At 58.0% G+C, this 57,671-nt stretch carries 44 protein-coding genes, 1 tRNA gene and 1 pseudogene (1 of these 46 running past the window's edge); 18 read left to right on the forward strand and 28 right to left on the reverse strand.

Features of this window, described 5'->3' with window-relative positions; genetic code table 11:
- Positions 1-493: 493 nt before the first annotated feature.
- The 13 genes from JAO29_RS07725 to JAO29_RS07785 all read right to left on the reverse strand — a co-directional run bounded on the left by JAO29_RS07725 (position 494) and on the right by JAO29_RS07785 (position 11,185).
- A complete protein-coding gene (locus JAO29_RS07725; RefSeq protein WP_334267625.1) occupies positions 494-1,462 on the reverse strand; it encodes a CpaF family protein in 969 nt (322 codons plus the stop codon).
- Complete coding sequence (locus JAO29_RS07730; protein ID WP_334267626.1) at positions 1,459-2,265, reverse strand: type IV secretion system protein; 807 nt, start codon at positions 2,263-2,265, stop codon at positions 1,459-1,461. The genes JAO29_RS07725 and JAO29_RS07730 overlap by 4 nt, the downstream gene beginning before the upstream one ends.
- A gap of 163 nt (positions 2,266-2,428) precedes the next feature.
- Complete coding sequence (locus JAO29_RS07735) at positions 2,429-3,349, reverse strand: type IV secretion system protein (protein WP_334267627.1); 921 nt, start codon at positions 3,347-3,349, stop codon at positions 2,429-2,431.
- A gap of 19 nt (positions 3,350-3,368) precedes the next feature.
- Positions 3,369-3,617 carry a hypothetical protein gene (locus JAO29_RS07740; RefSeq protein ID WP_334267628.1) on the reverse strand — a complete coding sequence of 83 codons (249 nt, stop codon included), beginning with the start codon at positions 3,615-3,617 and terminating at the stop codon, positions 3,369-3,371.
- A 9-nt stretch (positions 3,618-3,626) separates the two neighbouring features.
- Entirely contained in the window at positions 3,627-4,409 is a 783-nt protein-coding gene (locus JAO29_RS07745; RefSeq protein ID WP_334267629.1) for a hypothetical protein, read from the reverse strand.
- Between the two features lie 24 nt (positions 4,410-4,433).
- Positions 4,434-4,640, reverse strand: coding sequence for a hypothetical protein (locus tag JAO29_RS07750; RefSeq protein WP_334267630.1), 207 nt, complete (start codon positions 4,638-4,640; stop codon positions 4,434-4,436).
- A gap of 2 nt (positions 4,641-4,642) precedes the next feature.
- Positions 4,643-4,876 carry a hypothetical protein gene (locus tag JAO29_RS07755; protein ID WP_334267631.1) on the reverse strand — a complete coding sequence of 78 codons (234 nt, stop codon included), beginning with the start codon at positions 4,874-4,876 and terminating at the stop codon, positions 4,643-4,645.
- A 14-nt stretch (positions 4,877-4,890) separates the two neighbouring features.
- On the reverse strand, positions 4,891-6,165 hold the full coding sequence (locus tag JAO29_RS07760; RefSeq protein WP_334267632.1) for a TrbI/VirB10 family protein: 1,275 nt from the start codon (positions 6,163-6,165) through the stop codon (positions 4,891-4,893).
- A 2-nt stretch (positions 6,166-6,167) separates the two neighbouring features.
- Entirely contained in the window at positions 6,168-7,001 is an 834-nt protein-coding gene (locus tag JAO29_RS07765) for a TrbG/VirB9 family P-type conjugative transfer protein (protein WP_334267633.1), read from the reverse strand.
- Between the two features lie 22 nt (positions 7,002-7,023).
- Positions 7,024-9,393 carry a VirB4 family type IV secretion system protein gene (locus tag JAO29_RS07770; protein WP_334267634.1) on the reverse strand — a complete coding sequence of 790 codons (2,370 nt, stop codon included), beginning with the start codon at positions 9,391-9,393 and terminating at the stop codon, positions 7,024-7,026.
- Positions 9,374-9,637, reverse strand: coding sequence for a VirB3 family type IV secretion system protein (locus JAO29_RS07775; protein WP_334267635.1), 264 nt, complete (start codon positions 9,635-9,637; stop codon positions 9,374-9,376). Before JAO29_RS07775 ends, JAO29_RS07770 begins: the two co-directional genes overlap by 20 nt.
- 14 nt (positions 9,638-9,651) lie before the next feature.
- The gene (locus tag JAO29_RS07780; RefSeq protein ID WP_334267636.1) at positions 9,652-10,035 is read right to left on the reverse strand and encodes a TrbC/VirB2 family protein; all 384 of its coding nucleotides are present in this window, start codon (positions 10,033-10,035) and stop codon (positions 9,652-9,654) included.
- Positions 10,036-10,165: 130 nt separating this feature from the next.
- On the reverse strand, positions 10,166-11,185 hold the full coding sequence (locus tag JAO29_RS07785; RefSeq protein ID WP_334267637.1) for a LysR family transcriptional regulator: 1,020 nt from the start codon (positions 11,183-11,185) through the stop codon (positions 10,166-10,168).
- A gap of 291 nt (positions 11,186-11,476) precedes the next feature.
- Between JAO29_RS07785 and JAO29_RS07790 the strand changes: the two genes are divergently transcribed.
- A complete protein-coding gene (locus JAO29_RS07790) occupies positions 11,477-11,824 on the forward strand; it encodes a helix-turn-helix transcriptional regulator (protein ID WP_334267638.1) in 348 nt (115 codons plus the stop codon).
- A gap of 49 nt (positions 11,825-11,873) precedes the next feature.
- Positions 11,874-13,121, forward strand: coding sequence for a tyrosine-type recombinase/integrase (locus JAO29_RS07795; RefSeq protein ID WP_334267639.1), 1,248 nt, complete (start codon positions 11,874-11,876; stop codon positions 13,119-13,121).
- 60 nt (positions 13,122-13,181) lie between these two features.
- Here the strand turns inward: JAO29_RS07795 and JAO29_RS07800 are convergent.
- The 3 genes from JAO29_RS07800 to JAO29_RS07810 all read right to left on the reverse strand — a co-directional run bounded on the left by JAO29_RS07800 (position 13,182) and on the right by JAO29_RS07810 (position 16,836).
- Positions 13,182-13,256, reverse strand: a tRNA-Asn gene (locus JAO29_RS07800).
- 167 nt (positions 13,257-13,423) lie between these two features.
- Positions 13,424-14,821, reverse strand: a complete 1,398-nt coding sequence (uxaC, locus tag JAO29_RS07805) for a glucuronate isomerase (RefSeq protein WP_334267640.1) — start codon at positions 14,819-14,821, stop codon at positions 13,424-13,426.
- A gap of 218 nt (positions 14,822-15,039) precedes the next feature.
- A complete protein-coding gene (locus JAO29_RS07810; RefSeq protein ID WP_334267641.1) occupies positions 15,040-16,836 on the reverse strand; it encodes a hypothetical protein in 1,797 nt (598 codons plus the stop codon).
- A 262-nt stretch (positions 16,837-17,098) separates the two neighbouring features.
- Here JAO29_RS07810 and JAO29_RS07815 point away from each other — a divergent pair, with 262 nt between their 5' ends.
- From JAO29_RS07815 to cobG, 6 genes are all read left to right on the forward strand, one after another.
- Positions 17,099-19,228, forward strand: a complete 2,130-nt coding sequence (locus tag JAO29_RS07815) for a glycoside hydrolase family 20 zincin-like fold domain-containing protein (protein WP_334267642.1) — start codon at positions 17,099-17,101, stop codon at positions 19,226-19,228.
- Positions 19,229-19,360: 132 nt separating this feature from the next.
- Entirely contained in the window at positions 19,361-20,527 is a 1,167-nt protein-coding gene (gene nagA, locus JAO29_RS07820) for an N-acetylglucosamine-6-phosphate deacetylase (protein WP_334267643.1), read from the forward strand.
- Between the two features lie 133 nt (positions 20,528-20,660).
- Complete coding sequence (locus JAO29_RS07825; protein WP_334267644.1) at positions 20,661-24,902, forward strand: sodium:solute symporter family transporter; 4,242 nt, start codon at positions 20,661-20,663, stop codon at positions 24,900-24,902.
- A gap of 107 nt (positions 24,903-25,009) precedes the next feature.
- Complete coding sequence (gene phoU, locus JAO29_RS07830) at positions 25,010-25,684, forward strand: phosphate signaling complex protein PhoU (protein WP_334267645.1); 675 nt, start codon at positions 25,010-25,012, stop codon at positions 25,682-25,684.
- 122 nt (positions 25,685-25,806) lie between these two features.
- Complete coding sequence (locus JAO29_RS07835) at positions 25,807-26,358, forward strand: cytochrome P460 family protein (protein ID WP_334267646.1); 552 nt, start codon at positions 25,807-25,809, stop codon at positions 26,356-26,358.
- A gap of 273 nt (positions 26,359-26,631) precedes the next feature.
- Positions 26,632-28,359 (forward strand): precorrin-3B synthase, encoded by a 1,728-nt coding sequence (gene cobG / locus JAO29_RS07840; protein ID WP_334267647.1) that lies wholly within the window; start codon positions 26,632-26,634, stop codon positions 28,357-28,359.
- Positions 28,360-28,426: 67 nt separating this feature from the next.
- Here the strand turns inward: cobG and JAO29_RS07845 are convergent, their stop codons facing one another.
- Positions 28,427-28,861, reverse strand: coding sequence for a response regulator (locus JAO29_RS07845; RefSeq protein WP_334267648.1), 435 nt, complete (start codon positions 28,859-28,861; stop codon positions 28,427-28,429).
- A 218-nt stretch (positions 28,862-29,079) separates the two neighbouring features.
- On the opposite strand from JAO29_RS07845, the gene JAO29_RS07850 reads away from it, so the two are divergent.
- The 3 genes from JAO29_RS07850 (at position 29,080) to cobA (ending at position 31,048) form a co-directional block, all read left to right on the forward strand.
- Positions 29,080-29,397, forward strand: coding sequence for a hypothetical protein (locus JAO29_RS07850; protein ID WP_334267649.1), 318 nt, complete (start codon positions 29,080-29,082; stop codon positions 29,395-29,397).
- Between the two features lie 272 nt (positions 29,398-29,669).
- The gene (locus JAO29_RS07855; protein ID WP_334267650.1) at positions 29,670-30,311 is read left to right on the forward strand and encodes a precorrin-2 dehydrogenase/sirohydrochlorin ferrochelatase family protein; all 642 of its coding nucleotides are present in this window, start codon (positions 29,670-29,672) and stop codon (positions 30,309-30,311) included.
- A complete protein-coding gene (cobA, locus tag JAO29_RS07860) occupies positions 30,308-31,048 on the forward strand; it encodes a uroporphyrinogen-III C-methyltransferase (protein ID WP_334267651.1) in 741 nt (246 codons plus the stop codon). Before JAO29_RS07855 ends, cobA begins: the two co-directional genes overlap by 4 nt.
- Here cobA and JAO29_RS07865 read toward each other — a convergent pair.
- The 6 genes from JAO29_RS07865 to JAO29_RS07890 form a co-directional block, all read right to left on the reverse strand.
- A complete protein-coding gene (locus JAO29_RS07865) occupies positions 31,014-32,081 on the reverse strand; it encodes an alpha/beta fold hydrolase (RefSeq protein ID WP_334267652.1) in 1,068 nt (355 codons plus the stop codon). The genes cobA and JAO29_RS07865 overlap by 35 nt on opposite strands.
- A 43-nt stretch (positions 32,082-32,124) precedes the next feature.
- The gene (locus JAO29_RS07870) at positions 32,125-33,081 is read right to left on the reverse strand and encodes an Fpg/Nei family DNA glycosylase (protein WP_334267653.1); all 957 of its coding nucleotides are present in this window, start codon (positions 33,079-33,081) and stop codon (positions 32,125-32,127) included.
- A 94-nt stretch (positions 33,082-33,175) separates the two neighbouring features.
- Positions 33,176-36,031: a TonB-dependent receptor gene (locus tag JAO29_RS07875; RefSeq protein ID WP_334267654.1), complete on the reverse strand. Its 2,856-nt coding sequence runs from the start codon at positions 36,029-36,031 to the stop codon at positions 33,176-33,178.
- Between the two features lie 670 nt (positions 36,032-36,701).
- Positions 36,702-37,094 carry a hypothetical protein gene (locus tag JAO29_RS07880; protein ID WP_334267655.1) on the reverse strand — a complete coding sequence of 131 codons (393 nt, stop codon included), beginning with the start codon at positions 37,092-37,094 and terminating at the stop codon, positions 36,702-36,704.
- A 62-nt stretch (positions 37,095-37,156) separates the two neighbouring features.
- On the reverse strand, positions 37,157-37,972 hold the full coding sequence (locus JAO29_RS07885; RefSeq protein ID WP_334267656.1) for a PGN_0703 family putative restriction endonuclease: 816 nt from the start codon (positions 37,970-37,972) through the stop codon (positions 37,157-37,159).
- A 120-nt stretch (positions 37,973-38,092) separates the two neighbouring features.
- Complete coding sequence (locus tag JAO29_RS07890) at positions 38,093-41,407, reverse strand: TonB-dependent receptor (RefSeq protein WP_334267657.1); 3,315 nt, start codon at positions 41,405-41,407, stop codon at positions 38,093-38,095.
- 549 nt (positions 41,408-41,956) lie between these two features.
- Here JAO29_RS07890 and JAO29_RS07895 point away from each other — a divergent pair.
- The 6 genes and pseudogenes from JAO29_RS07895 to JAO29_RS07920 all read left to right on the forward strand — a co-directional run bounded on the left by JAO29_RS07895 (position 41,957) and on the right by JAO29_RS07920 (position 48,389).
- Entirely contained in the window at positions 41,957-42,832 is an 876-nt protein-coding gene (locus tag JAO29_RS07895; protein WP_334267658.1) for a c-type cytochrome, read from the forward strand.
- A gap of 11 nt (positions 42,833-42,843) precedes the next feature.
- A complete protein-coding gene (locus JAO29_RS07900; RefSeq protein ID WP_442886341.1) occupies positions 42,844-44,487 on the forward strand; it encodes an acido-empty-quinoprotein group A in 1,644 nt (547 codons plus the stop codon).
- A gap of 126 nt (positions 44,488-44,613) precedes the next feature.
- Positions 44,614-44,781 (forward strand): annotated as a pseudogene (locus tag JAO29_RS07905) (MFS transporter); the annotation flags it as partial.
- A complete protein-coding gene (locus JAO29_RS07910; protein ID WP_334267825.1) occupies positions 44,724-45,830 on the forward strand; it encodes an MFS transporter in 1,107 nt (368 codons plus the stop codon). The pseudogene JAO29_RS07905 and the gene JAO29_RS07910, both read left to right, overlap by 58 nt.
- Before the next feature lie 157 nt (positions 45,831-45,987).
- The gene (gene dctA / locus JAO29_RS07915; protein WP_334267660.1) at positions 45,988-47,262 is read left to right on the forward strand and encodes a C4-dicarboxylate transporter DctA; all 1,275 of its coding nucleotides are present in this window, start codon (positions 45,988-45,990) and stop codon (positions 47,260-47,262) included.
- Between the two features lie 38 nt (positions 47,263-47,300).
- Positions 47,301-48,389: a tartrate dehydrogenase gene (locus tag JAO29_RS07920; protein WP_334267661.1), complete on the forward strand. Its 1,089-nt coding sequence runs from the start codon at positions 47,301-47,303 to the stop codon at positions 48,387-48,389.
- A 31-nt stretch (positions 48,390-48,420) separates the two neighbouring features.
- Here JAO29_RS07920 and JAO29_RS07925 read toward each other — a convergent pair whose 3' ends face one another.
- Genes JAO29_RS07925 through JAO29_RS07935 form a run of 3 tightly spaced genes read right to left on the reverse strand, consistent with a single transcriptional unit; the run spans position 48,421 to position 54,340 of the window.
- Positions 48,421-49,893 carry an efflux transporter outer membrane subunit gene (locus JAO29_RS07925; RefSeq protein WP_334267662.1) on the reverse strand — a complete coding sequence of 491 codons (1,473 nt, stop codon included), beginning with the start codon at positions 49,891-49,893 and terminating at the stop codon, positions 48,421-48,423.
- Entirely contained in the window at positions 49,893-51,116 is a 1,224-nt protein-coding gene (locus tag JAO29_RS07930) for an efflux RND transporter periplasmic adaptor subunit (protein WP_334267663.1), read from the reverse strand. The genes JAO29_RS07925 and JAO29_RS07930 overlap by 1 nt, the downstream gene beginning before the upstream one ends.
- A gap of 35 nt (positions 51,117-51,151) precedes the next feature.
- Entirely contained in the window at positions 51,152-54,340 is a 3,189-nt protein-coding gene (locus tag JAO29_RS07935; RefSeq protein WP_334267664.1) for an efflux RND transporter permease subunit, read from the reverse strand.
- Positions 54,341-54,468: 128 nt separating this feature from the next.
- On the opposite strand from JAO29_RS07935, the gene JAO29_RS07940 reads away from it, so the two are divergent.
- On the forward strand, positions 54,469-55,371 hold the full coding sequence (locus JAO29_RS07940; protein ID WP_334267665.1) for a LysR family transcriptional regulator: 903 nt from the start codon (positions 54,469-54,471) through the stop codon (positions 55,369-55,371).
- A gap of 23 nt (positions 55,372-55,394) precedes the next feature.
- Here JAO29_RS07940 and JAO29_RS07945 read toward each other — a convergent pair whose 3' ends face one another.
- Together JAO29_RS07945 and JAO29_RS07950 are read right to left on the reverse strand one after the other, a co-directional pair.
- Positions 55,395-56,729, reverse strand: a complete 1,335-nt coding sequence (locus JAO29_RS07945) for a TolC family protein (RefSeq protein ID WP_334267666.1) — start codon at positions 56,727-56,729, stop codon at positions 55,395-55,397.
- Positions 56,716-57,671 carry the 3' end of an efflux RND transporter permease subunit gene (locus JAO29_RS07950; protein ID WP_334267667.1) on the reverse strand. Its footprint extends 2,206 nt past the window's final position, so 956 of the gene's 3,162 nt are visible here — the last part of the coding sequence; the start codon falls outside the window, past its right edge; it ends in the stop codon at positions 56,716-56,718. The genes JAO29_RS07945 and JAO29_RS07950 overlap by 14 nt, the downstream gene beginning before the upstream one ends.

Genomic DNA, 57,671 nt, shown 5'->3' on the forward strand with positions numbered 1-57,671 from the left:
CTCGGGTCACACTTGGCAAAGCCAGCGAGTGGGCCCGGCTCCCAAGTGCCAAGGAGTGCTTTCTTGGCGGGGCCCGAAAGAAGTTTGCGCGGTGTTCTTTGCCGCGGTTCTCAAACTTCTTCTGGGAGGAACCGAGACCCCGTAGGGGCGCTGCAAGCGAAGCAGAACGACGCCGAGCCGCAGGGCGCCGGTTTGGCCCCGAAGCGTGACCCCGAGCAGAGGACGGGATACGAGACGGAAGGCTCCCCAATGCACCCAAGTCATCCTCTGTACCTCGGCGGCGAATGTTCGCCTGAACTGCAGCCCTATTTCGAGCGGCAACAGTACCGGAGAAGGCCGGCTTAGGGCGCACCTCCTTGCGTGGATGGCAGCTCACGGACGCCAAGCGGGGCGCTTTCAGAGACGAGTTGGGCTGCGCAACCGATTTGGCAGCATGTTCGACCATCGGAGGGACCTCGATTCGGGTTGGGTTCTCTAGCTGGTTGCCTGATGCTCAGGCGGCGGAAGCACGATAGATGTCCTCCGTCTGGAAGCATTGGTCTCCGTGACTGTATCCAGCCACGGTAATCAGCTCGCGCACGCGGCGTCGGCCCGCAGCATCGCGCTCGCAATGCAGTACAAAGTCCACGGCTTTGCCGGTCTGCGACCGGACAAATGCATGGTCCAGATTCGTTCTCGCACTGAGTGCCATGTCGGCCAACCTATCCAGCGCATCAATCGCGGAATCAGCGTGCAATGTGGAGAGCGTTCCGCCGTGGCCAGTGTTCATGGCTTGTAGCAGGTCGTAGCCGCATTCGTCGCGGATTTCACCCATGATGATGCGGTCGGGACGATGCCTTAATGCGGCGGCAACAAGCTGACTGGGCGTAATGGCAACCTGTCCGGGAATGGCTTCAACAGCCTCCCAGCGGACGGCGTTGGGATGAGCGATCCTCAGCTCGGCTGGCTGTTCGATGACGACCAAGCGTTCCTGCAACGGAACGTGGTCCAAGAGCGCCTTCATGAGCGTCGACTTACCCGAGCCAGTTCCACCACTGATGATGCCGTTCTTTCGCCTCGTAATGAGACTGACAGCGGCGTCGCGGACGTGGGCTGGAAGCCCACCGGCAGCGACCAGCTCGTCCGAGGTATACCAACGATTGAATTTACGGACTGTGAGCGTCGGGCCGTTGATCGAAGAAGGCGAACCCACGACGGCAACGCGCGAGCCGTCAGGCAAGCGCGTATTGAGAATGGGGTTCTGGCTGGTCAGATCCTGTCCAAGGATGCGAGCGACGCGCTCAATGGCCGCCTGCAGGCGGTCATTCGTATACGGAGCAGAGAGCGGAATATGCTCGACCAGACCACCGCGATCCGCGAATACTCCCGTCGTTCCGTTAATCATCAAGTCGGAGATCGACGGGTCCAGCAAGAGCACACGCAGCTCCTCCGGAAAGAACGGAAGTATGAGCTGGAAGCTCATCGCGCCGCTCCTGGGGTTGGCTGAGAGATTGCGTTCGGATTGACGGCGCTATTGACGATAGAACCCGCATCCACGGACACACGGTTCTCGTGGAACTCCGTGATTGTCAGTCCAAGCGGATTGATGAACTCATACTGCGGGTAGACCCGCGACTGATCCGAGACCTGTTTGGGATTCAAGTAGTACGTCACAGAGAGCAGCCAATGCTCGGTTCTTGGTTCGTGGGATGTGCGGTCGGAGAAGAACTTATCGAACGTCACCAGAGCCGTCCCACGGGCTACACGCGCCCCCTGGACGGTCTCCTCGGACATGGAAGTAATGGTTACATTACGAACCTGAACGTCGCTCGATTCGACCTGTCCAGCGGACACCTGGGAGACGAGATGATTCTGATTGTCCATCGCCATGAGCTGCGCTGCGAGTGGCTGCGACAGGAAGTAATAGTTGAGCGGATACTTCTTCGCAATCATCTCCCGGTTGATAGTGTAGCGGTAGTTCGCCCAATCGGTGATGTACGTCCGTACCTCACCCTCGCGGGGACTGTAATTCAGGTCGGTGTACTGGATGGCTTGAGCGCGGCCCATCTCGTCGATGCGGATGTAACGATTGGCGATGGGACGGTGCGCAAGGGAGAAGTTAAGCCACATCGAACCGCACAACAGAAACGTGCCACATCCGATGACGAGGCGATACGCTTTGCGTTCGGCATAGTGGGAGGAATAGACCTCGTTGCCGATCTGATCGGCAAGCAGGGCGTGCTCGGGCGTGAGCGATTGGTCAGTGGGCACTGTGCGCGTGGACATGATGTTGTTCACTCCTTTCCGAAACGGCATGGAAGATAGCGACAGCATAGATAAAACCGGCAACAACTACGCCTATCAGGAAGACCCAGACGAGAGGCCGAACGATGCGTGAAATGCCAGTAGCTCTGCCGAATAAATAACCGAATAGAAAATCCCACATACGCTACGCTCCTCCTGCTCGGATTGCGACGGTAGCGAGGCCTCCGGCCACATCGGTTGCCCTCGACGCTAATCCAGCCGCCCCGCCAAAGATGGCCTGCGTCATGCTCGGAATGAACAACATATTGATGATGAACGCGACGAAAACCATCAAGCAAGGGATAAGATTCGCGATCCACATGTCCATCGAATAGTTGCCGTTGAAGGTCTGCTGGATGAATCCGTTCATGAATCCGGACCAGACGTAGATAAAGGCGGCGGCTACCGCGCGGATCATGGCGAAGCTAATGAGTACGTCGAGGAAATGAAAGAACTTCGCTTTGAAGGTTTGCGTCATCAGCAGCGGCACGAACACTGGACCAAACAACGCAGTGACTCCATACAGGATGAAGGCGCTGCAATTGATAACAAACAGGATGGCGGAAGCCAGTCCAAGCATGATCTGGACGAGGACATAGCAGAGGATCTGGACCGGTGCGGTGAACGAAGGCATGGTGGTGCCATCGCCCGCGGTCTTGAGCAAATGGAGAAGTTGGTCCAGCGAGTTTTGGTCGAAGGCGGCGACCATCGCCTGGGCGATGTAGCTGAAGAAGTGATTGATGCCGAAGCTGGCACCGGGGAATGGATTTACCCAATAGTTCAACAGCAAACTGCAAATGATGAGCTTGAGCAGGAAGTGGGTCAGGTCGCCGGCACGAACCGGATGATGATGCAAACGGAAGGTCATCGTGTTGGTGTTCCAGTTGATGACCATGTTGACAAGGGTGAAGAGCGAGATGCAGCTCAACTCTGTCCAGCCGAGCTGGGTCAACGCGCCACCGTTCTGCGTCGTGAGGTTGGTCAGGTTATTGGTGAACTGATACAGCCAGTCCATGCCCGACGATGCGGACGGCAGTGCTTGTGCGAGAACGATGGCGACGCTCATAGGAATCTCTCTCAAGGAATTAGGGAAGGTAGCTCTTCCAGGTCTTGCTCTCGTTACCGGCTGAGGAGTTGTGACGTTTCTCGTCTTCTTCTACCTTCCTGCGGAACGCCTCATCTTCCTTCCGGCGCTGTTCCGCGTCGTGCTGCTGCTGTTCCAGGATTGCGGCTGCTTTCGCAGCCTCATGGCGTTGATAGATCGCGGCGCTGGCGATGGCAACCAGCACCGCAAGGATGGCAATCAAGAGCTTCGTGTTGAGCAGTTTCAGCATGTGTCCTCGTTATGGTAGGTACGTCTGCCAGGTATTGCTTTCGCTGGCCGCACTCATATCGTGGGTCGTGTGTTGTGCCTGAACAAACACAGCCGTATTCAGGTCGGTGGCAGCCGCGTTACGTTGCTGCATGTTGGCGACGGCCATCTGCGACGCGATGCACGTCTGGATAGTGCCCTGAGACTGCATCTCGGTCATCTTCTGAGCTTCTGCGGCGTTGAGCAGGTTAAGCTGCTGAACTTCGCTATTGGTTCCGGTGGACGTGTCGAACTGGCTCGCCGTGAGGCTGCTGCTAGCCGTCGTGTTGAGCGCACGCGCCGAGCGGTATTGACCGACCGCCGTAAGGCAGTCTGGCGACACCGCGTCGGACATCTCGATCATGGCGAGTTGCGCCATCTGCGGGCTGCCCGGTGTTTGACTGGATGCGTAGGTTGAAAGATCAGACGATACAGGCACCGTCGCCGCTGTCCAACCCGCCGTCGATGCAGACGGCGAATTGGTGTTGAGCGCCGTCGTCATCCCATTCGTCTCACCGAACCTATTGCGGACGTTTACGTTCTCCAAAACGTGCAAAGTCGTCTGCCATTGCTGCTTGAAGGAGAAATGCTCGATGTTGTTCTTTAGCATGGTGTACTGTGTCTGGAGCGTGGTGAGCTGCGATACCAGGCTCGCGTAGCTGGTCGGGTCGAAGACGATATCTCCGATACCAAACAACGCGAAGCTCGGTGTCGCGGTCAGTAGTAGAGCCGCTCCTCCGATGATCCATCTACGGTTTCGAGGTGTGATTCTCATGGTGCCTCCTGCATCCGGGTTGAACTACATGCACTGCGGGCAGGTTGGGTCCAACCTGGCCAGTGGAAACGGAAAGTGGATGCTGTGGTCGATAGCCTGGGTGGATTGGAGATAGATCCACCCCAAGGTCTCTCGTCCGGTGTCCGTGCCGACCAGAAGTGTGGCCAGCAGAACAGTACCGGCTATTCCGTACATTGTTGGGAGATTCTGTTTGAATGTCGTCCACGTCATGCTTAGACCTCCTCCGCAATCTGGCGAGCAACCTGCGGGATGATGGCTACCCACTCCGGCCCGTTGCCTCCGATGGCTTCAGCGATGGAGTAGTCCAGTTCTGCAAGCCAATCAGCATGATTCAGGACAAGGGCGACGGCGACACGTTCTCCCGTGGCCTGCACAGCCCACGCCTCATGGCCGCCGCGTTTGGCGTCCTGAGACTTGTGAACCAGATGTTCGTAGCGTGCATTCATGGCGGCTCCTTTCGTCAGAGAGTGGGATCGACGCGATGGTCTGCGTAGGACGGGATGAGGATGTCGCGACCGATGTACACGCGGGCACGTGAACCTTCCTTGAGCGTGATAACCGGCAAGCGATTCAGGAAGTGATTGAGTACCTGTTCGCCCTCGGCAGCGGCCTGGGCGGAAATACCGTTGCGAATCTGGGTAGAGGGATCGAGAACACTACCGTTATTGCCGATCTGCGACAGGCCTCCGAGTCCGCCGATGGCGGCGGCTGCGCCGAAGGCCATGAGGTAGCCGGGGTCAACCTTGGTGGCAAGGCCGGTCGTACCGATCTGATCGAGTCCGAAGTATTTGTCGAAGTCCAGGGAGAAGCCATCCGGGCACACGGCGCGGTGGAACGTGACGAACATCTTCCGTTGCTGAGCATTGCCTACGCTCTGCACCGTTCCGATGAGGCGCGTTCCTTGTGGCATCAGGAGCTGCTGATGGTCGTGCGAGTAGTAATCGGTCGTCAGCATGACGAGGATAGGACCTGAAAAGCCACCGTCGATATGGTTGGTAACAACGCCCTCCAGTACGGAGCCCTCGAAGATCCGGTAGAGGTGACCCTGATACTGGTCGAACGGATATTGGCCCAACGGGTTCGACTTGGCAGTCTGGACGGCGGCTCCATCGACCCATACTTGCCTGCCTGCGGTATCTTCGGCTTTCGCCGGCTCGATAGCGGCCTGTCTCTCCGGCTGCACGGCCAAAGGACTTGCTCCCGTACCCGCATGGGAGAAGTCAATTGCCACGGTGTCGCTATTGAGTGCGTCCTGTTTTTGCTTCTCAATCGCCAGGCGCTTCTGCTTTGCTTCAGCCTGGGCCTCGGAGACGTTGGAAGTATGCTGCGGCGCATTTGCGCTGCCGCCGTAGATCGAATCGCGCTGCGCGGCAGTCATCGGTGGAGTCGTGTTGGCTTCGGGGCCAGGGACATCCTGCTCCTGCTGAAGCTGTTGCATGGCTTGAGCGAGCTCCTGTTGCCGATGGCGCTCGTCGGCATCGTGCCGGGCCTGCATCTGCTGCTGCGTCTGGAAGCTCGAAACCTGCTGCGCGTTTGGAGTGGTCGGGCTCATCGTGAGCGCACTCGCGGGCGCATTCTTCTTGTTTCCGCTCAACAGACTGGAGACATTCGCAATGCCGATCAGCCCAACGATCACGACGAGCGCAATCACAATCGGCATACTCTTCCGCAGCGGTGGCCTCGATTCAGGCTGCTCCGGCACAGTGGCAGGCGTCACTTCATTCGGCTCTGGCATGGCTATCTCCTCTCGGCGGAGCGGTGGAACTCCACGCGCTGCTTGCCTATGGCGAGATAGCCGTTATCAACCTGCTTGGGTATCGTGTAGAGACCGTTTGAGAAATCGAAGTTGATGAGCGATGGCTTCTTGTCCTTCACCTCGTAGAGCGCAGGTGTTTCCTGAAAACGCCCACGCACGTAGGTAAACTTGTCGTCCCGCCATATCTGCTGCAAGCCAAGCTCTTTGCCTTTCTTCTCATCCCATGCGTAGTCGAAATGTAGGCTTCCCGGATACTGACTGCGATAGGTCTCTTCTTTGGTTTTCTCGGCCTTCAGGGTGGCGGCCTGGGAGGCTTGCGCGGCGGCGGCCTCCTGCTTGGCCTTTTCAAGCTCTGCGGCTGGTACGAACACGGGCAGCTGTGTCAGTTTGTCCTTAGCAGCCTTATCACCCGGTTCGATCAGCACCTTGGAGTCATAGTGCGGATCATCTTCGCTGGAGATTTCACGCAACTGAATGGTGTACTCGTTGCCGTGGTCAGAGACGATATGGATGTCCGTCGACCCATTCGCCGTCTTCGGCTTCACGCTGATAAAGCGTGAGGCAACGTGGCCGCCGTCGAAGACCCAATCGACTGTATCCCCGGCGAAGACATTAGCAACCTTCTCCTCTTCGGGGAGAACGATTAATGTCGATTGCAGGAGGCCCGCACGGATCACAGGCGGAGTCTGCGACTCCGAAACCGTGACCGTGCGCGGCGCGTTTGGTTGGAGCGGATGCCCAGGACCCTCCGCGCGCAGTAATGCGGAGAGGACCGCGAGATGGAGAACTGCTGCGATGGCGATGGGTGGCTTCATGGTTCCTTCCTCTCTGAATTGGTTACTCCATCTCACCCTGGGCAAAGCGGGCGATGCCCTCGGTGAGTCCGTATTTTGCAATCAATTTCGATCTGCGCACCCGGTCTTTCGGCCTGGTGGAGAACGCCGCGTAGCTGCGGCTGTCGAGATTCAGCTTCACAACTTTGGTGAGGCCGTCGCGGCGCATGTGTAGCGCCTCGCGGTCCTGCAAGCTCTCAAAGAGAGCGAGCTGTTGCTCGTTCATCTTGAACAGCTCCGCATACCGCTTCCGGTTGAACGTGGGGTCGCGCAGGAACAGGAACGACGTGCAGGAGTTCACGATCGAATCTGCATTGGTCCCGAGGTCTTCAGCGCTCTGACCCATCATGGTTACCCCGCCGAGGTTTTTGCGGACGGTTTTGATCGAAGCAAGTGCGCCATCAAGAAGCTGTTTGTTCTTCATCGAAGAGAAGATCTCTTCAATCAGGATGTGCTTGGGTACACCCAGATTGGCGGGATCGAAGAGCACATCGTTGATCCGCCGCAACAGCCACACCATCAGGGGCTCGATCAGGTCGGCATACTGTGCATTGTTCACTCCCTGGAAGTCGAAGCACTGTATACGCGAGAGCGAGATGCTGTCTTCCACGTTGTCGAAGATGGCGCTATAAACACCTCTTCCAACCCACTTCGATAAATACCTGTCCAGCTTCTTCGGAAGGTACAGATTCGATAGACGGCGATTGGCAGGGTCAAGCAGGTACATATCGCGCACGGCTTTGTGGATCACGTCGTCGTCTTCGGGCTCCAGTTCCGCCCCGCCGTTCGTGAGCAGCAGCTTCATGAATGAGTAGAGGAACTGGATGTTGCTGTCGGTCGGCTCTAACGTGAAGGGGTTAAGGCGTGGGCCGTCTTTGCCGATCCGGTCTACTCGACCGCCATACAGCTCTACCACACTCTCATAGCTGCCACCGATGTCGAAGATGTAGGTGAAGCCGCCGTACTTTTGTTCGTGGGCAATGGTAACGTTGCCCGTCACCGACTTGCCGGAACCCGTAGGACCGAGGATGAGCTGCACCCGCACCCCGTCCACATAGGCGTCCTGAAAGAATGGCGTCCTCGTGCGCGTCTCGAAGACATTCAGGTACTCGGCATCCAGGTCGTCCGAATGCGGGTGGCCTAGCTGAGGCGCGAAGATCGAAGACAACCGCGCATGATGATCCTCGGCCATCCACATCGGAAAGACATTGAACTTCCCATTTCCGGGGAACATCGCATAGAACGCGGAAAGATTTCCAAGCGTCTCTTCCATGATCTGGGCGCGTGCTTCCACGAAGACGCGATGCACAGTGGGAGAGATGGAGTGCAGCTCCACTACGCTGCGGGCAGCCACAAGCAAGCGAAGTGAGTACTCGCCGTGCGCTTTCTTGTCGAGCGCGCGGATCACATCGCTCAGGGCGTCTACGGCATTGTTTGCAGCCTTCGCACCAGCGCCGGTATCGAGCGAAGCGGTGTCCCGTCCGGCCATCATGCGAGAGAGCACGCCCACCTTGAAGAACGAAATGAACTTCTCCTGCTGATCGATCTCGTGCCGGGCGGTCGCGGAGGACTTGGGTCGCCATGTCGAACACAGGATGCTGTCGCAGTCCAGCTTGAGCAGATCTGCGAACAGGCATGGCCGCGATGCCTCGGGAGTTGTCTTCAGCGAATACATCTGCACGAATCGTCTACCGATGCGAAGATGGTCGCTCTCCCATGACACGGGACTCTGCACGATCTGCCGGTCTACGCCTGTGTCGCTGCGAAGCTGGCCCCGCTCCGCCCAATCCTCAAGATTGAACAGATAACTGAAGAATTGGAAGGTACTCTGCTTATTCAGGAGACGTAGACCGATGGAGTTGCCGAGATTACCCACAAGCAGCGCCGCTGACTTCTGCAATTCCGCCAGCATCCGCGATGTCGTTGCTGCGTTCTCATCCGGCTTGCGTTCGAACGATTTGACCTTCGACGGTTCCAGCGTCACGCACCAGTGAAGATCAATGCGGCGGAAGCCTGCGGAGGATTCGAGGAAGCGCAGACGCTCCTCTACGAACACCTGCGTCACAGGATTGCTATATGCCTTTTGACGGGGCAACTCGAATCCGGACATCACGCGCGTGTACTGGTACAGGCATGCACCTTCCGGCAGACCACGCAACGAGCCTTCAATCATGCGGAGCTGCGACCCAAGTTCCTGGTCGGTCAATCCTTCTTCGTCTATTCCCGTGAGGGAGAACAGGCAGCCATAGCCTCCACCCTTCAGTGCGAAAATATGGTCTTTGACGAAGCGGGCAATCGGCACGATGCTGCACGCCGCCCCAGCCTTGGCGAACCACGGAACCGATTTGATTTGCTCAGTATTTGCGGGGGTCATAGTAGCTCTTCTGGTTGAGGCTGAGGCCCCATAGCTGGAACATCTTTGGGTGTCTGCGAATGATGAGCCACGCGCCGATTGCAAGCGTGGGAAAAGCGATCATCGCTACGAGACGAAAGCCGACGAGGAAAACCGCAATGCAGACGAATACGATCGCCATCCATGCTGTGAGGTCTAGACCGAGCTTGGCTCGGGGACGATTCAGCGCTTGATTGATTGCCTGCGGTTCTCCTCGGCGAGCCATAGTCGATGCACCTCCTACATCGACTGCCCGGTTAGCGAGCCGATCCAACCGGCTCCCCAGCCGAGAACTCCGGCACCAAACAGCGCACCGAATAGACCAGGAATCGCATCCTGAAAACGACCACTCATCATCCGTATTCCGGCGAAGATCAGGCCCCCGAAACAGATGACTGCACCCGCATAGATTGCGAAAGTTTTGAATGTCTGCATGAGAGTTGTTGCCCCGGAGAAGTCCATCGTCCCCTGAGCATGGGCGACAGATGCAAAGGCCAATGTGACGAGCATCGGCCACATCGCACGTGCCCTTCGCACGAGTTTCTGCTTGATATCGGTTCGGGCCAATCGCCTGGCAAGATGGTTTATGCTGCGAAGAAGAGCGGCACGGCTTCTACGGTACATCGGCACCTCCCTCGACTGATCTCAGCCGGGAATATGTCGTGATGATTGGCCAAGCCTCGTGGCACGTCCAATACGTCTTATTTATCGGGTGATAGCTTCGAGATATCGCTGAGGTCTATCTCACGTCTCTTCACTTGCTTTCCATCAACAGCGCTAGCTGTTCCGGAACCTTCGCTGCCGATTGCGGAGGACGCTTTTGAACTGTCATCGAGGTCTGCACCGCGACAGTGATCATGTCCGATCCCGTTCCGTTTAGCTCCTTGCTCAGGTGCTTCTTGAACTTTCTAACCAGAATGGGAACCGTCTTCGGATGCCGCTGCTTGTGGTAGATCACAGCCGTGTCGACGGTCCAGCTCACTCCTGCAATCGGGCGCGTTGTGAGTTCTTCATCTAGCAGCGTTCCCTCGCGAATCAGGGCAAAACCATGTCCTTCCTTGATAAGTGTTTGCATGTCGGACGGATGGGAAGCATGAGAATACTCCTCCACCTTGACTCCAGCATCCGCAAGTAGCTCGAGAAGCCGTTCGTGGGCATCGGGGTGTCGCTGCGGGTGATACAAGATGGCAAGATTGTCCTGCAGGTCACGGGTTTGCAGAGCGACTTTGCTGGCGAGGGGGTGGTCTCTTCGGAGACAGACGACGAGACGGTCTCGACGTAGCTCTTCTATATGCAGATCGGGATGTTTCAAGGGTAGGGTTACGATTGCAGTGTCTACAGTACCTGCCAAAACTTCTTCAACAAGATGAGCAGTGTCGCCGTGCGTGGGTCGGATGGAACAGGTTGGCAAGATCTCTTTGTGCCCAGCGCAGAAGCTGCGGAACAAGCTCTGATCAACCAGGGGAGTACAGCCGAAGCGAACTGAAGCGATCTCTCCTCGCTCGATCGCGATGAGAGCCTCAATGACTTCGTCTCGTGTCTCGAGCAGTAGTCGCGCTAAGCCAATGAATGCCAATCCGGTTTCCGTGGGTCGGATGCGCCCGTTCCTCGACTTTCGGAAGAGACGCACGGAGGCGTTCTCCTGAAACTGGCGGGCCTGAACGGAAAGGTTGGGTTGCGAGGTGTGGAGTTCTTCCGCGGCGACACGAAATCCCTGCTTCTCCAGGATGGTGAGCAAATATCGGAAGTGGCGAAGCTCGGCCCAATCGTACATAGCTCCCTGCTCAGCGGTTGAAGAGCATTCCGTGCGATATCGGAGCCAGGCGGTTGCGCTTGTTCCGGCCCCTCCCTGTGGGAATCTTGACAGGGAGGACGCAGGCGAGCAACAAAAATTGTGCAGTTGGCCAAATTTACTCTCATCGAGAACTGACCAATTCCTTCCTGCCGATAGCTGCCATTTATCGCCCGATAAATAAGACGTATTGGACAGGGACGCTTTTCCACGACACGCTAGCCACGTTCGGGCATGTTGCGATGCCGATGCTTTCATTTCAGGAGATGACCTATGCCTTTGGCCGTTGTCGCTCACCAAACCCTTGAGACAGACCCGCTTCTCACACCAACAGATGCTGCTAAATCTGAAGTATCAACGCGGCCGGGAGATGACAGCCGCCCCCCGACGGCACACATCGCCAGCTTTCCTGTTCAAGAACGTCTGCTGAATGCTCGTGAGGTCGCCGCACGCCTTGGAGTCTCGGAACGTTGGGTTCGGGATCACACAACGCGCCGGTTCCCCAAACTTCGCGGAGTCAAGCTTGGGACGTTGGTGCGCTATCGAAGCGCCGATGTCCAAGAGTTCACAGAGAAACTGACGACCTCGCGCTCTTCCTTGCAGCCCCGGTTTGGTGGATGATTAAGTTGTTCTCCACGACCAGGGCCAGAAGCAGAACTCGGAGAATGGTATGGCAATGAAGTACCAGAAAGGCACCGTCTACCCTAGCGGGAAGAAGGTGAAGATGTGGTACGGTAAGTTTCTTTCGTATCGCAGAAACCAACAAGGAAAGGAGATACGCAAATACCGCTCGGTGAAGATCTGTCCCAAGGCCGGCACGCCCAAGTGGAAGGCCGAACAGATGCTTCAGGAGATCATCCTCAAGGACACAAAAGGGGTTGGACCAACCCCAACATTGCCACCGGATGACTCCGTCACCTTTCGCTGGTTCGTGAAAGAGCGGTATATCCCGATGCGGCGAGGCTCGTGGAGCCCCACTTATAAAAAGACCAATACCTACAACCTGGAGCATTACCTGATCGGACACTTTGGTGATCTGCCAATCCGCAATCTCAGCACGTTCGGGATTCAGGTGTGGTTGAACAACCTTGTGGAGGAAGAGGACTACTCCGATTCGGTGGTGCGCAGTTGCTTCAACAACGTTCGCGCGATCACGCACTTGGCGAGGAAGCAGAAGTTTCTCGTCGAAGACCCGGGAGAAGATGTGGTTATGCCGATCACAAAGAGGGCGGACAGGCCGGTCATGGCAGTCGATCTGATGCTATTGCTGCTTGGCGCTATGGAAGACCTGGGTGATCTGTGCCTGATGCTCGTTGGCATCTTCAGCGGACCTCGCGCAAGCGAGGCGATGGGTTTTCAATGGAAGTCTTGGACGGGAGTCTCCCTCATTCCCCACGGCATAGCCGTCGAGGGACAGTTCTATGAGGGTCGCCTCAAGTCGAAGGCGAGCCGGGCTCCGATCGCAGTTCCGGAGCCGGTACGTCCGGTGATCGAAGCTTGGCGGAGGATTTGCCCAGATCCGTCTCCGGAGGCTCTGATGTTTCCCACCTTCGGGCGCGGGAAGCGGAAGGGCCAGGCTGTACCGCGCCACGCGAAGAACTTCCTTAAGTGGAGAGTTCGTCCAATCGCGGAGAGACTGGGGATTCCCAAGCGCCTCATTACCTTTCAGGTCATGCGGCGTTCGTTGGGAACCCACCTTTCGGGTCACGGGACGCTCAAGGACACGCAGGGCGCATTACGCCATGCCAGCATCACGACGACCGGCAATGTATATGTGCAGGTCGTGGAAGAGAACGTGATGCGGGCGATCAACTCTCACGCGACGACGGTGCTGGAGGGCTGGACGCCAAGCGTCGAAACGATGGGACTGACGGGTCGGAACCTTAAGCGACTTCCAGAGCCAATGCAGGGTGCGTAGGCAATTTGGTGAAGTTTGGTGAAGTTTGGGAGAGGAGGTTTTGTATGTGATTGATTTATATGGCTCCTGAGGTAGGACTCGAACCTACAACCCTTCGGTTAACAGCCGAATGCTCTGCCATTGAGCTACTCAGGAGTGTCTTGGGAGCACGTTCAGGTAACGCGCTGCGCTTTCATTGTTATAGCAAAAGCTGCAACAACGGTCAAAGGCAGATCCGCAAGGCTTTCCTGCCAATCGCGGCCGTCGGGACCTAAACAGGAAAAGCCCCGGGGGTCCGGAGCTTTCCCGCCTTTCCAAGCGCGCTACAGCTTGTACGCCTTCTTCACCAGATTCACTGTCAGGTCCTGGATGACCTCAAAAGCCTCATCTTCATCCAGGCGATGCTCGGCCACCAGACGGCCGAGGAATGCACAGTCAACCCGCCGGGCAACATCATGCCGGGACGGAATCGACAGAAACGCGCGCGTATCGTCGTTGAACCCAACTGTGTTGTAGAAACCGGCAGTCTCCGTTGCCGTCTCACGGAAGCGCATCATTCCCTCCGGCGAGTCGTGGAACCACCACGGTGGCCCAAGCTTCAAAGACGGATAGTGGCCAGCCAGCGGTGCAAGTTCGCGAGAAAATGTCGACTCATCCAGCGTGAACAGAATAAAGGTCAGCCGCGGATCGTTACCATACTTATTCAGCAACGGCCGCAGGTTGCGAACATACTCGGTCGGCGATGGAATATCCGCTCCCTTGTCCCGGCCAAATTTCTCGTAGACCAGTTTGTTGTGGTTCCGAATACTGCCGGGATGAAGTTGCATCGTCAAGCCATCCTCGACCGACATGCCCGCCATCTCCGTAAGCATCTGGGCCTGAAACATCTGCTGCTCTTCCGGTTCCGATCGGCCCGACAGGACGCGCTGGTACAGCGACTCAGCCGCCGCTCCGTCCAGGTCGGCCGTCATCGCGGTGAGGTGCCCGTGATCGGTCGCCGTCGCTCCCATTGATTTGAAGAACTCACGGCGCTTCCGCAGAGCGTTCAGATAGCCTTTGTACGTCCCGATATTCTCTCCGGTAATCTCACCCAGCTTCTCGATATTCTTCACAAAGCCCAGGTATTCCGCATCGATGACCGCGTCCGGCCGGAAGGTAGGAAGCACCCTTCCCTTCCAGCCTGACTCCTGAATCGCCTTGTGGTATTCGAGATTATCCAGGGGAGAATCGGTCGTCGCCAGAACCTCGATGCGGAATCGCTCGTACAACGCGCGCGGACGGAACTCCGGCGACTCCAGCGCCTTGGTGATCGCGTCGTAATACTGATCAGCATTCTCTGCGTTCAAGCGCTCGGTAAGACCAAACAGAGTGCTGAAGGAGTAATCCAGCCAAAGGCGCGTCGGCGTTCCCCGGAAAAGATAGTAGTGCTTGGCAAAGATCCTCCACACCTCGCGAGGGTCAGCCTTCTGACCGCCATCCGCCTGCGGAATACCCAGCGACTCCAGGCATATGCCCTGCGAGTACAACATTCTGAAGATGTAATGATCCGGCTGGATGAACAAGGCCGCCGGATTCGGAAACGCTTCATCCTTGGCAAACCACGCCGGGTCTGTATGACCATGCGGAGAAAGGATAGGAAGATCGCGTATCGTCTCGTAAAGCTTCGCCGCTACGGAGCGTGCCGCAGGGTCGGATGGGAACAACCGCATTGCATCAAGCATCGAAAACACCTCTGAAGATCTGCTAAGAAGACAACGGTGAAGCACCAGGACAAGGGCCGCTCTGAATTAGGTGCGAGTCCAAACAATCCTCGCCCCCCCGAAAGCCTATCAAACTCGAACATGAAGTGGTTGACCAATTTCCTGGCGGTCGATTCTCTCCGCAAAATAGAAAGGGCGTCCGCGAAGACGCCCTTCCCTTTACCGTGTTTACCCGACGATTATGGAATGTAGTAGCGCATTCCGGTGAAGACCATATGATTGCTGGCCGTAGGAGCTCCGCCAACGCCGGTCCATGCAGTGCGCGACAGATAGCTGTACTGGAACTGGTACTGCAGGCGGCCGTACTGTGGGCTGCTGTAGAGGCGGAAGGTGAATCCGCCAGTTGGCTCGCTGATGTAACGCGTCGCCCCAAGGCAGTTTGCCGCGGCACCCGGACCGTAACCATTCGTGCTGGTTGGAACCGTCTCCGTGTAGCATCCTGCGTTCGACGAGCTTGGTGGGGCATAGCCGACCAGCTTACCCACCGATCCCGCAACGTTGCTGACGTAGTAGGTGCGTTGGGCATACTCCGCGCCGTAGTAGCCGAAGAGATCCAGCTTCTTCATCGGGTGCAGCTCTACCGAGAACAGACCCTGGTAGTTCTTGATCGGAGCCAGCGTTCCATCCGGATGGATCGTCGTATCGGGAAGGGTGGAGGTCCCGTAGCGGCCAACTCCCGTGCCGCCAAGAAAGTGTGCCCCGATATCGGCAAACTTGGTCGCATGGACTCGGCCGTTCACAAAGAAGCCGCCGGCGGTCTTGGTATCGTTCTGTGCTCCCGTCGCCTGGACCGCACCCGTGCCCGATACCGGATAGTAACGGTCGCGGAACCAGCGCACGAGCCCCCCCGCCTCAAAATGACCCGTTTTATTGTCGTAGGTCGCCTTCAGAATCACATCGGGAGCAACGTTATTGGAGTAATTCGCGGTGGAATTGAACAGACCACCGCCAACGCCCGCCGAACCGAAGAAGAAGTTCTGGTTGGCATTCGTTGCAGAAAAGATGTTCTGTGCCTCTTCAAGAGATCCAGCCAGCGTAAGTCCGCTGGTGAACTTCTTCTGGAACCGCATCGCTGCCTGACGCGACCAGCTGAACCCGACGTTATACTGCGCGTCGATATTCATCGGCAGGTTCTCGGTACGATTATCCGTGCTCGTCTTGGTCTCCGTCACCAGCGACCACATCTGACCACCTGTGACCGCGAAGCCGCCCTGAGTTGCCGCCTGTCCCCAGATCTGCCGCTGACGAAGCGTGTAGCTGTTGCTCTGGTTCTCGTTCGAGGTAGCGCCGGCAGACAGAAAATCAGCCTCTACATAGCCCGAGAGCTTGAACGGCCCGGTATTGCCCTCGAACAAGGCTCCCAGACGGCTCTGACGTCCGGAGAAGTTCAATTCACTGGTATTCGCTTCTGCCGCTCCCTTATATGGAGTCGCGTTGAACGGAGTGTTGATGTCGGAGTTGATGGCGCTGGAACGATAAACATCTTCCAGTGCGAAGAACGCGATTGGCGTAATCCTGATGCCCTTGTAGTGGATCGCCAGTGGCGATTCCATCGCTGTGGAGACATCTCTCTTGGTATCGCTGAGCGTTTGAGCCAGGCCGACGTTTGCCACCTTCAGATCCGAAACCGAGCTCGACAGCGTCTGCATCTCTTCGTGGTTGGACTGAATCGCCGTGAGCGCCTGCTGTGCCTTGGTGGCCGCCGCACTCGCTGACGCATTTGCCGACTGCGCATCCTGTGTCGCCGTGCTTAGCTTCGCGTCGCGGTCCGCCAGTTGATGCTTAAGCTCATCAATCTGAGTCTGCTGAGCCTGCATCTGTTCCTTCAGCTCGCGCAGGGTCCTCTCGAGACTGCTCTCCGATTTTTTTCGGACCGCCCGTTTCGTCGGTCTGGCCACTGTTCCCGTTTGCGCCGGCATCGATGCTGTACTTAGTACAAGCACCGCCGCAAGGGCAGTTCGCAGTTGATTCGTCATGGTTCCTCACAAGTAGGTTCGGCCGCCGAATGGGTCAGAGATAGGGAGCCTGGACTTTTCTAAACACCGTCCATAGCCGCTGCTCTTTCAAGCTGCCGTTTAAGCCATGGTTCCAAATCTATGTGAACAGAAAAACAATTCACCACTTGTTAACAATGATTTGCCCGCATGTTTCTACCAAATCACTTCACGCGTGGTCGATGTTCGCACAAATATCGCCCCAACCTGTCCCGCAGCTGGTGACTGATTTACCGTTATCCGCATGCGCTTTTTTTCACCGGTTCCCCTGCTGCTCGCTGCCCTGAGTGTGTCCTGCCTCGCCCAGTCACCACTAAAGCTGATCCCCATCCCGCGCGAGCTCCAGGCCGGGACCAGTCAGCCTCTCTCGCAGGGAATCCAGATCACCTGTGCCTCTCCCTGTGCGCCAGACGACTCCTTCGCCGTCGAGGACCTCAAGAGCTATCTCATCTCCCAGGGGATCAACATATCCTCCACGGCTCCGGTCAACATCCTCGTTGCCCGTTATGGCTCTCCCATCTCCAGGTCGATTCTCACCGACGCGAGCCCCGGCAAACAAAGCCAGGCCGACTTCCCTGCCGACATGAAGGCCGAGGGGTATGCAATCATCCCGGATGGCAAAGGACTCGCCATAACCGCAGCCAGCGGTTCCGGCATCTTCTACGGCCTTCAGACGGTTAAGCAGCTCGTCACCGGCTACGGCACAACGGCAACGCTGCACACGGCAACCATCCGCGACTGGCCCGCTATGGAGTACCGCGGACTCAGCGACGATCTATCCCGCGGTCCGTTCCCCACGCTGGAGTTCCAAAAGAAGCAGATCCGGGTAATGGCGGCCTACAAGATCAACATCTACTCGCCTTACTTCGAGCACACCATGCAGTACACCGGACACCCGCTCATGGCGCCCCCCGGAGCAAGTCTGAGCCAGGCTGAGGCACGCGAGCTCGTTGCCTACGCTTCGAAATATCACATCACCGTCATCCCTGAGCAGGAGGCCTTCGGCCATCTCCACTACCTCCTCAACTGGGAGAAGTACGCGCCATTGGCCGAAACACCGCATGGCCAGGTCCTCGCGCCCGGACAGCCGGATGCCCGAAAGCTCACGCACGATATGTTCAACGAGCTTGCCGGTATCTTCCCCGGCCCCTTTCTTCACCTGGGTGCCGACGAGACTGTAGAGCTCGGCAAGGGCCAGACCAAAGCAGAGGTGGATTCCAAGGGTCTCGGCACAGTCTACCTGGGCTTCCTGCAGCAGATCGTAGCCGAGCTCCAGCCCCTTCACCGCAAGCTGCTCTTCTGGGGAGACATCGCCTACAAGGAGCCCGACCTGCTCAAGCAGCTTCCCGAATCCTTCAAAAAGGCCACCATCGCCGTGCCGTGGGAGTACAACCCCCACCCCGAAGGTTTCGACCGCTACATCAAACCCTTCACCGATGCAGGATTCGAGACCTGGGTCGCTCCCGGCATCAATAACTGGTCCCGCGTCTATCCCAACTGGAACAACGGTCTCGATAACATCCAGCGCTTCACCGCGGACGGCCAGAAACTCGGTGCCACCGGACAGCTCGATACCATCTGGAACGATGATGGCGAAGCGCTGGCCAACGCCGACTGGTACGGAATCCTCTTCGGAGCCGAAGCCGCCTGGCACAAGGGCACGGCCTCCATCCCCAACTTCCAGTCCAGCTACGGGGAGAAGTTCCACGGCGACGCCACTGGCAAGATCGACGAAGCTCAGCGCGAGATGATGGCAGCCCACAAGCTGCTCAAAGACTCGCCCTATAAGGTAGACGGGCAGGACCTTCTCTTCTGGCAGGATCCCTGGAACGCAGACGGCCAGCGCATCGCTGGTCTCATCCGTCCCATCCTCTCCGAGCTTCGCATGCATGCGGAGCGTGCTCTCGTCCTCGTTGCCGAAGCCCGCGCTGCCAACCCCAACCTTCGTGAGATCGATGCTCTCGATGTTCTAGAGCTCGGCGCACGGCGTATGGACCTCATTGGCCTCAAGTTCCAGATATCTGACGAGATCGCAGCCAGCTACGCCCACGCCTATGCCCTGCAGACCTCCAAAAACCACGACGACCGGCTCGAGGTCTCGCGCGAGCTCAACTCCATCAACGCTGTGAACGGGAAACTGCAGGACCTGCGCAACAACTACTCCCTGCTGCGCGACCTCTACGAGCAGGCGTGGCTCAAGAGCTACCGGCCCTACTTCCTTCGCAACAATCTCGAGCGCTACGACTTCACTGTCCAGATGTGGCTCAGCCGCATCGACCGGATGCGAACCGCGCAGCGCCAGTGGGCCAACTCCCAGACGCTCCCTCCGGCATCCGAAGTGGGAATCCCCTCCCCGGTGGTAGCTACGCAGTAACGTATTCCGGGGAAGAAGCGTAGTCTGGAGACCTTGCGCGCGAGGCTTCCGGCGGGCGCCTCTTTCCCCGTATCTCCCTCCTCGTTCCCTGCCGTTTTGCTTTCCGTTCCACGGAGATTAAACTAGACCGCGATGTCTCAAACGCTGCACGCCCGCCGCCTTGTCACCGCCTCCCAGATCATCGAGCGACCTACCATTCGCATTGCTGCAGATGGATCCATCGCGAGTATCGAGCCTGACTCCGCCCCTCAGGCCGCAAACGAGACGTTCGCCGCTACCTTCTTCGACATTCACACTCATGGCGGTTCCGGTCATGACCTCATGGAGGCCACCCCGAAGGCCTTTGCCAACGTCAGCGGATTCCTTGCTCGTCATGGCGTAGGACATTACCTTCCGACGACGGTCACCGCGTCCATCGACAAGACGCTCACATCTCTCGAAGGAATTGCAAGAGAGATCGAATGCGCCGCCACCTCCCGTTGGAATCCCGCGCATGCCCGTCCCATCGGAATTCATCTCGAAGGTCCCTTCATCTCGCATGCCAAGCGCGGGGTTCATCCCCCGGCCGAGATTCTCCCTCCGGACATCGCTCTCTTCGACCGTTTCCAGCAGGCGGCCTCAGGGCATATTCGCCTCATCACCATCGCTCCCGAAGTCCCCGGGGCTCTCGATCTGATTCATCACTGCGCTCTGCAAGGCGTTCGCGTCAGTCTGGGACACTCCAATGCCACGGCCGCAGAGACACGATGTGGTATCGAGGCCGGGGCGCGCAGCGCAACCCACACCTTCAACGCCATGCGCGCGCTCGATCATCGTGAGCCCGGCATCCTGGGGGTCGTCCTCGACGAGGAGGCTCTCTATGCCGAGCTCATCTGTGACGGTGTCCACGTCGCACCCGAACTCGTGCGTCTCTGGTTTAAAGCCAAAGGGCAGCGCCACGCCATTCTCGTCACCGACAGCATGGCCGCCGCTGGCATGCCGGATGGCGAATACACACTTGGTACCTTCGCCGTGAAGGTCGCCGATGGCCGCGCCTTCTCCGCGGATGATCTCACCCATGGCAAACACACGCTCGCCGGAAGCGTCCTTACGCTCGACCGCGCCGTCTCCAACCTGCGGCGCTTCACGGGAGCCCCGCTCGAGGTCGCAAGCCGTCTCGCCTCCCATAATCCAGCCATCCTGCTCGGGCTGGGCGACACCCTCGACGGCTTCGAACCCGGCAAACCTGCAAACTTCAACGTCTTTGATGAAGATGGTGAGCTTGAACGCACAGTCCTTCACGGAAGGACCATCGGGTAACAGCGCTTCGATCTGAGCGGCGCCGGTCTCCTCTTGCTGTCCATACCTTGCAGGTGGACCGGTCAGTAGCCGAAAGCCGTCGTTCGGCTCTTTCTTGAGCACGTTTCCCTGTCTTTCGCATAAACTCGCTGTCATGCCCGATGTTGCTTCTGTGTCGCACCTGCACGTCTTTGACCTGGTCTTGATCGTTATCTACCTGGCGGGGATTACTCTGTTCGGTCTGCGCTTCCGCGAAGGAAAAGGAAGCTCCTCGCGCACCCTTAAGAGCTACTTCCTGGCCGACCGAACCGTTCCCTGGTGGGCCATCGCCCTCTCGATCGTCTCGGCCGAGACCAGCACCCTCACCATCATCAGCATTCCCGGTGTGGCCTTTACCGGCGACTTCGGCTTCCTCCAGGTCGTCATCGGCTACATGATCGGCCGCGTCGTGGTCGCGATTCTGTTCCTTCCCCGCTACTTCCAGGGCGAGATGCTCACCGCCTACCAGCTGATCGATCAGCGCTTCGGAAGCAAGCTTCACAAGACCACCGCCGGGCTCTTTCTTCTTACGCGCGCAGCCGCAGAGGGCGTTCGCGTCTTCGCCGTCTCCATCGTCGTGGCCATTGCGATCGGGACCAACGATATCCTCTCCATCGCCATCATCTCCGCGCTTACCCTGCTCTACACCTTCGAGGGCGGAATGACGGCGGTTATCTGGACCGACGTCGTCCAGATGATCCTCTACATCGCAGGCACAGTCGTTGCCATCATCACCCTCGGTACGCACGTCCCCGGCGGATGGGCCCATATTCATCAGGCCGCCTCCGCAGCAGGCAAGTTCCACCTCTTCGACTTCGCCCTCAACCTCACCCAGACCTATACATTCTGGGCTGGCGTCATCGGAGGAGGCTTCCTGACCACCGCCTCGCACGGTACCGATCAGCTCATGGTGCAGCGTCTGCTCGCCGCTCGCAATCTCGGCGAGTCGCGCGTGGCCCTGCTCTCCTCAGGCGTCGTGATCTTCGTTCAGTTCACCCTGTTCCTTCTCATCGGCGCGGGGCTCTGGGTCTTCTATGGTGGATCGCCTGCCGCCAATCTCGCTCCCGATCGGCTCTTCCCCTCTTTCATCGTTCGCGAGATGCCCATCGGAGTCGCGGGGCTCCTCATTGCCGCCATCCTTGCCGCCGCAATGTCCAATCTCTCGGCTGCCCTCAACTCCCTCTCCTCCACCACGGTCGTGGACTTCTACATGCGCTGGAGACCCAATGCCGACGACCGGGAACGCATGATGATCTCGCGCTCCTCCACCGTCGTCTGGGCTCTCGTGCTCTTTGCCATCGCTGTCTATAGCGTCCACGCCGGCGGAAAAGGTCATGTGGTCGAGGTCGGCCTCTCGATCGCCTCGGTCGCCTACGGTGCCCTCCTCGGAGTCTTCCTCCTGGGAACCCTGACCCGCAGAGCCACCGAGGCAGGTGCCATCGTCGGATTGATCGTAGGCTTCGCCGTCAATCTCGCCCTCTGGCTGCAACCCGCCCCCATCCACTTCTCCAGTCTTCCTCTCTTCGGAGAGACGACGCTGCCTCGCGTCGCCTGGACCTGGTACGTCTTCATCGGTGCCCTCATTACCTTCTTCGTCGGATACATCGCCAGCAAGCTCATGCCCAAGCCAAACAACGCTCCTAGAAGCGTCGCCACTACCGTCATCGCATTGGTCGCTCTCTCCTCCCTCGCGCTCTCCAGTCATGCGCAGGGAATCGCACCTCTGCCGCATCTTCACCAGAGCCTCATCGCGGCTCGCACAGCTCGGCACCCCAAGCACGAGCCTTCGAAGGAATCCACAAAGCCATCCACTGCTCAGCCCTCCGAATTCGCCCCGATCTCCGTTCTCGTCAATAACGCCGTCGCTCAGCACAAGCTTCCTGGAGCCGTAGTGGTCGTCGGTCACGACGGCAGCATCGTCTTTCATCACGCATACGGCGACCGCAAGCTGGCCGGAGAACCCGATCTTGACGGCAAACCCTCCGCCGCCGAGCCGATGACCGAAGACACCATCTTCGACATGGCCTCGCTCACTAAGTGCCTCTCCACCGCGACCGCGATGATGGAGCTGTACGACCAGGGCAAGTTCCAGTTCGACGATCCGGTTGCCAAGTACCTGCCCGACTTCGCCGCGAACGGCAAAGAGAAGGTCACCATCCGCGAGCTGCTGACGCACTACTCCGGCCTGCCGCCCGATATCTCCGTCAAGGATGCCTGGGGCCTCGCCGCACCCGACAAGGCGGAAGCCGTTCGCCGCGTGATGGCGTCCTCGCTCGATAATCCTCCGGGAACAAAGTTCGTCTACTCCGACATCAACTTCATCACCCTCGGCCTGCTTGTCGAAAAGCTCTCCGGAGAACCGCTCGACGTCTTCGCGCAGCAGCACATCTTCGCTCCTCTGAAGATGACCGATACAGGCTACCGACCCTTCGACAAGACCTGCGGACCGGCCATCAAGACCGGAGCAGCCATCGAGCCCGGTCCCGCCTCGGCCTCACAGCCGGCCACTTGTGCACCCGGTACATGGAGCCCTGACCTCCTCGATCCCCGGACCGCTCCCACAACCCACGACGACGAAGGCAACGCCACCACCAATCCTCACTTCGACATGCTTACCCGCGGTACCGTGCACGACCCGACAACGCGCCGCATGGGCTCGGTCGCCGGCCACGCCGGAGTCTTCTCCACCGCGCATGACGTCTCCCTCTACGCTCAGGCGCTGCTCGACAAGCTCGTTCGCAACACCGGGCCATTTCCAGTCAGTCAGTCCACGCTCAAGCTGATGAGCACACCCCAGCAGCCTTCCACCGCGCAGGACGGAGCCACTGTCTTCACACCCGACGGCAAGGTCACCAAGGGCATCGCCACCCGAGGCTTCGGCTGGGACATCAACACCGCCTTCTCCCGTCCGCGCGGCTCAATCTTCCCCATCGGCTCCTTCGGACACACCGGCTTCACCGGAACCACCCTCTGGATGGATCCCGGCTCCGATACCTACGTCGTCCTGCTCGCCAACGCAGTGCACCCGCGCGGCAATGCTGCCATCTCCGTGCTGCGTGGCGAAGTCGCAACCGCCGCCGCAGAAGCCCTCCATCTCTACGGAAGCCAGCCCCCCACTCCCACGCTCACCGGCATCGACGTCCTCGAATCCACCCACTACGCCGCACTCGCCGAAGCCGCGCACCGCCACGGCAACCATCTTCGTCTTGGCATCCTCACCAACCAGACCGGTATCGACTCCCACGGCCACCGGACCGTCGACCTCCTCGCCACCGAAGCCGAAAAGGCCGTTCCCGGTCTTGAGCTGAAGGCGATCTTCTCGCCGGAACATGGCCTCTTCGGAACAAAGGACGAAGCCGGCATCAAGGGAGAGGTCGATCCCTCCACCCACATCGCCGTCACCTCGCTCTACGGCACAACGCCGCAGTCACGCCACCCGACGCACGATATGCTCAAGGATCTCGATGCCGTCATCGTCGACCTGCAGGATGCTGGAGTCCGGTTCTACACCTACGAAGCGCAGACCGGATACTTCATCGAAGCAGCCGCCGCCGAAAAACGGCTCGGCCATCAGCTCGAGATCATCGTCCTCGATCGCCCCAACATCATCGGCGGAGTTGCCGTCCAAGGCCCCGTCTCTGACGAAGGCAAGGAGGCCTATGTCAACTACATGCCTCTTCCCATCCGTCACGGCATGACCCTCGGCGAGCTCGCCCGCTACATCAACGGCGAACGCCGTCTTCCCTCCCCCACCTCGCCCAACGTTCGCGAACCCCTCGGCGCTGCCGTCTCCGTCGTCTCCATGCAGCACTGGGAGCGCAGCATGTACTACGACCAGACCGGCCTTCCCTGGATCACTCCCAGCCCCAACCTGCGATCCGTCAACGCCGCCATCCTCTATCCCGGCGTAGAGCTGCTTCAGTTCACCAACGTCTCCGTGGGCCGCGGAACCACTATCCCCTTTGAGAACATCGCCGCGCCCTTCTTCGACGCTCCGGCCCTTGCAGCCGCCCTCAACGATCGTCATATCCCAGGCATCACCTTCTCCGCCTCCACCGTGACCATCGCCGAAGACGCCAACCACTATCCCTACCATGGCCAGACCCTCCCGGCGGTTCATCTCACCCTCCACGATCCGGACCTGGTCGACTCCCCCGAGCTTGGCATCGAGATGATCTCCGCCATTCACCGCCTCTATCCCCAGCAGTTCAACATCTCCCGCATCGACGTTCTGCTCCGCAGCGTCAACACCGTTCTCTCCATCAAAAACAACGAAGATCCCCGCGCGATCGCGAAGTCTTGGGAGCACGATCTCGACGCCTTCCGGGAGCGACGCTCGCACTACCTTCTCTACTAACCTGCGGCCCGTATCGAGTTCGCTACATACGCCTGCACAAATTCACAACCCATGCATCATTTCTGCAGCACAATAGAATGATCTTCAATCGAGGAGGAAGGGGTTTTATGCCGCGCATTAACTTTCACCAGCAGCTTGCCGCTCTCAAAGACAAGCTACTCGCCATGGCGGCACTCTCCCAACAGGCGCTTTCGCTCGCGCTTGAATCCTACCTCACCAGCAATCTCAGTCTCTGCGACCACGTCAAGGAGATTGAAGAAGCCATCAACGCTGCCGAACGCGACGTCGATGAGATGGCCTACGACCTTCTCGCCAAAGAGCAGCCCATGGCCATCGATCTGCGCTTCATCCTCGCCGTCATCAAGATTAACGGCGATCTCGAGCGTATCGGAGACCAGGCCTCCAACATCGCCCAGCGCACCGAGACACTCTCCGGAGTTCCCCTCATCGAGCTTCCCATCGACATCCCTGACATGGGAGAAAAGGTCGGCGTGATGATCCGCACCGCCCTCCAGTCACTCCTCGAGGCTGACGCCCGCCTGGCCGAGACGGTCCTCGCCATGGACGACGAGATCGACGAGATGAACCGCCTTGTGCAGGCCGAGCTGGTCCTGCTGATGCAGCACCAGCCCGAGATCAGTGCCCAGGCCCTCAACGCCATCATCGTCTCCCGCAATCTCGAGCGCTCCGCAGACCACGCCACCAACATCGCCGAAGACGTCATCTTCTGGGTGCGAGGCTCCGATGTCCGCCACAAACATTCGCTCGCGGAAGCGGAGTGAGAGAAGAGCGTCAGAGGCTACTTGAGGACGCTGGATTCACAAACGCTTTGCGGATTTCAGGCGTAAGCTCTGGCCAAATAACTCCATAGGAGACTGCATGGCTTCAGTGACCGGATTTGGCGGTGCGTGAGTCCCGCACAATCAAAACAGCTATCCGAAAGACTGCGGTAATTCTGGCATTCATCGGACCAGCGATGGCTGGCTTCGTCCGGTCGCAGGATCACGCTTTGCTGCCGGACACCGCGAAATCCACGCCTCCCCCCATTAAGCTGCCCGCGCATTACAGGGACTGGAAGCTGATCTCCGTCGCGCATGAAGGCGGTAAGCTGAACGATCTGCGGGCGGTTTTGGGCAATGATCGGGCAATCGATGCGTTTCGCGGTGATCGCCTCCCGTTTCCGGATGGGACCATCATCGCTCGCCTCGCCTGGGCCTACACTCCGTCGGAGCAGAACAACCAGGCCTTCGGGCAGGAGCAGTCCTTCGTAGCTGGTGCGCCGACAAACGTTCAGCTCATGGTCAAGGACTCGAAACGGTACGCCTCTACGGGCGGGTGGCGCTTCGCTCAGTTCACCCACGGGAAGCCCGACGGTCCGGAGGCACTAAAAAGCTGCTACTCCTGCCATATCCCGGCGAAACAACGTGATTACGTCTTCACCCGTTACGCGCCTTAGAATCTTGCCGAATAACTTGTCCCCAGCCGCCAGAAATGGGCCGTTCCGCTTGACGGTCTGACCTATGGCGGTTAACCTTATAAGTATGGCTCTCGACCGCACCCAGCTCATCTCCTTCTGTCGCATGTGTTGTTGCGACCGGGTGCGCTGTCGCCTCTGTCCTGCTTCGTAGATCGTTCTCAGATCACGAATCTCCCAGGCAAGTCGCCAACGCCCACTCCGACCGAGTGGGATTTTTATTACCTACAAGATCTAAGCCTAAAGGATTCCATCATGTCCACAACTCCGGCTCCTGCCGCCGTAAAAGAGACCAAAGCCCAGAAATCTGAACGACTTAAGCTCGCCAAGAATCCATGGGAAGCGTGGGATGAGGTGCGCGAGTTCTCCAGCAAGGGCCGCGACTCCGTCCTGCCCGAGTGGACCGGTCTCTACTTCAAGTGGTGGGGCGTCTATACCCAGGGCGACGGCAAGGGCGTCACCGGGGGTGCCAACGGCGAGGGCAAGGCGACCGAGTACTTCATGATGCGTATCGGCCTGCCCAATGGCCTTCTCACCAGCCACCAGACCCGCGTCATCGGCCAGCTCGCCGTCAAATACGCCAACAATCTGGCCGATATCACCACGCGCCAGAACATCCAGTTTCATTGGCTCACCCTCGGTGGGCTCGTCGATGTCGTCGACTCTCTGACAGCAATTGGACTCTCCCCCAAGGGCGCCTGCGGCGACGTGGTCCGTAACGTTACCGGTTGCCCGCTCGCCGGAATCGACTCCCACGAGATCCTCGATTCCTCGCCTCTCGCCGTAGAGATCGCCCATCATCTGACCGCAAATCCTGAGTTCTACAATCTTCCCCGCAAGTTCAAGATCACCGTCAGCGGATGCCCCGTCTGGTGCACCTTCCCGGAGATCAATGACGTGGCCCTCACCGCTATCAAGCGGACTGTCGAAGGCAAGGAAGAGATCGGCTACACCCTGCGCGTCGGCGGCGGCCTCTCCACCGAGCCCCACATCGCCACCCGCATTCCGGCATTCATCCCGGAGGACAAGGCTCTGGATGTCGTCACCGCCGTCGTTCGCATCTTCAAGGAGCAGACTGAACTCCGCGAGAACCGCACCCGTGCCCGCATCAAGTACCTCTTCATGCGCCACGGCTGGACTGCGGAATCCATGCTCGCAGCCATCGAAGAGAAGCTCGGCTACAAGCTGGACCCCAGCCCCGTCTCCATGGAAGACCTCCCCGCCGACATCTACCGCGATCACATCGGCATCACGCCTCAGCGTCAGGCCGGTCTCTCCTCCGTGGGAGCCTCGGTTCTGAACGGCCGCCTCTCCGGCGAACAGCTCATCAAGCTCGCCGATCTCGCTGAGAAGTACGGCGACGGTCAGCTTCGCGCCACCATCGGCCAGAACATCCTCATCGTCAATGTTCCCAACCGTGAGACCTCTGCTCTCGTCGTCGAGCTCAACACCCTCGGGCTCAACGTAGACGTATCGCCCTTCTGGCGCGGAGCCATCGCCTGCACCGGAACCGAGTTCTGCAAACTGGCCATCGCGGAGACCAAGGGCTTCAACAAGTGGGTCGTCGCCGAGCTCGAGGAGCGCCTCCCCGGCTTCGATCAGCAGATCCGTCTCCACGTCACCGGATGCACCAACTCCTGCGGCCAGCACTGGATCGCCGACATCGGCCTCGAGGGCAAGAAGATCAAGAAAGACGGCCAGCTGGTCGACGCCTTCTTCTTCTGCGTCGGGGGTTCCGTAGGCAAGTACGCCCGGCCTGCCCGTCCGCTGGGTTATCGCGCTGCGGCGGTTGACGTGCCTGAGGCGATCGAGCGTCTGTTGAACGCCTATCTCGAAGCCCGCACTCCAGGGGAAGACCTGCGTTCTTACTTCGACCGCACGGACGATGCTGCCCTGCGGGCCCAGCTTGCTGGCGAAGTCCTCGAACCCGTAGAACGGGATGCACCCCCCGTCGGCGCTGGACGGCTGGCGCCTGGCGAATAGCCCGCAGCAGTAGCCACAAAGCCAAAGAGCCGGTCGAACGCCCAGACGTTCACCGGCTCTTGTTATCTCAGCTGCGGAGATACTCCGTGACACGACGGATCAGATCGCGGGGGTGGACCGGTTTACTCAGGATCGTGAAATCGTGTCCCAGAGCTCTCGCCTTCTCGAGCAGGTCTGCCGTAGCGGCCTGTCCCGAAAACAGGAGTATTCGGCATTCGGGATTCGAATGTCTTAGAGATAGGGCGAGCTCGACCCCGGTCATCCCAGGCATCACGACATCGCTGATCAACAGGGCTGGAGGGTTTTCGCTGGCAATCTTAAGGGCAGTTTTTCCGTCGTAAGCCGAGAGAACCGAATATCCGGAGCGGGAAAGAATCACTGTCAGGGTATCGGCGATCACCTGCTCGTCATCCACGACAAGTACATCGATCCCCGGCAACCTCTTATCTTCCAGAGGCACTTCTTCAACCGGAACAATCTCTGTGTGCAAACCCCTTGTCATCGAACACTCCTGATGGCAACATACCATTTAAGCCCGGTAAGGAGTTATCTCTTTTAAATCAACGACTTATACATCAATTTAGCATTTGCTGCCTGAGGTGCCGTTTTTGCATCTTAATAAGAGCACGATTATGGCATGTTACGACAACATTAAGTTAGCGTCAGATTTACGCTACGCATTCAGGAGGTAGAAGAACGGTTCCGCAGGACGGAGACACTATGGGAGACCAAGAAGAACACATCCAAGGCAAAAACAGACCCGTGCGGTTCGAATCTATTCTGCAGGATGAAGTACCCAAAGGACGCGAGGGCAAACATAGCAAAATCATTCAGCAGCTGCTGAGCGATATTGAGCAGCTGTCTGCAGGTTCAGCCCTCAAGATTCCCCTCTCGGAGCTCCCCGATTCCAAGGAGAACATCCGCTCGGCACTCAGTCGGGCAGGAAGGCAGCGTAAATTGAAACTTGCCACTTCGAGCAATAAGGATTACCTGTTTGTCTGGCAGAATCAGCCGCGTGATGCAAACGATGGTGGTTGATCTGTCAAGCCAACTCTGAGGCAACAAGCCTATAATCAACCGTTTACAGATGCCGATCCTCCTCTGCGGGACGGCTATAATAATTACGAGGCTCCGGGGACTCCGGAGCCTCAGTCGCAAAGTGCGACAGTTACAGCATTTCTGTTCGCGTTGAACCCTGGTTCTGACTGGAAGTCCTAAGCTAAGTTCAATTCTTGCAAGACTTTGCACAAAATCGACAGAGGGGACCCATCTGCGGACCGTAGACCTTATCATTAAGAGGGAGCGTTGAAATGTCCCTCTTCCCTCTCTTCCTCAAGCTCACCGGCCGGTCCTGCGTAGTCATCGGCGCCGGTCAGCTGGCTGAGTCCAAGATCGAATCCCTTCGAGCGGCGGACGCCTCCGTCACCGTGATCGCTCCCCGCGTAAACGAGCGAATCTCCGGAATGGCCGAAGCTGGCGAGATCTCGCTCCAGCGCCGGCCCTACCAAACCGGCGATCTGGACGGTGCCTTCCTCGTGGTCGCCGCGACCGACGATCCCGCCGTCAACCGCGCCGTCTTCGCCGAGGCGACCGCTGGCGGGGTGCTTTGCAACGCTGTCGATGACCCTCCGTTCTGCGATTTCTACTTCCCGTCCGTCGTCCGGCGTGGAGACCTCCAGATCGCGATCTCGACCGCAGGAAACTCTCCGGCCCTCGCCCAGCAGCTTCGGAAGGAATTGAACGCACAGCTTCCCCTGGATTTGGGCGAGTGGCTCGCAAATCTCGGAAATCTGCGCCGCGAGGTCGTCGCCGCCGAACCGCTCAACCAATCGCGGCGGCTCATCCTTCACGAACTCGCGCAGCGCCAGGTCTGCGCCTACGATCAGTGCCCTTCCCGCCTGCTTGCGCGGGAGCATGCGCGCACCAATCCTCTTCCTGCGGAGAAAGTGTGATCTCGATTCCCGACGCCGAATCCGGCCACGTCTATCTCACCGGCGCCGGTCCCGGCGATCCAGCCCTGCTCACCCTGCGCGCTGCCCATCTCTTGAAGACGGCGGATGTCATTCTGCCCGACGATCTGGTGAGCGATGAGATTCTCAACCTCGCGAGCCCAACCGCGCTGATCGTTCCAGTCGGAAAGCGTTGCGGCCAGCCACGGATTACCCAGGCCGGAATTCACGCTCTGATGCTCGAGCACGCGAGCGAAGATCGTTCGGTGATTCGCCTGAAATCAGGCGATCCTCTCATCTTCGGCCGAGCCGCTGAAGAGATATCTTTCCTCCGCGAACATTCCATCCCCTTCGAGATCGTCCCCGGCATCACAGCCGCCTTCGCCGTGGCAGCCAGTCTCGAGACCCCGTTGACGGACCGCAGCCGGGCCTCGAAGCTGGTCCTTGCGACCGCACATCATGCCGCCGGAAAGCTCTCGCTGACCCCGAGCTGGTCGGGAGCCTTTCCTGACCAGGCGACACTGGTCCTCTACATGCCCGGGCGCGACTTCGAAACTCTCGCTCAGGACCTGATGGCCTCAGGGATCGCTCCGGAGACGCCCTGCACCGCAGTCTCGCGAGCATCTACGCCGGAGGAGCACATCCACATCACGACTCTCGCTCAGCTATCGAGCAGCGATGTGGGCCCGGCTCCTGTTCTCCTACTTATCGGCCCCCCGGTGTCGAAGCCGGTTCGCTGAGAAAGCGTCGCACCCGTTCGCTCACCGCCGCCGCGTCGCAGCTCATGATCAGGTGCGCGCACTCCCCGTGTGAGATGTAGGTTTCGGCTCCGATGGCCTTGGCCCACGCAAGCGCGGGCGCGGGCGTGACCATTCGATCCTCGGCTCCAACGATAATCAGAAACTTGGCGGGCAAACTCCGGGCGACCTCTGCGATGGACCTGCCATGAAGAACGTCGTGCGACAGAATCGCTCGGGCCTGCCACACGCGATCATTCGCGTCCTGCCGTTGCGGAGCCTCTATCCTGGCGAGCCACTCATCATAGTGCTCGCGCGTCGCCTCCGCGTTTCGAAACGCAGGCGTCGTCAGCATCTGAACGCCGATCTCGTTCGCCAACGTGAGCGCTGGCTCCTTCGTGTAATGACCGTGCTTGTAGTCAGGATCGGCTTCGATCGCATCCACCACAATCTGCTTCGACAGTCGATCGAAGTTCGTTGCCTGGGGTGAACCCACGATTGGAACAGCGCGGTCCAGAAATGTCGGATACAGAGTTGACCAGGCAAAGACCTGATGCCCTCCAAGCGAGAGCCCAACCGCGGCATGCACATGACGAACCTTGAGGACCTCCGTCAGAACGCGATACTGTGCCCTCACCATATCTTCCGTGGTGAACTGCGGAAACTCCGGTCCCGGCTGTCGCTTACTGTTCGAGGGCGAAGAAGAGACACCGTCTCCGAATGCATCCAACGCCACTCCAAAGAAACGTGAGGTATCAACGAGATGTTGCGGAGCGGGAGACGTGCCGAAGAGAGACACGAGATCTTTGCTGCGGCCATTCAGCCATGTTGGCACGATAACGACGTTATCGCGATGCTGGTTCAGGATTCCGAAGGTTCTGTAACCTACACGGCAGTCGAGAATGACTTTGCCGCTGGAGAGCTTGCATGCCCCCAGGTCTGCAATCTGCTGAGTTCCCTCCTGCCGTGCAGATTGAGCCGATGCCAAACCACTGAGGCAGGCTGCAAGCGCAACAAAGACGCATCGAGTCAGCATGTTTCCCATTTTTCGAGCATACACGTTCGATCTTGGCTGCCAGTCAGCGGCGGCGAAGAGCTTCCAGTTCATCGAGCGTGCGAGGCCAGTCTTCTCCGAGCAGACGCGACAGACTTCGATCCGCAAGAAGCTTGCCGCCCGTCTGGCACTTCGGGCAGTAGTCTGTTTCGTTATCCGCATAACGTATCCGCTGAATCGAACTGCCGCACCTCGGGCACGGTTGACCATATCGTCCGTGCACTGCCATATCCTTTCGGAAGGCGGTCACCTTCTCCGGGAATGCGTCCCGGGCTTCGTTTTTCAGGCGATCGATCCAGAGTTGCAGCGTCTCGCGGGTAGCCTTAAACAATCTCGCCCAGTCGTCCTCAGACAACTTCTGCGTACGCTGTATCGGAGACAGCTGCGCAGCGTGAAGGATCTCATCGGAGTATGCATTCCCAATCCCGCTTAAAATCCGGGGATCCGTCAATGCCCGTTTGAGCGTTCGATTTTCGGCAGTCAAGGCTGTACGAAATCCATCCAGATCGAGCTCGAAGACATCGAGACCACCCGGATCGATTGCAGCGAGCTCTTCCCTGTTGCTGAAGAGATGAAGCGATGCTCGCCGCTTCGACCCGGCCTCGGTGAGAACAAGCGAACCGTTTGGGAAATCGAATGCTGCAAGATTGTTCCGCCCCGACAATCTGGCTCCTGCCGGTCTCCAGTGCAGGCGCCCGGCAATCATGAGGTGCAACACAAGCCAGAGATTGCTATCGAATTCGATGACGATTCGCTTCCCTATGCTTTGGAGCGAAACGACTGTGCGGCCCTCTGCTGCCTGAATAGGTGGCTTAGCTGTGCGCAGCAGAAATGGACTCGCTATCCGAACAGACTGAAGAGGCTGGCCGACGATACGCGGCTCCAGTGCGGCGAGGTAAGCGGCTATGTCCGGAAGCTCCGGCATACGCTTCAGAGTAAGAGTGTTGCAGGTCGTATTCAAGAGGTTTTCGGCGTTCGCCAACACAATGCTGCGAACGCCGAAGACCCAACCTGCGCACTACCCCTGCGATTCGCTTCGTCTCGTTTCCAGGGACGGCTCAACAGGAGGATGCTCGTTAGAAGTTGAGCCTCGCCGCCACCTGGATACTCCTTGGATCTCCGACCGCGGTTGCTGTTCCGAAAGAGGCGCTGGGTTTAGACGGAAAACTGCCTGTACCCCAGGTGCCGTTCGGAATCATGTCGTTGCGGTGGTTGAGTGCATTGAACGCCTCAACAAATCCCTGCAGCTGAAGCCGCTCCGTGAGGGCGAAACTTCGGCTCAAGCGTGTGTTCAGGCTGAAGAAGTCAAAGCCTGTGCCTGCATTCCGCCCTATGACAGCGCCCGCAAGACCTTCGGTACATGGGTTCGTTCCTGCAAGACTGTACCCAGCGGTGCAAGGCCGCTGCGTCGTCTGTTGTTTCGTCTGTCCTCCCGTCGTGATGTTGAAAGGCAGCCTGGAGTAGTACTGCAGGATGCCACCCAGCTGCCAGCCATGTACGAGATGTTGGGCGACGGTGTGTGCCTGCGAACGTGGCGAGTAAATTGTGGCATCAAAAACCAGGCGGTGACGTTGATCGTCATCGGAGCGGCTACGATCAACACTCAGGTCGAAGTTATTGATAGGCGAGCTGAAGAAGAACTCGCCCACATTGTTGATAGCCTTGGACCATGTATATGAGATTCTCGCCGATCCCCACGACACCGGATGCTGCAACAGCGAAACCGAGAGGCCGTCGTAGTAGGAATCGAAGAGTGAGTCGTAAGGCTTGATATTCCCTCGAGTAGCATCAGGTCGCGTTCCATCCAGATTGATATTCCGGTTTACGGAAGATAAGAGATGGAGCCCTCGAATGTGCTGATATGTCACTCCAAGGGTCGTGTTCTCCAATATCTGCTGCTCTATGCCTACACTCGCCTGTTCGGAATAAGCGTTCTGGATATTGCGATTCATGAGAGCGTAGCTGATCTTCGATCCCGTGTTTGGCTGGCTGGAAACGGCAGGAAAGACAGGCGAACCGACATCTCCGGGAACATAGGTGTACTGCAGCAGTCGTCCCTGCTGCGGATCAGTCGTGTTCCCTGCAGATAACAGCGCGTTAGCCAAGGCCCTGAGTGGTACCCGATCGTAGAAGAGGCCGAAGCTGCCACGCACAACGGTGTGCTTATTCGCGAAGGGCGACCAGGCGATTCCTATGCGGGGAGAGACATTGTTCACATCCGTGTTGATCGTCTTCAGAAACTGAAGATCGTACCGTACTCCCAGGTTGAGCGTTACAGAGGAGGCCAGCTTCCACTCGTCCTGAGCATAGAGTCCAACATTCGGATTGTTCTGCTGGATGAAGGGTATCCCGAAGTTTTGAGAGAACGAAGCATATCCCGTTCCGCTCGAAAGAAAGGCTGAAAGCGAGGGGAAGGTGTACGATCCAGCACTTGCCATGGGGAATGTGATCTTGTCGTCGTTGAAAAGGAAATCGATCCCGGTCTTGATCGTATGCGCACCTCGCTGCATGACAAGATTGTCGACCGCCTCGTAAAGATAGTTCAGTCGTGCCGTCGGTGAAGAAGAGAAGCGCCCGAAGTTTGCGACGCCGCTGATTATGACCGCGGGACTATCGTCGGTGTTCGGCGGAGCCTTCAGATCGTCAAATGTGAACTGACCCCGAGTCTCGTTGAAGGTTCGCGGTGACAGCGTGGCTACGTTGCTGACCGCTATCGTATGGTTGGTGTCGCGAACAGCGGTTCCATAGCTGACGTCCGCGAGCCCCCCGGCTCCACGTGCGTTGACGCTTCCGAGTCGATAGTAGCTGTAGCGTGCATTCAACTGGTCCGAGTCGCTGAAACGATGATCTCCGCGCACGAAAGCCGTGTCTGTATGCACCGTGGTTGGGAACAGCGTCGTCGCACCTGTGCCGACGGACAGACGTGGACCCTGGAAACCGATCTCGTTGAGATGGTCATTGATGAGAGAGGCCTGTGTGGGATTGATGGTAATGACACCATTTGTATTGAGCCGTCTGCCTTCATAGTTACCGAAGAGAAATGTCTTGTCTCGACGAACAGGGCCGGAGAGGCTTGCTCCGTACTGCGCTTGTGTAAGAGGCAGCTTGTTCTGCGAGAGGGCATTCTCAGCATTCAGGCGCTGGTTCCGCAGGAAACCATAAAGCGTTCCGTGGAGATTGTTCGTGCCGCTGCGCGTAACGATGTTGAAGTATCCGCCGAGTGCCCGGCCGAACTCAGCCTGACCTCCAGAGGTCACAACTTGAAACTCTCGAACGACGTCCATGCTGTACGAGTTCCCTGCCAGCCCGGCAGCATCATCGTTGGCAGAGAGCCCGTCGACGACGAAGCTGTTCGAGAAATTTCGCTGGCTGTTGACTGAATACCCCTGGCCGACAACGGGAGACGTCTCAGCAAAGGTCTGCGTGCTTCCTGTATTGGTTGGGCTTACACCTGGCGTCAGCAGTGCAAGATCGAGAAAGTTCCTTCCGTTATAAGGCAGGTCATTTACCTCTCCCTGGAGGACAGTCTCTGAGATCTGACTGCGATTCTCCTCAAGAACAGGCGTCTTGCCGGTCACGTTCACCGAACTGGCTGTTGAACCGACGCTGACCTGCAAGGTTAGGTCGAACGCCGCGCCAACCGTAAGGCGAACCTGCCGCTCCGTCTTCGCGAAGCCAGTCGGCTGTGTAGAGAACGAGTACGAACCCACCGGAAGAAAGGGTATTCTGAAGCGCCCCTGACTATCTGTCGTTACGGTGTAGGTTTGATTTGTTGCGAGTGCCAGAGCGTTGACTAGAGCTCTGGGAACAACGGCTCCGCTGGAATCTACAACTCGACCCGTCACTGAAGCAGTGGTAAGGCTCTCCTGCGTATAACCAAGGGGTGTGACGGCGAAACTAAGTGCTACGACGATCTTAAAAATATGCTTCATAATGTCTCCAGCGCTCAGGCAGCAATCGGTGTGCTGCGATCCAAAGATCATGTCTCAGGTGGGTGGCTGGAAGTGCGCGGTGGCCCTCGCTTGTAGTTTGCCGTGCATTGGGAACGGGAGGGATTGCTGCGACCCGCTGACATCTGTATCCGTCCGGCAGCCCAACGAAGAAACGATCTCTCGCCAGGGCCATGCCACAGAGGGTGACTAGCGGCCTGCTGTGTGATGACCGCGCTGTAGGGACACTTGGCCGAAAATTGAGTGAGACGGGTTGATGAGGTTGAGCCTGAGGATTCCTGCGCACCCTCTGTCACACGCATGAGGCATCGGTGTTCTCCGTGCCTTCTGCAGCATGCGGGCAGCGATGAGTTGTCATCAAGGGGAGATGCGAGCACCAGCCCAACGAGAGGCAAAAGAAGAGTGACGAGCGCCAGAACGGCACTTGTTCGCCAGACTGCTTGTCCTCTCTTCTTCATGACCGAATCCTGGATATCCGCGAGTTGAACTCGACGCATGCTGGGTCGTCCCTACGAGACAGACCCTTCGGTCCTGCCCTGAAACCAGGTTCAGGATCAGCGATTATCGACGACCACCATGCCTGTTGAAACAGAAAGGGTGAGCCGAAGGCACCTGCACAGATGCTCTCGCATCCATGACGAGTGAAAGCTTGTTAAAGAGACGAAACTGGAGGTCCGCGTTTGTGGCGAGAGCGGTCTCTCGAGATACGCCACCTGGATTGAGTCTGCGCGATGACTGCCGGGTGGCTGACCAGCCCGGCGAAGATCATTCCGCGCACGGGCACAGCTCCCCAGTCCCGGCGGATGGAGACCGCTATATAAGGAAGAAAGGGGCAGCGATCAGTCTGTGGCCGAAATTGCGGAACGTTGCCGATAGACTGCAGCCCCATTGCAGGTCCGCCCATGCAATGATGCTTCCCACCGCGACGGCAACATGCAGGAAGACCTTCGTCACTGTTCCTTGTTGCAGCAAGGAGCGAAGATGCCAGCGGGAAGCTGAACAGCAGCAGCAACATGATGGCTATGGATCTTCGCAATGCTTTCATTGGAGCACCGCTCCCGTCCTGCTGGCAAATCGTTCTTATGCAGAGGCTATCTATTCTCAGCGCTAATTCGGTAGGATGCCGTATTTCTCTTTGAGGAATGCCTTCACTCTTTGCGGGAGATGTGGTGTGACCTCCTGCCAGGTAAAGAGTTTGAGGCGGCTGCGGAAACTGTAGCTGCGAACAGACTGCATCACCCTGAACCAGCTCTCCGTCAGATCGCCGCGGCGCTGGTCAGATAGCAGAGCGAAGGAGCCTCCAGTGTTATAGGCCGCGAGAATCCCGCGCACAAGTTGATACCCAAAGATAAGACCTTCCTCCGTCAGAAGCTCTGCTACGTCGAAGACCTCTTCGAAATCACGGTAGCGGGAGACGAGATGAGGCGCCGCCGGTCTGAAGCCGGACTCGGTCAGCTTCGCCTCCACAAGAAGCTCTCCAAGTTTCATGTCGATTTCAGTACGGTCGACCCCGCGCTTTTGGAGCGGTGCAAGGGGCTTGAACCCAAACTCCGGGACGAGGCCTGCTTCAATTCCAAGCAAAGAGCAGAGCCCGGCTCTTTGCAGCACTCTGCGATAACAGAAGATGTTCATCAGCAGAGCGTCTGAACTGGAGGCACAATCCAATTCGCGTCGTCCTACCCTGTCCCATCGGCGCGGAATCCACTGTGCCCCCGTGTAGCTCTTTTCCAGACGCCTCCGCCAGTCAGGCCTCGCGCAGATTGCCCGATAGGACGCATCCAGAAAGTTTCCGTGTGACCGGCCCTCTTCCCGATAGACAACGCAGGGAACCTCACCATAGCTCAGCTCATGCTGCAACCCGCTCGCTCGGCCGATATTCCGCGCGCTGAGCTCGCGACGAAGGCTGGATGCGGGGGTGCTCATCTTCTAAATCATAGGTGAAGATAAGGCGAAAGTCATCTGCCTACGTCAAGCCAAGGAACCGGTCCGAGTTAAAGAAGAAGGGGCGGACTCCGTCTGGAGTCCGCCCCGCCAGCAGAGCAGCTAGAAGATCACCTTTACTGCAAGCTGGATGCTTCGGTTATCGCCGGAGGTCGACGATATCTTGCCCACCGTGCTGGTTGTCGAGATATTCGACGCCGGCTGGGAAAAGATGGGGTGATTGATGATGTTGTAGGCCTCCGCACGGAACTGAGTGCGCAGATGCTCGAAGATCTGGAAGGTTTTGATCGCCGAGAAGTCGACCTGAGCCGTTCCGGGTCCACGCAGGACGTTGCGAGTGACGTTACCCTGGAGAGTCTGGCCCGGATCGACAAACGCGGTGGGGTCGAACCAGCCGTTGGGAGAAGGATGCTGCTTCTTCGCGCTCGCGATATCTCTTCCCGGCGCCAGGTTCACACGGCCGGGAGTGTAAGTACCGAAGCTGGCACCCGAACGCGAGACCGAGAATGGATAGCCGCTGCGGAGCTGGATAGCTGGCTGAACCGACCAGCCTCCTGCAATCGCATTACCTACACCACTCTGGAGCATCTCATGTCCTTTGCCGAACGGAAGCTCGTATCCTCCGCTGATGACAGCGCGGTGGGGAACGTCGAAACGGCTGTACGAGTAATCGAAACCGAAATCAGTCGAGTAGGAGGTATCGTTCGCTTCCACCTCGCCTGAGTTATTGTCCAGATTCTTGGACCATTGATAGCTGCCGAGGAAGTAGAGACCGTTCTTGGCGCGCTTCTCAACCTTTGCAGAGAGGCCGTTGAAGCTTGCCGTAGCGGCGTTTCTCGAAGTCAGGATTCCATGCTGGAACTGCGGGAACGGACGCACACCCTGATTGGTCGGATTGCTTCCGCCCGAAGGAGTTATGCCCGGGAACAACAGGTCCATGTTCTGGTCATAACGCTTCCACAGCTTTCGGGTTGCGCTTGCCGTGTACGCCAGCTCGAAGATCATGCCATGACCGAGGTCCTGCTGCACGCTCGCAGTCCACTCGTAGGTGTACGGCATGGTGTTGTTCGGATTGACGGAGAACGGCGCAGGCAGACCGGCAGATCCGAGGGTGGGATCAGGGAAGGCATCCTGTACCTTGAGATTGCTGAGTGACTGCTGATAATACAGCGGTGCGGCATAACGGGTGAACTGCAGTTCGTTGGTGTTGATGTTGTCGAAGAAGATGCCGCCGCCTGCGCGGAAGACAGTTCCGGGATACGCCTCATAAGCCACACCAAGACGGGGACCGAAGCCCTTTCTTCTGGGTTGAAGGATACCGGGGCTATAGGTCGAGTCGGTGACAACGAACGGAAGGAAAGCCGCCGGGATGAAGGCAGGCACCTTGCTGTACTTGATCTTGCCAAGGGTGGGATCGAGTGTACCTTCGAGGCCGTTCTGCTCGACAAAGGGTGAGTTGTACTCCCACCGCAGACCAGCATTGATGGTCAATCCATGTCCGAGCTGCCAGACATCGCTGAAGAACGCACCGTAGGTGTTATCGCGATAGTGGCCACGGGTATTTCCGAAGTTGCCGTTGCAGCTCGACGTGCAATAGCCGCGTTGGTAATTTTCGAGAGCGGTGTAGTAGGTCTTTGTGACCGGATTGATTTTTTGGTCTGCCGCGCACGCCGACGTACTGCAGGCAGCGAAGCTGAATGAACCAGTCGAGTTATTGTCCGCCAGCAGAATCACGCGACGGTTCTGATACTGGAAGCCCATCTTGAAGGTGTTCTTGCCGTGGACAATGCTGAGCGAATCGCCAACGCTGATGATGTTTTCGTTTCCACCCTGGTTCGTTACCTGATCGCTCACGGTAGTGAAACCGGCGATTGCGATCGAAGCTCGGCCATATTGCGATGGGGTCGTCAAACCCGAAACGAATTTCAGGCCTTCTTGCGATGCGTAGTTCACACCCGGGTTGAGAGGTACGCCAAGCTCCCAGTTGTAATACTGGTTGTAGGCTGCACGGACCTCGTTGACGATGTTCGGAGTAATCAGAAATGTATGGCCGATGACACCATTGCGGCCGATCAACACGTTGTCGATACCGCCCTGCACCGAAGGGATAAACTCCTTCGAGTTGAAGTCGATATAGCGCTCGAACAGCTGGTTGCGCGGAGTCAGTGTCTGGTCCGCACGAATGGTGTACTGATCGTAGTTGTCCGTCGTGGTCTGGTAGTTGACGTAGTTGTTTCCGTTATTCTGATTCGGGTCGATGTTCGGAACAGGAACAGTCGGGTTGATGACCTTCGCGAGTGTATTGGTCGGGTCAGGGGTCCCCAGTTGAGCCTGGGTCGGGAAGATGCCGAATTGAGGAGTGGACCTGTTTGTGCGTAGTCCCTCGTAGCCGCCGAAGAGGAAGGCCCTGTCCTTCACGATTGGGAAGCCAACCGTGCCGCCGTACTGGTGGCGTGTGAAGTCCGGCTTTGCTCCGTTTCTTGAAAAATAATTGCGAGCATCGAAGACACTGTTGCGGGCGAACTCGTAAGCAGTACCGTGAATCTGGTTCGATCCCGACTTCGTCACCATTGAGACCACTGCCTGTCCCTGGCCGTACTCGGTCGAGAAGGAGTTGCGTAGAAGGTTGAACTCCTGCAGGGTGTCGACATTCGGCTGCATCGCCATGTTGTTGAAGCGCACCGACCGGATGTAGGTTCCGTCGAGCACGTAATTGGTCGACGAACCGCGACCGCCGTCCACCGTGATGTACAGGTTGCGGTTTCCGGTACGATTCGGGTTTCCGGTCTGGCCCTGCTGTGGCGGCGAGACGCCTGGAGCCAGCGTCGCCAGCTGAAGCACGTTACGGCCATTCAGGGGAAGATCTGTAATCTGCTTCTGATCGATGACCTGTCCTACGGTCGCTTCGGAGGTCTGCAGCTGAGGCGGCAACGTGCTCACTTCGACGGTCTCCGTCCGCTCTCCAACACTCAGTGTTACGGAGCCATTGGCCGTCTTTCCGATCTCTACATCCAGGGCTGGGATGGTGCTCGTCTTGAAGCCCTCTTTCTCTACGCGTACACGATAGCTCGCCGGTGGAAGATTCGGGATCGACCAGTCGCCACTGTCACTGGTGGTTGCCGTGCGCTCAGCGCCCGTGGCGTTGTTGATCAGGTGCACGGTTGCGGCGGGAACACTGGCGCCGGTTGAGTCAGTCACCTTGCCCACGGCGTCAGAGCTCGAGCTCGCCTGGCCGTAGGCCATCGGTGATAGCGTCGCCATGGCGGCAAAGGGTATCGTCCCCATTGCGAGTGCGAGACACGCATAGCGTAGCGTGCGAAGTCCTGCACTGGCTGGGTTCGAATGTACGGCAATGGCATCCGTCTGCGGGATTGCCTTGCACTGCATCGAACTGTTTTTGGTCATTACGAGTTTCATGGGTGAAGCCTCCAAAATTGCCCGAACACTTGGTTGCGGGGCTGGGACCTGGGTTGCATAACTGTCCGTGCCTTGTTATTTTTGGGACCGTATGAGACGTCTCATTTTTTCCGCCGAGGATCGTAGCGGCGTCATAATTGAGCTGTCAAGAACAAATTTCTATAGGGACTGAGGAATGTTCATCCCCTCTGCGCCTTCATGCGTTTGCGCCCCCTGACCATTCATCGGATGTGTCGTCGTGCGCACATATGGCACGTGTTTTCTTCGGAAAATCCGTCATGAGGCGGGCTAGCAGAGTATGGAGAGGACCGGAAAGCAGTTGGGAGGCTTGCAGGCGTTTCCTGAAAGAGCTCGCAGAGTCTCCTCGCAATGCAAAGCCGTTTAGTTTCTACTGTGCTCGAGCTTCATCTGTCGAGAGAAGACGGTGCTGCAGTGGACGGGATTTGGGTATCTAGCGTCCTTCAAGGTACAGTCAGAGGGACCAATTTTTGCGTGTTCTGCCTGTCTCCGCGAAGACATTCATGGACAGGCTTCCGGAGGAATCACTAGGTGAAGCACGGCCTTTTAGCGGCTCTGTTCCTGTTCTCAGGAGCGTGGTATACCGTCAAACTCTGCAGTGTAGCTGAGGCTCAGACGCCCGCACCGGCGCCTACCCAAAGGGCACAACGTCCACAGGCATATCCGGATCGCGTGAAGGCGCCGCAGGAGGTTCTGGACCGCGGCAAGGCCACCTATGGCGTCAGCTGTGCTTTCTGCCATGGCTCCGATGCGCGCGGAGGCGAAGTCGGACCTAACCTTTTGCGCTCAACCGTCGTACTGCAGGATCAGTCCGGCGAATTAATAGCTCCCATCGTGCATGGAGCACGCGCCGACAAAGGCATGCCTCGGATTGAATTGACAGATGCGCAGATCCAGGATGTCGCAGCATGGCTTCACAGCATCAAAGTCGCCAGCCGCACCGACCCGAACGAGAACAACATCGACATTGTGCGGGGTGACGCAAACGCAGGCGAAACATACTTCAAAAAGGTATGCGCCTCCTGTCACTCTGTGAGCGGCGACCTCAAGGGCTTCGCCGCGAAAATGCCGACACCCAAGGTCCTGCAACAGACATGGCTGCTGCCGGATGGCGGAGGTGGTCGCGGCGGAGTCTCTCCGGTTCACCTGCCCGGTCTTCATATCCCGCCCACGACCGTTACCGTCACACTTCCAACCGGAGAAAAGATCGACGGAGTCATGACTCGCATCGATGACTTCTACGTAGGCCTGCAGCAGGCAGATGGGACAGAACGCGGATTCAGCAGGATGGGTGATGTCCCGAAAGTTGAGATACATGATCCGCTCGCCCCTCATCGGGAGCTGTTGCACAAGTACACCGATAAAGAGATTCACGACGTAACGGCCTATTTGGTGACCCTGAAATGAGAAGAGTGTTGTTGTCTTTCCTTGCTGCGTCTTTAAGTTTGGCGACCAGTGCTGCAGTAGGTCAGAGCCTCGATCCCAGTGAGATCCTCAAGCCGCATCCTGATTCCTGGCCTACGTACTCCGGCGACTACTCCGGCAGACGATACAGCTCTCTGGACGCCATCAATCATGCGACCGTCAAGAACCTCTCGCTCGCGTGGGTATCGCGGCTGCAGGCCGGCCCGCAGAGTCCTCCCACGGCACCTCCGACCATCGTTGCCGGGGAGGGTAAGGCTGAGTTCAATACTCCTGCAAGCATCAAGGGAGCCATTCTTCAGGTTGACGGCGTGCTGTACGTTTCGACCCCCGATAACGCGTGGGCGATCGACGCTCGCGATGGGCACCAGATATGGCACTACTACTGGAGAACCAAGGGCGGAACCCACATTGGCAATCGCGGGATGGCCATGTGGAAAGGCTGGGTCTACATGGAGACCCCGGACAACTACCTGATCTGTCTGGATGCGAAGACCGGCAAGGAAAAGTGGCACAAGGAGATCGCAAGCTTCGACGAGCAGTACTTCTCCACCATGGCGCCTATCGTCGTCGGCAACCATCTGCTGGTCGGAACCGGCGATGACCTCGATGAGCCGGGATTCCTGCAATCTTATGATCCCGACACCGGAGACGTGCAGTGGAAGTTCTACACCGTCCCCGTGAAAGCGGGGGATCCGGGTCTGGATACCTGGCTCAATCTTGATGCGGCCTCTCATGGCGGAGGCAACGTCTGGGTGCCCGGATCCTATGATCCTGAGACGCACCTTTATATCTTCGGGACGGGCAATCCCTCTGCGGCGTATACCTCGGAAAAACGCGGACCGGGAGCGAACCTCTATACCTGCTCCATCATCGCTCTGAATGTAGATACGGGGAAGATGGTGTGGTACTACCAGAACTCCCCTCATGACACCCACGACTACGACTCCGCTCAGACTCCCATCCTGATCGATGGAATGTTCGACGGTAAGGTGCGAAAGCTGGTGCTGAATGGAGCTCGCAACGGCTACTACTTCACGCTCGACCGCCTTACAGGCGAACATCTTGTGACCGGCAAGCTTTCGAAGACCGTCAACTGGGCGAAAGACACCTACGACAAGAACGGCGCTCCTGTTCGGATTCCGGAGAAGGACTTCGATCTGGCAGGCGCTCTCGTCTCCCCAGCAAATCAGGGAATCACCAACTGGATGCCCCCGGCTTACAGCCCCGATACCGGCCTGATGTATGTCCCCACGACCGATAGCTATGCCATGTACTACCTGACCACCACGGATCCGCGTGGCTCAATGGGACTGGGTGGCAAAGATGAGCAGAGCCTGGGCAGCATGGGAAGCTACATCACCGCTATCGATTACAAGTCCGGCAAGATCGCATGGCAGCACCGGTTCTCTGGCATAGCCAACTATGGCGTTCAACCCGGCCTGCTGACAACCGCCGGTAAGCTGCTCTTCGCAGGAGATCCGGGGGGCAACCTCGTGGCCTACGATGTTGCCAACGGAAATCCGCTATGGCACGCACGTATCGGAGTCACCAACGCTCCTGAGACCTACATGCTGGATGGACACCAGTACATCCTGGTGGGAGCAGCCGACTCTGTCTATGCATTCCGGCTGAACTAAGCAGAAGATACACTCAATCGGTGGTGAGGTCGGTGTCACGCCCGTTCCCTTCCCGCAGGTGCTTCAAGCCGTTCTTCGAAAGGGATTCAGATGAAGCTGCAGATGCGATTCAGACTCAGCACGATGATGTTTCTCGAGTACTTCGTCTGGGGCGCGTGGTACGTGACCTTGGGTACATGGTTGTCGACCTCGCTGCATTTCACTGGACAGCAGATCGGACTTGCCGCCGGAGCTACATCTGTCGGAGCCATCCTCGCGCCCTTTCTCGTAGGCCTTATCGCCGATCGGCTCTTCGCTACGCAGAAGGTCCTCGCGTTTCTGCACATCGTTGGAGCTATCCTTCTGTTCGCGCCGCATCCCAGAGATCCTTTGGCCTCTTCTACGTTCTCATGCTGCTCTACTGCCTCTGCTTCATGCCGACACTGGCGCTCACCAACTCACTCGCCTTCAGGCAAATGAGCGACCCCAAGTTAGAGTTCGGAGCAGTCCGTGTGCTCGGTTCGATCGGCTGGATCATCGCCGGCCTGGTCATCGGTACCCTCAGACTGGAAGCAACTTCGATCGCAATGAAGCTGGCAGCAGTCGCATCCATGCTGCTGGGGCTTTACAGCCTAACGCTGCCCCACACGCCCCCGCTGGGCAATCGCAATGATCGCTTCTCGATAAGGAACATCTTCCCCGCCGAGGCGGTCTCCCTGCTGAAAGAGCGATCGATGCTGATCTTCGTGATCGCGTCGTTCTTCATCTGTATCCCTCTCCAGTTCTACTACGCCTTCACCAACCTCTTCCTCAATCAGGTGGGAGTACAGAACGCGGCAGGCAAGATGACGGGCGGGCAGATGTCCGAGCTCTTCTGCATGCTCCTCATCCCCGTGTTCTTCCGCCGGCTGGGTGTAAAGTACATGCTGGTTGCGGGAATGGCCGCGTGGGTCCTTCGGTACATCCTCTTTGCTTACGGAAATGCGACAGACGGGATGTGGATGTTCTGGGGTGGAATCCTGCTGCATGGAATCTGCTACGACTTCTTCTTCGTAACCGGACAGATCTACATCGACCAGAAGGCCGATGCTGGCCTGCGCGCAGCCGCTCAGGGCCTGATCACTTTCATCACATACGGTCTGGGAATGTTCGTCGGCTCATGGCTGTCGGGCTTTGTTGTCGAGCACTATGCCCTGCCCCTCGCGCAAGGCAGCATCTCCTACGACTGGAGATCGATATGGCTCTTCTCTGCCATAGTCTCCGCCCTTGTGCTGATCTTCTTCCTTGTCAGCTTCTCGGAGAAGAATGACCGAACTGCTTCGACTTCTCCTGAGCAGAACAGGCTGAAAAACGCAGTATCTTAACCCTCAGGTTTATTCACGACTCGGGCTGAGAGACATCCGCTCTGCTGTACGGACATCTGATCCTCGGTGTATCCTTCCGGGAATCAGAGATTCCTTTCAGCAGTGTGGCGTAATCGGCTAAGGAGAACCGCCTTCCTGCAAGCGGTGGCTTTTGTAAATGAGACGTCTCTTTCGTTCTCTGTACCTTCAGGTACTTCTGGCGGTGATCGTAGGCATTTTGATCGGCCTGTTTGCTCCGTCAGTGGGCGTGCAACTGCAGCCGCTCGCGAACGGATTCATCAAGCTCATCAAGATGGTCTTCGCCCCGGTCATTCTGTTGACCGTAACGCTGGGGATCGCCCGCATGGAGAACCTGGCTGACCTCGGACGTATCGGGGTCAAATCCATCCTCTATTTCGAAGTGATGTCCACGTTTGCGCTGCTCATCGGGCTGGGCGTAGTTGCCATGGTGCGCCCCGGAGCCGGTCTCAACGTCGACATCCACACGCTCGACACGAAGGCCCTATCAAGCTACATTGCCGCCGCTCCTCCTCAGTCCATCAGCGACTTTCTCCTGCATATCATTCCGGACAGCGCAGTCGACGCCCTGGCCAGGAACGATGTTCTTCCCATTCTCTTCTTCGCCATTCTCTTTGGAATCGCTCTGGCGCGGCTGGGAAGCGTTGGCACACCATTAGTGAACATCCTCGATGTCGCCGCGAAGGCGATGTTCCAGATCGTAGCCATCGTCATGCGCTTCGCCCCGATCGCCGCACTGGGAGCAATCTCCTTCACCGTAAGCAAGTATGGCTTCGCCTCCATTGTCTCGCTGGGCAAGCTCATGCTCACCATGTACACCACGTGCCTCCTCTTCATCTTCATCGTTCTGGGACTCGTGGCAAGATATTCCGGCTTTAGTCTCTGGCGTTTTCTCAGGTATTTGAAAGACGAAATCCTGACCGCGCTCGGCACCAGCTCTTCGGAATCGGTTCTGCCGCAGCTTATGCTCAAGCTCGAAACCGTTGGCTGCTCGCGTTCTACGGTAGGTCTCGTCGTACCCGCGGGAATCGTCTTCAACCCCGACGGACAATGCATCTATTACACGATGGCTGCCATCTTCATCGCGCAGGCTACAAACACGAGACTGACGCTCGCAGATATCCTCATCCTCTTCGGCGTGCTGATGGTAGCGTCCAAAGGTTCGGCGGGAGTTACAGGATCAGCCTTCATTACCCTGGCGGCAACCCTGACCTCAATCGGCAAGATCCCCGTAGCGGGAATGGTTCTCATCCTCGGCATCGACCGTTTCATGTCCGAGGCCCGCGCACTAACCAATACAATTGGAACTGCCGTAGGTACGATGGCCATCGCTCGTTGGTCGGGGACACTCGATCTCTACAAAGTCGATCAGGTCCTTCATCCGAGGCCGGAGATAGCGGTCTTCGAAAAATAACTCAGCTTCACCAATCGTTCCTGTAAGGAGTCGGATGCATGATCGCATCGGGTAACAACCATCGTAGCTACAGAATCGCTGTCATCCCGGGCGATGGAATCGGTCTAGAGGTCGTGCCCGAAGGCGTCCGGGTCCTCGAGGCTGTGGCAAAGAAATTTGGCTTCGAGCTCACCCTCGACGAATTTGACTTCGCCTCCTGCGATTACTACCTCAAGCATCGGCAGATGCTGCCCGAAGATTGGAAAGAGCGCATCGGCAGTCACGATGCGATCTTCTTCGGTGCAGTAGGCTGCCCTGCAAAAGTCCCCGATCACATCTCGCTCTGGGGTTCGCTCATACAGTTCCGGCGTGAGTTCGACCAGTACGCCAACCTCCGGCCCGTCCGACTGATGCCCGGCCTTCCCTGTCCCCTCGCCGGTCGCACACCGGGAGACATCGACTTCTTCGTCGTCAGAGAAAACACCGAAGGCGAGTACTCCTCGATCGGCGGCAAGATCTTCGCTGACACCGACCGCGAGGTCGTCATTCAGGAGACGATCATGACCAGGACCGGCGTCGATCGCATCCTCAAATTCGCCTTCGAGCTCGCGCAGAAGCGTCCCCGAAAGCACCTCACCTCCGCGACCAAGTCCAACGGCATCTCCATCACCATGCCCTATTGGGACACCCGTGTCGAAGCCATGGCGAAATTGTTCCCGGAGATCACCTGGGATAAGTACCACATCGATATCCTGGCCGCGCATTTCGTTCTCAATCCGGACAGGTTCGACGTCGTCGTAGCGTCCAACCTCTTCGGCGACATTCTCTCTGACCTCGGACCTGCCTGCACCGGCACAATCGGAATCGCACCCTCCGGCAACATCAATCCCGAACGGCGATTCCCTTCTCTCTTCGAGCCTGTTCACGGCTCCGCACCCGACATCGCGGGTCTTGGCGTCGCCAATCCGGTCGCTCAGATCTGGTCGGCAGCCATGATGCTCGATCACCTGGGTGAGTCACAGGCTTCCGCTGCAATCGTTCAGGCTATCGAACGCGTCCTGCCTGAGCCCGCGCTCCGCACGCGCGACGTCGCAGGAACCGCAGATACCGCCACAGCAGGAAAGGCCATTGCGGAGGCTCTCGGTTAAGGCACCTTCACGATTCAATCTCTTCAAAGACCTATGGATGCTGCGGAAGCTGCGAGGAGTCCCATCCTCCACCTAACGACTTGATCAGCAGAACACTTGCTTCCAGACGGCGGCGCGTGATGTCAATGTCGTTCCGCTCATTCTGCAGCAACGCTGTCTGCCACGTAATAACCTGCAGATACGTGTCCACCCCGCCCTCATAGCGCGTGTTGAACAGGTCCAGCGACTCGCGCGCCGATGCGGTTGCCGCCTGCTGCTGGCCAGACTCAACCTCCAGCCCATGTAAGGCGTTCAGATTGTCCTCGACCTGCTGGAATGCGGTGAGTGTGGTCTGCCGATAAGCGGCAACAGTCGCATCGTAGTCCGCACGCGCGATGTCGGTGCTTGCGCGTCGGCGTCCATAGTCGAAGAGTGTCTGGGATAGCGTCGGCCCCACAGCAAAGAATCTGCTTGGCCACGTAAACCAGTTCACAGCAGAGGTTCCTGTAAAGCCCGCGACAGCGGAAAGAGATAGCGTCGGGTAGAACGCCGCCTCGGTTATTCCAATCTGTTCGTTCGCCGCAGCCATGCGGCGCTCCTCCGATGCGATGTCAGGGCGACGTTCCAGCAACTGCGACGGAAGAACCCCTGGGACCTCCGGCATCGCAGGACCAGCTACCGTCACCGGATTGCGAGGCAGCGTGAACTCTGCAGGAGCCTTTCCAATCAGCATCGCGATCGCGTGTTCATAGTCGGCCCTCATGATGTCGACATCCGTAGCCTGAACCTGTGCGGTCTGTAGCTGGGTTCTTGCCTGCGTCACGTCCGACAGCGGGGCTGCGCCACCGTTGTAACGATCCTCCGTAAGCTGAAGTGCGTCTTGGAAGGCCTTCACCGTCTCATCCAGCAGTTTTCTCTGTGCATCTGCAGATCGCAGATTGAAGTAGTCGATCGCGAGCTCCGCGTGCAGGGAGAGTCGCGTCGTCTGAAGGTCCGCCGCAGAAGCCTGCGCCTGTTCTCGCGACTGCGTAACGCTGCGTCGAATGCGCCCCCACAGATCGATCTCATAGTTCAGATCGATAGGCAGCGTGAAGTCGCCGGTTCCATCATTTGCCATCGATTTATTGAAGTACGGTTGGTTCGGCGAGGTCCTCACGGCGCCAATGCTTGGATTCGCGCTGATCGTAGGAGCCAGGTTCGACCGGTAGAACCGAACGGCGGCGCGCGACGCACGGAAGTTCGCCTCGGCTTCTTTCAGCGTCTGGTTTGCTGGATCAATCTGGGCCTCCAGCCCGTTGAGCTCCTGGTCATCGAAAAGCGTCCACCAGTCGCCTTTCAGCTTTGCATCTCCAGGCTGAGCGACCTTCCATCCGTCGGATGCCTTGAAGTTACTCGGCAAAGCCTCTTTGAACTCGGGCGCCAGCGGCGCTGTGGGACGTACATACTGCGGACCAACCCGGCAGCCAGCCAGTAAACCCACAAAGCTCGCCACACCCATCAACATGAATTGCGAAGTCCGTCTCATTACCGTCCTTTCGCTCCGCCGCTGACAAGCACCGACATTCCACTTGCGAGGGAGTCCGAAGGATCCAGAATGATCTCGTCGGAACCGGTAAGACCGGAAGTCACTTCCACCGTGCCGCCGTAGTCATGGCCGATCGTCACCGGGACAAGCTGGACACGGTCGTTTCGGACCGCACCGACCCGAAGACCCTCTGCCCGGAAGAGCAGCGTGTTGGAGGGAATCGTAAATGTATTGCTGCCTCCTGGAACATGGAAATGCGCGAAGACATACGCTCCCGGAAGTAGAGCGCCATCGCGATTGTCCACGTCGACCTCGACGTTCAGTGTGCGGGTGCTATAGTCAATTGCCCTTGCATTGCGCACAATCACGCCCGAAATCTTTACGCTGGGATCCGAATCCTCCGTCAGGTCCGCTTTATCTCCGTCGTGAATAACGTCTGCGTACACCTCAGGGACGGAAACATACACACGCAGCTTGCCGGTCGCCGCCAGATGAAAAAGCTCACGCGGATTCGTGGAGCCCGATCCCGCCGTTATCAGATCGCCGATATCCGTATTGCGCGCCGTAATGATGCCGTCAAAAGGAGCAACGATCTTTTCATAACTCTGCAGCTGCTCCAGCCGCCGTACATTTGCCTTGCTTGCATCCACCGCTGCCTGCGCTGCGATGTAGTTGCTGCGAGCCTGATCGGCTTCCTGCTGTGAAACGGCATGCTTGGCAAGCAGGCTCTGCCAACGGTTGCTGGTAACCCCAGCCAGCTCCATATTCGCCTGGATTCTCTCCAGTTCCGATCGCGACTGCTGAAGCTGTTGATCGATCTCAGGAGTCTCAATCTCCGCCAGCAACTGCCCCCTGCGGACATGGGAACCGATATCGAAATACCACTTCTTCAAATACCCATCTGTACGCGAATAGATGGGGGTCTCGGTAAATGCCTGAACGTTGCCGGGCAACACCAGCTCTTGCGCGGCGGAGCCCAGCTTGGGCCTTACGACATTCACCGTCGGCACCGCAGCTTCGTCCGTCGCCTGGGCCAGTTCCTTCTCATGGGACGAACGAACATGGATCCCATAGAAGATCGCTGCCAGCAACGCCACGGCAAGAACAATTCCCAGCATTCTGCCGCTCCCCGATCCTCCCTGGGGTGGTGCCGTTGCAACATCCTCTTTATGCGCCGGAACCACATCGGCCCGCGTGGGTTCTACTGCTTGCTGTGTAGGCATACCGTTCTCCAGATTGCCGATCCCGCCACTGCGGTTCATGCGTGCTCCTCGGCAAAGCGTTTCCGCTCGCGGCTAAGTCTCCGTGTTTCAGTCCCATGAATCAATGCAAACACGCATGGCACAAAGATAAGTGTTGCAATCGTGGCGCACATCAAACCACCGATCACAGCTCGGCCCAGCGGAGCGTTCTGCTCTCCGCCGTCTCCCATCCCCAACGCCATCGGGATCATGCCGATAACCATGGCAAGCGCCGTCATAACCACGGGGCGGAAGCGTGTCGTTCCAGCCTCGATCGCCGCCTTGATCGCATCTCCGTGCTCCTCAAGACGCGTCTTGGCAAACGAAATCACCAGAATGCTGTTCGCTGTCGCTACGCCCATACACATGATGGCTCCCATCAGCGCAGGTACGCTGAGCGTCGTTCGCGTCAGGAAGAGGAAGAGCACGATTCCCGCAAGCGCAGCCGGCAGAGCCGTAATGATGATGAACGGGTCGACCCAGCTCTGGAAATTGACCACAATCAGCAGGTAGACCAGAACGATCGAGAAAAACAGCCCTCCGATCAGGCCTATATACGAGCTACGCATCGTATCTACTTGCCCCTTCAACGTCATGAAGGTGCCACGAGGAAGGTCTTTTCTGTCCCTGGCCAGAATCTTCTCAACATCCTTGCCCACGGCTCCCAGGTCCCTCCCCTGTACGTTGCCATAGATATCAACGACGCGGCGAATGTTGTAGTGATTCACCACCGCCATCTCGTGATCGCGTTTAATGCTGGCAAGATCACCCAGAATCTCGGGAGTCGCGGAAGTCGGAGGGGCCCCAGCTGTCGTCCGATTGATCGGGATATTTGTCAGGTCCTGGATCGACGACATCTTGTACTGCGGCGTCTGCGCCACAATGAAGTAGTTCACATTGTTCCTCCAGTTAAGGAAGAACATCGGGGTGACCTGAAAGCTTCCGCTCAACGTATTCAACACGCTGGTGGCAACATCACGCTCGGAGTATCCGCCCTGAGCGGCTTTCGTTCTATCTACAGAGAGATTCAGAGTCGGATAATCGAAGGGCTGCTGGATTCGGAGATCCGTCAGACCTGGAACGGTGCGCAGCTCCGCGAGAATTTTGTCCGCCTGCTCCTTGCTTGCCTCCACATTATTGCCTTCCAACTGGATGTCGATAGGCGCTGGCAAGCCAAAGTTGAGGATCTGGGTTGTAATATCCGCAGGCAGCATATAGAAGGTTGCATTCGGAAACTTACGCGGAAGTTCGCTGCGCAGCGTACTAACATAATCCGCCGTCGGATGGTGGTGCTCCTTTAGCGTCACCATAACATCGCCATCGCTCGCGCCCACTGTTCCGTTCGCAAGGTGCTGCGTGTTCATTGGGCTATAAGGCAGACCGATGTTGTCCAGGATGTTATCGATCTCTGACGCCGGGATCTGTCTTCGGATCTCATCCTCTACCAGATCCAGCAGTCTCGCCGTCTCTTCGATGCGTAAGCCGGAAGCCCCTCGCACGTGAAGGATGAACTGACCGCTATCGGTATCAGGAAAGAAGTCCTCTCCCAGGAAAGGAACCAGGATAAACATGGCCAGGCACAGGAGAAGAAATGACGGTATGAAGATTCGCCTCTTCTCAACGAGATTTGCAAGAACCCCGTGATATCCCGACCGAACGCGTTCAAACCCTCTCTCAAACGCTCGCTGGAACCGCGAAAAGTATCCATTCCCCGGCTTTTCATGTCCATGCTCGCGCAGCAGAAACATCGCGAGTGTGGGGACCAGGGTTCGACTCAGAACATAGCTGGCAAGCATGGCGAAGACAACGGCCTCAGCCAGCGGGACGAACAGAAAGCGAGCCACACCACCGAGAAAGAACATCGGCAGGAACACGATGCAGATGCAAAGTGTGGACACCAGCGCAGGAACCGAGATCTGTGCCGCGCCCTCCAGAATCGCCTCACGTAACGGGAAGCCTTCTTCGAGAAAGCGTTCGATGTTCTCTATCGTCACCGTTGCATCGTCCACCAAAATGCCGACGGCAAGCGCCAATCCGCCGAGAGTCATCGTATTGATCGTCTCCCCCGTCAGGCCGAGAACGATGACAGAGGTAAGGATCGAAAGCGGAATGGAGGCGGCGATAATCAGGGTAGAGCGCCAGCTTCCAAGAAAGACCAGGATCATGATCGCCGTCAGAGCGGCCGCAATCACAGCCTCGCGGATGACCCCTTCCACAGCACCACGAACAAAGATGCTCTGGTCCGAGAGCGGGGTCATCTTCAGTGCGGGTGGCAGCGTCAGGGCGACCCGTGGAAGCATGCTCCTGATTCCCTTCACCACATCCAGCGTGGACGTGTTTCCATTCTTCAGAATCGAGACAAGCACGCCGCGGTGCCCATCCTGGCGAACCACGTTCGTCTGAATCTGGAAACCGTCACTCACGCTGGCAACATCGCGCAGATATATCGTGGTTCCGTTCACCTGCTTCAACGGAATCCTGGACAACTCCTCCACGGTCCGGGGCGTACCGTTCGTCCGCACATCATATTCGGTCTGGCCGATCTTGATCGTCCCCGAAGGTGTGACCACATTCTGCTGCGCTACCGCATTCAGCAGATCCCCCGGCGCAACCCCCTTCGACTGCATCGCCGCCGGGTCCATCAAAATATTGACCTGCCGCTGCTTGCCGCCATAAGGCGACGGAACTACCGCCCCGGGCACGGTCACCAGCTGGGTTCGAATAAAGTTGGTGGCATAGTCATTGAGCTGCGTCTCCGACAGTCCATTTCCCGAGATACCCAGCTGCAGAATCGGCACGCTTGATGCCGAAAAGTTAATGATCTCCGGCGGTAGAGTGCCCGGAGGAAGCTGGCGCAGGATATACTGCGAAGCCGCCGTTACCTGTGCGTTGGCTGTATCCAGCGAAGCACCCGGCTGCAGGAAGACCTTTACGACGACCACGCCGTTGTACGTCGTCGATTCAACATGCTGGATATTGTCGACAAGGGTCGTCAGCACCTTCTCATAAGGTGTCGTCAGCCTTCCCTCAAGCTCCTCAGGGTTCAGGCCTGTGTACTGCCAGCCAATGGAGACAACGGGGATATTGATGTTCGGAAAGATATCCGTCGGTGTACGCAGAATGACGACTGGCGCAGCGATAAGGATCAGGAGCGCAAGAACGATAAACGTATAGGGTCGGTTTAGCGCAATTTTTACGATCCACATCTGCTTCGGATGCCTCGTTTCCTCAAAACCGGAAAATCTTCCAACCTCCCTATTGAATTCCTTCCCGGAGCAATTGTCGCGCAGTTCTTTCCGGCGACATCTATCGGAAAAACCGATATCATCTCGCCATGGAGCTGCGCCATCTTCGCTATCTCGTTGCTGCTGCGGAACAAGGAAGCTTCAGTGGAGCGGCCCGGCGCCTGCACGTCGCGCAGTCCGCCATCAGTGAGCAGCTCTCCGACCTCGAGCAGGAGATGGGAGTTCAACTCTTTACCCGCTCTTCTCGTAAAACCAGCCTCACCCCCGCCGGCGAACTCTTTCTTGGCGAAGCGCGCCGCATCCTTGCCGACTCCGAGCGCGCCATCGAGACTGCACGCCGCGCCCAGCGCGGTGAGATCGGATCCCTCAGCATCGGCTTCTTCGCCGGAAGCGTCGGCCTCAACTTCCCCCGCCTCATCCGTTCTTTCCGCAGGCAGCATCCCGGCATCCGTATCTCGCTCGTCGAGATGACCTCAACCCGTCAGTGGCAGGCACTCGTCAGCGGCGAGATCGACGTCGGGTTTACTCGGCGGGTCGAACCCGAATTCCGTACTGAGCTCATCTCCGAGCTCATCCACCAGGACCCCATCTTCGCCATCGTTCCTAACGACCACCCCGTCGTGCCCGGCCCTGTCGATCTTCGTGACCTCGCCAGCGAGCCGTTCGTGCTCTCCTCGCGCGACACCTCGCCCGCCGTCTTCGATAAAGTGATCGAGCTCTGCTCCGAAGCCGGTTTCTCCCCACGCATCGCCAGTATCTCGAGCGTCTGGTCCAGCGTCGTTCTCATGGTGCAGGCTGGCGAAGGCATCGCGCTGCTCCCGCTCAACCAGCAACAGTACCGCACGCGCGACCTCGCCTTCTGCCCGCTTCGGTCAAAAAATGCATTCGTGGACTTCGTCATGACCTGGTCCCCCCAGCACGAGAGCAACGTCAATCGCAGCTTCCGCAAACTGGTAAAGGCGCACTCCACCGGCAGTGTAGTACGCCTCTAGCTCCTACAACTGCACCGACCGCATCACTGCCCCGTCTGGTAGCGAATCATCGCCAGCGCCCGCTCATAGTCATACCGTGCGTTCGTGTTGCCGATCTCCGCCGACGTCTGCGCCAACTGTGCCTGGCTCAGCTCTACAATGCTGCTCAGTCCCAGCTTGTATCGCGTCTGCGCCAGGTCGAGCGCCTGGTTGGCCTGTGCCAGCAGCTTCGCCGTCACACCGATCTTCTGATATGCCGACTGCGCACTCAGCCAGGACACCCTGACATCGCGCGCAATCGCATTCCGCAACCCGCGAACCTGCTCCTGCGCTGCGTTTGCCCGGTAATCAGCCTCCTTCGCCCGCGCCGAATACAGGCCGCCGTTCAAGATTGGCACGCTGATATTTACCCCGGCTGCTCCATACCAGTTCGACGTGATGGCATCGGATCGCACCGGCGATCCTCCCGCAACGCCCAGCGCTGAAATCGTCGGAAGCCACAGCTCATGTTCCGCCTTGCGATACTTCTCCGCCGCCTCCTGTTGCTCATTGAGTGCCGCCAGGTCCGGTCGCGAATTGAACGCCATCGTGGTCAACGCATTAATATCATCTCCCGGAGGAGCTGGCTGTGCAGAAGCATCGACCAGAACGAAGTTCTGCTGCTGCTCATACCCCAGCACATTGCTCAGATCGGCAAAAGCCGCATCCTGCGCGTTCTGTGCATCCAGCAGAAGCACCTGCGCCTGGTTAAGGTTCACCTCTGCAAAGCTCTGGTCGAGCGTCGACTTCAACTTCGCATTCGCCAGTGAACCGACCAGGTTCGAAGTGTCCTGCCGAAAAGCCACCGTCTTCTTCGCTACATCCACGACCGCCTGCGCAGCCAAAGCACGATAGAAAGCCTCGTCCACAGCCAGCTTGATATCTGCCTCGGTAGCCAGTTCGTTCGACTGCTGTGCTCGCCCATTCAGCGCCGCACTCTGCACCAGGTTTCGCGTCCGGCCAAAGTCCGTAATCAGCTGGCTTACTGAGACACCACCCGCGGCCCTCGTGTACAGGACCGGGTTGTTCAGCACACCCGCCGTGATACGTCCTCCATCATGCGCCTGCACAGCAGTCAGGTTCCCTGTAAGCGTGGGCAGCTCGGACGCCTCCGCCTCCCGTGCAACTTGGCCCTCCGCCAGCGCCAACAGCCGCGCCGTCGAAATCTGTGGATGATTCTTCATCGCAATCGCTTCGGCATCGGCAATCCCCAGCTTCACCGGAGCGCCAGCGCCACCAGTTGGAGCGCCGACAGCAGCACCACTGCCCTGCCCCCAGCCCAAAACTCCCCAACCCGACAGAAGAACTCCCGCAACTACAACCGTTCTAAACCTGTTCACGGGCTTCCTCCTGCTGCTGTAGAACTCCATCCCTCTGCTCCTCTTTGCGGTGCACCAGCAGATACGCCGCTGGAACGACGAAGATCGTCACAATCACCGATACCGTAAGTCCACCGATGATGGCTCGCGCCAGCGGAGCATACTGTTCGCTGCCCGCTTCAAGCGCTAACGCCATCGGAACCATTCCCAAAATGGTCGCCAGCGACGTCATCAGAACCGGCCGCAGACGCACCCGGCAGGCCATCGCTACCGCCTCATCAATCGGCATCCCCCCGCTTCGCAGCGTGCGCGTGAACTCGACGATCAGAATCGAATTCGACACGACGATGCCGGTCATCATGATCACGCCCATCAGCGACATCACGTTCAGCGTCGTGTGCGTCATTAGAAGAAACACGATCACTCCCGTGATTCCCGGAGGAACCGCCAGCAGAATGATGAGCGGATCAGTGAACGACGCAAACTGCGCCATCAGGATCAGGTACACCAGAATGATTGAAAGAATCAGTCCGATGCCGAAGCTCTTGAACGACTGCCGCATGCCCTCGACAGAGCCGCGCACCGCCACCCGGACCGTATCCGGAATCTGTTCGTGCGCGATCACCTTGTCGACGCGGCTGGCGACACCTCCCAGGTCCTCGCTGGAAGGCGACACATAGACATCAATCACGCGCCGCAGCTGGTAGTGGTCCACCTCTGTCGGAGTGTCGATGTTCTTCACATCGGCCACCTCTCCCAGAGTCGTTACGCTCTTGCCATCCCTCGACCGCAACGGAATCTGCTTGAAGTCCGTCATCGACTTCACCTGCGTATCCGGATACTGCACCGTCAGCAGGTAATTGTTCCCGCTCTTCGGATCGACCCAGTAGCTCGGAGCGATCATGCCGTTCGAGCTCAACGCCGTGATGACGTTATCGACCACCTCTCTCGACGTCAGCCCGA

It is taken from the genome of Edaphobacter sp. HDX4 (genome assembly GCF_036877565.1).
In the GTDB taxonomy this organism is placed as follows: domain Bacteria; phylum Acidobacteriota; class Terriglobia; order Terriglobales; family Acidobacteriaceae; genus Edaphobacter.

What these genes read in the sequence shown, in the direction of transcription:
- JAO29_RS07725 (WP_334267625.1), bottom strand. Translation starts at nt 1,462, where the DNA reads ATGAGCTTCCAGCTCATACTTCCGTTCTTTCCGGAGGAGCTGCGTGTG.
- JAO29_RS07730 (WP_334267626.1), bottom strand. Translation starts at nt 2,265, where the DNA reads ATGTCCACGCGCACAGTGCCCACTGACCAATCGCTCACGCCCGAGCAC.
- JAO29_RS07735 (WP_334267627.1), bottom strand. Translation starts at nt 3,349, where the DNA reads ATGAGCGTCGCCATCGTTCTCGCACAAGCACTGCCGTCCGCATCGTCG.
- JAO29_RS07740 (WP_334267628.1), bottom strand. Translation starts at nt 3,617, where the DNA reads ATGCTGAAACTGCTCAACACGAAGCTCTTGATTGCCATCCTTGCGGTG.
- JAO29_RS07745 (WP_334267629.1), bottom strand. Translation starts at nt 4,409, where the DNA reads ATGAGAATCACACCTCGAAACCGTAGATGGATCATCGGAGGAGCGGCT.
- JAO29_RS07750 (WP_334267630.1), bottom strand. Translation starts at nt 4,640, where the DNA reads ATGACGTGGACGACATTCAAACAGAATCTCCCAACAATGTACGGAATA.
- JAO29_RS07755 (WP_334267631.1), bottom strand. Translation starts at nt 4,876, where the DNA reads ATGAATGCACGCTACGAACATCTGGTTCACAAGTCTCAGGACGCCAAA.
- JAO29_RS07760 (WP_334267632.1), bottom strand. Translation starts at nt 6,165, where the DNA reads ATGCCAGAGCCGAATGAAGTGACGCCTGCCACTGTGCCGGAGCAGCCT.
- JAO29_RS07765 (WP_334267633.1), bottom strand. Translation starts at nt 7,001, where the DNA reads ATGAAGCCACCCATCGCCATCGCAGCAGTTCTCCATCTCGCGGTCCTC.
- JAO29_RS07770 (WP_334267634.1), bottom strand. Translation starts at nt 9,393, where the DNA reads ATGACCCCCGCAAATACTGAGCAAATCAAATCGGTTCCGTGGTTCGCC.
- JAO29_RS07775 (WP_334267635.1), bottom strand. Translation starts at nt 9,637, where the DNA reads ATGGCTCGCCGAGGAGAACCGCAGGCAATCAATCAAGCGCTGAATCGT.
- JAO29_RS07780 (WP_334267636.1), bottom strand. Translation starts at nt 10,035, where the DNA reads ATGTACCGTAGAAGCCGTGCCGCTCTTCTTCGCAGCATAAACCATCTT.
- JAO29_RS07785 (WP_334267637.1), bottom strand. Translation starts at nt 11,185, where the DNA reads ATGTACGATTGGGCCGAGCTTCGCCACTTCCGATATTTGCTCACCATC.
- JAO29_RS07790 (WP_334267638.1), top strand. Translation starts at nt 11,477, where the DNA reads ATGCCTTTGGCCGTTGTCGCTCACCAAACCCTTGAGACAGACCCGCTT.
- JAO29_RS07795 (WP_334267639.1), top strand. Translation starts at nt 11,874, where the DNA reads ATGGCAATGAAGTACCAGAAAGGCACCGTCTACCCTAGCGGGAAGAAG.
- uxaC (WP_334267640.1), bottom strand. Translation starts at nt 14,821, where the DNA reads ATGCTTGATGCAATGCGGTTGTTCCCATCCGACCCTGCGGCACGCTCC.
- JAO29_RS07810 (WP_334267641.1), bottom strand. Translation starts at nt 16,836, where the DNA reads ATGACGAATCAACTGCGAACTGCCCTTGCGGCGGTGCTTGTACTAAGT.
- JAO29_RS07815 (WP_334267642.1), top strand. Translation starts at nt 17,099, where the DNA reads ATGCGCTTTTTTTCACCGGTTCCCCTGCTGCTCGCTGCCCTGAGTGTG.
- nagA (WP_334267643.1), top strand. Translation starts at nt 19,361, where the DNA reads ATGTCTCAAACGCTGCACGCCCGCCGCCTTGTCACCGCCTCCCAGATC.
- JAO29_RS07825 (WP_334267644.1), top strand. Translation starts at nt 20,661, where the DNA reads ATGCCCGATGTTGCTTCTGTGTCGCACCTGCACGTCTTTGACCTGGTC.
- phoU (WP_334267645.1), top strand. Translation starts at nt 25,010, where the DNA reads ATGCCGCGCATTAACTTTCACCAGCAGCTTGCCGCTCTCAAAGACAAG.
- cobG (WP_334267647.1), top strand. Translation starts at nt 26,632, where the DNA reads ATGTCCACAACTCCGGCTCCTGCCGCCGTAAAAGAGACCAAAGCCCAG.
- JAO29_RS07845 (WP_334267648.1), bottom strand. Translation starts at nt 28,861, where the DNA reads ATGACAAGGGGTTTGCACACAGAGATTGTTCCGGTTGAAGAAGTGCCT.
- JAO29_RS07850 (WP_334267649.1), top strand. Translation starts at nt 29,080, where the DNA reads ATGGGAGACCAAGAAGAACACATCCAAGGCAAAAACAGACCCGTGCGG.
- JAO29_RS07855 (WP_334267650.1), top strand. Translation starts at nt 29,670, where the DNA reads ATGTCCCTCTTCCCTCTCTTCCTCAAGCTCACCGGCCGGTCCTGCGTA.
- JAO29_RS07865 (WP_334267652.1), bottom strand. Translation starts at nt 32,081, where the DNA reads ATGCTGACTCGATGCGTCTTTGTTGCGCTTGCAGCCTGCCTCAGTGGT.
- JAO29_RS07875 (WP_334267654.1), bottom strand. Translation starts at nt 36,031, where the DNA reads ATGAAGCATATTTTTAAGATCGTCGTAGCACTTAGTTTCGCCGTCACA.
- JAO29_RS07880 (WP_334267655.1), bottom strand. Translation starts at nt 37,094, where the DNA reads ATGAAAGCATTGCGAAGATCCATAGCCATCATGTTGCTGCTGCTGTTC.
- JAO29_RS07885 (WP_334267656.1), bottom strand. Translation starts at nt 37,972, where the DNA reads ATGAGCACCCCCGCATCCAGCCTTCGTCGCGAGCTCAGCGCGCGGAAT.
- JAO29_RS07890 (WP_334267657.1), bottom strand. Translation starts at nt 41,407, where the DNA reads ATGAAACTCGTAATGACCAAAAACAGTTCGATGCAGTGCAAGGCAATC.
- dctA (WP_334267660.1), top strand. Translation starts at nt 45,988, where the DNA reads ATGAGACGTCTCTTTCGTTCTCTGTACCTTCAGGTACTTCTGGCGGTG.
- JAO29_RS07920 (WP_334267661.1), top strand. Translation starts at nt 47,301, where the DNA reads ATGATCGCATCGGGTAACAACCATCGTAGCTACAGAATCGCTGTCATC.
- JAO29_RS07925 (WP_334267662.1), bottom strand. Translation starts at nt 49,893, where the DNA reads ATGAGACGGACTTCGCAATTCATGTTGATGGGTGTGGCGAGCTTTGTG.
- JAO29_RS07930 (WP_334267663.1), bottom strand. Translation starts at nt 51,116, where the DNA reads ATGCCTACACAGCAAGCAGTAGAACCCACGCGGGCCGATGTGGTTCCG.
- JAO29_RS07935 (WP_334267664.1), bottom strand. Translation starts at nt 54,340, where the DNA reads ATGTGGATCGTAAAAATTGCGCTAAACCGACCCTATACGTTTATCGTT.
- JAO29_RS07940 (WP_334267665.1), top strand. Translation starts at nt 54,469, where the DNA reads ATGGAGCTGCGCCATCTTCGCTATCTCGTTGCTGCTGCGGAACAAGGA.